This is a genomic window from Pseudoxanthomonas sp. 68-E7 (assembly GCF_057773145.1).
Genome location: NZ_JBYMTI010000009.1, coordinates 111,254 through 154,209 on the forward strand (window position 1 = coordinate 111,254; position 42,956 = coordinate 154,209).

Here is a 42,956-nt window from a genome sequence, read left to right on the forward strand (position 1 = left end):
GAAGGCGGCAGGCCGCTGGTATGCGCGGTACTCATGGGTTCCTCTTTTTCGGGTGTGCAACAAGGAAATGGGCGCCGCGTTTCCGCGCCGCCCATTCGGGGTTGGTTTGTGCGCCTAACGTAGCCGGTTGCCGGCCCGGGTTCAAGCCATCGGCGTTCAGCCGGCGCGGGCGCGGGATACGCCACGGGCCCGGGTTGCGGCGGGGTTCACATCCACCTCTGGATCGAACAGGGACGAGGGCAATTCCCGGAACACCTTGGCCAGTTCCTGCAGGAAGCCGGCCATCGCCGAACTGCGGCGCCAGACCATCGCTATCCGGCGACTGGGGTGCGAATCGGTGAAGCCCAGCAGATGGATGCTGTCCGAACGCGCCACCGGCGGCTTGACCGCCAGGGTGGGCAACAAGGTGATACCGACGTTCGCCGCCACCATCTGGCGCAGCGTTTCCAGGCTGGTGGCGCGGAACTCGGACTTCTCGTTGGCGCCGGAGATGCGGCAGACGTCCAACGCCTGCTCGCGCAGGCAATGGCCGTCTTCCAGCAACAGCAATTGCTGATCGGACAGTTCGCCCAGCGACAGCGAGTCGCGGGCCGCCAGCGGGTGCGCCTCGGGCACCGCCAGCAGGAACGGTTCCTCGAACAGGAATTCGGTATGCAGCTGATCGTCCTGCAGCGGCAGCGCGAGGATGCCGGCATCGAGCTTGCCTTCGCGCAGGCGCGACAGCAGCACGTCGCTCTTCTCCTCGACCAGCAGCAGTTCCAGCTGCGGGAAGCGCGCGCGGATCCGCGGCACCACGTGTGGCAAGAGGTAAGGGCCGAGGGTCGGGAAGATGCCCAGCCGCACGGTGCCTGCCTCCGGGTCCTGGCTGCGCCGCGCGGCCTCCTTCATCTGCTCGACTTCCGCCACGATCCTGCGCGCGCGGTCGGCGGCGTCGCGTCCGGCCGGGGTCAGCATGACCTTGCGCGGCGCGCGCTCGACCAGTGGCACGCCCAGTTCTTCCTCGAGTTTCTTGATCTGGGTGGACAGGGTGGGTTGGCTGACGAAGCAGGCCGCCGCCGCGTGGCCGAAATGCTTGTGATCGGCCAGGGCCACCAGGTATTTGAGGTCGCGCAGGTTCATCCGGGAGGGTCCGTTGGGAAACCGGTGGACAGCCTTGCCGAGGCGGACGCGACAGGCTCATCCGCCCCAGAGAGTACGCCCATTCCGGGGGCGCAGAAGCGTCCCCGGACGGCGGAGGGCGGTATCAGGCGCTGACCGCTTCTTCCGGCATCTCGGCCGGGGCCGAGGTGCGGATGAGGTGGTCGAACGCACTCAGCGCCGCCTTGGAGCCTTCACCCATGGCGATGACGATCTGCTTGTACGGCACGGTGGTGGCATCGCCGGCGGCGAACACGCCCGGCACCGAGGTGCGGCCGTGCGCGTCCACTTCGATCTCGCCACGCGGCGAGAGCGCCACGGTGCCCTTCAGCCATTCGGTGTTGGGCAGCAGGCCGATCTGGACGAACACGCCTTCCAGTTCGATGCGATGGCTGTCGCCGCCCGCGCGATCCTTGTAGACCAGGCCGGTGACCTTGCTGCCATCACCCTGCACTTCGGTGGTCTGCGCGCTGGTGATGATGCGCACGTTCGGCAGGCTGCGCAGCTTGCGCTGCAGGACTTCGTCGGCGCGCAGCTTGTCGTCGAACTCGATCAGGGTCACGTGGCTGACGATGCCGGCCAGATCAATGGCCGCCTCGACACCGGAGTTGCCGCCGCCGATCACCGCCACCCGCTTGCCCTTGAACAGCGGACCGTCGCAGTGCGGGCAGTACGCCACGCCCTTGTTGCGGTACTGTTCCTCGCCCGGCACGTTCATCTGCCGCCAGCGCGCGCCGGTGGACAGAATCACGGTTTTCGCCTTCAGCGATGCGCCATTGGCCAGTTGCACCTGGATCAGATCCTGGCCCGGCACCAGCTTCTCGGCGCGCTGCAGGTTCATCACGTCGACGCTGTAGTCCTTGACGTGCTGTTCCAGCGCGGCCGCCAGCTTGGGGCCTTCGGTGTACGGCACCGAGATGAAATTCTCGATCGCCATCGTGTCCAGCACCTGGCCGCCGAAACGCTCGGCCGCCACGCCGGTGCGGATGCCCTTGCGCGCGGCATAGATCGCCGCCGCCGCGCCGGCCGGACCGCCGCCGATCACCAGCACGTCGTAGGGGGCCTTGGCCTTGATCTTCTCGGCCTCGCGGGACGCCGCGCCGGTGTCGAGCTTGGCGACGATTTCCTCCACGCCCATGCGGCCCGCGCCGAACACCTGGCCGTTGAGGAAGATGGTCGGGACCGACATCACTTCGCGCGACTCGACTTCCTGCTGGAACAGCGCGCCGTCGATGGCGACGTGGCGGATGTTGGGGTTCAGCACACTCATCAGGTTCAGCGCCTGCACCACGTCCGGGCAGTTCTGGCACGACAGCGAGAAGTAGGTTTCGAACACGTACTCGCCGTCCAGGCCGCGGATCTGTTCGATCACGTCCTGTCCCAGCTTCGACGGATGTCCGCCGACCTGCAGCAGCGCCAGCACCAGCGAGGTGAACTCGTGGCCCAGCGGCAGTCCGGCGAAGCGCAGGTGGATGTCCTGGCCTGGCGTGCCCAGCGCGAACGAGGGCTTGCGCTCATCGTCGTCGCGGGATTCGGTCACGCTGATCCGGTCCGACAGCGAGACCAGATCCGCCAGCAGCGCCTGCAGCTCCTTCGACGACTCGCTGTCGTCCAGCGACGCGGTGATCACGATCGGCCGGGTGACTTTTTCCAGGTAGGCCTTGAGCTGGGTCTTGAGGTTCGCGTCCAACATGCGGGGACTCCTTGGTGAAAGCGGAAGGAAGAACACGGGTGCGGTCGGGGAGACCGCAAGGGCGTTTGCAGTAGCGGCCTGGGCCGGAGGGAGGGAGCCAGGGGAGAGAGGACTGGCGCGGCGCAGGCCGCTGGTGCAAACGTCCGTCTGCGGGGGAAAGCGCCCGGGCGTGCCGCCCGGGCGCCGTTACAGCGTGTACTGCTTGGAAATCAGATCTTGCCGACCAGATCCAGCGACGGAGCGATGGTCTTGGCGCCTTCCTTCCACTTGGCCGGGCAGACCTGGCCGGGATTGTTGGCGACGAACTGCGCGGCCTTCAGCTTGCGCAGGGTTTCGGACACGTCGCGCGCGATGGCGTTGTCGTGGATTTCCAGGGTCTTGATCACGCCTTCCGGGTTGATGATGAAGGTGCCGCGCAGGGCCAGGCCTTCTTCCTCGATGTGCACGCCGAACGCGCGGGTCAGCTGGTGGGTCGGATCGCCGACCAGCGGGAACTGGGCCTTGCCCACCGCCGGGGAGGTTTCGTGCCACACCTTGTGCGAGAAGTGGGTATCCGTGGTGACGATGTACACCTCGGCGCCAGCCTTCTGGAACTCGGCATAGTTGTCGGCGGCGTCTTCCACTTCGGTCGGGCAATTGAAGGTGAAGGCGGCCGGCATGAAGATGAGCACGGACCACTTGCCCTTCAGGCTGGCGTCGGTGACTTCGACGAACTCGCCGGCGTGGAACGCGGTGGCCTTGAACGGCTGGACTTGGGTGTTGATCAGGGACATCAGATTTCCTCTTGGGTTGCGGAGGGACAGGGTGAAGCGACGGAGTGAAGGTTAATAGGCGTAGCCTAATCAATCCAATGGATTGATAAGATTACATCAATAGATTCTGTCTATTGATTGCCGCAGTCAGCTTCGGTTTCGATATGGGGACTCGATGATTGCGGTCCAAGTCACGGGGGATCGGTACTTTCGGCAGGGGGGCACCCACGCCGGCCGGCCGTAAGTTCAGCGGTTTTCCACTGTGGGGATTGGACATGACCGTATTGCGTCGCAGCGCCCTGGCGTGCGCACTCTTGCTGGCGGCCTCGTTGCCCGGATTCGCGGCCGAGTCCGCGCCGGCCGTTCCCAAGGGGCCGTTGCCGCGCACCGTGGTGCCTTCGCTGGTCAACCTGGAACTGAGGCTGGACCCGCGCCAGGAACGCTTCAGCGGTACCACCCGCATCGATGCCGAGGTCAAGGAAGCCACCCGCGTCCTGTGGATGCATGGCCGCGACCTCGACATCCGGCAGGCCATCGCGATCCTCCCCGACGGACGCCGGCTCAAGCTGGCGGCCGAATCGGCCGACGTGTCGGGCGTGCTCAGGTTGACCGCCGCCGAGTCGATCCCCGCCGGCAAGGCGGTGCTGGAAATCGTCTTCGAGGCGCCGTACGGACAACTGCAGGGCGCCTACCGGGTCAAGCCGGACGGCCGTGATTACGTGATCACCCAGATGGAGCCGCTGGGCGCGCGCAACACCTTCCCCGGTTTCGACGAACCCAGCTTCAAGCAGCCCTGGGACATCACCCTGATCGTGCCGGAGCAGGACGTGGCCGTCGCCAACAGCCGCGAGCTGAAGACCGAGTCGCTGGGCAATGGCTGGAAGAAGGTCACCTTCGCGCGCACCGAGGCGCTGCCCAGCTACCTGATCGCGTTCGCGGTCGGCCCGTGGGACGTGCCGAAGGGGCCGGACATCCCGGCCACCGCCATCCGCGACACGCCGATCACCCTGCGGGGCGTCGCCGCGCACGGGCAGGGCGAGCGCATGCGCTACACCCTGGACAACACGCCGGTGATCGTCACCCAACTGGAAGAGTACTTCGGCACGCCGTATCCGTTCGACAAGCTCGACAACGTCGCCGCCCCGGATTTCTGGGCCGGCGCGATGGAGAACGCCGGACTCATCGTCTATCGCGACACCCTGATGTTCCCGGACGAGAAGTCCACCCCGCGCGAGCGCCAGGCGTACTGGGGCGTCAGCGCGCACGAGCTGGCACACCAGTGGTTCGGTGACCTGGTGACGATGAAGTGGTGGGACGACCTCTGGCTCAACGAGGCGTTCGCCACCTGGATGGGCACCAAGATCACCGGCCAGCTGCAACCGGATTTCCATGCCGATCGCGGCCTGCTGGAAGGCGCGCTGGAAGCGATGGGCGAGGACAGCCTGGTCAGCACGCGCCGGGTGCATGAACCGATCAACGACTTCACCGAGATCCAGTCCGCGTTCGACGGCATCACCTACCAGAAGGGGGGCGCGGTGCTGTCGATGTTCGAGACCTACATCGGCGAGATCCCGTTCCGCGACGGCATCCGCAGCTACCTGAAGGCGCATGCGCGCGGCAACGCCACCAGCGGCGACCTGATCGCCGCGGTGGCGGCGCAGAGCAAGGACCCGGCCGGCGTCGACCGCGCCTTCAAGAGTTTCATCGACCAGCCCGGCGTGCCCTACGTGAACGTGGAAGTGGATTGCGCCGGCAAGACCCCGTCGCTCAAGCTGCAGCAGCGCCGCTACCTGCCGCTGGGTTCGGCCGCCAGCGCCAGCCAGACCTGGGGCATGCCGTTCTGCGTGCGCTACCAGGATGGCGACCAGGTCCGTTCCGAATGCAGCCTGGTCGAACAGGCGACCACGACCGTTCCGCTGACCCAGGCCAGGAGCTGCCCGGCGTGGGTGATGCCGAACGCACACGGCAACGGCTACTACCGGTTCGCGCTGGATACGCAGGCCGCCGCCAAGCTGGCCGGGGCCTTCGCGCAACTGGACGAACGCGAGCAGCGCGTCTACGCCGATTCGCTGGAAGCGGCGTTCAAGGCCGGCAGCATCGACGCGGCCGGCTATCTGGCCGGCGTGCCGCAGCTGGCCGCGGCCGAGGTGCGCCAGACCGCGACCGCGCCGATGGGGCAGTTGGCCTGGATGAAGGAATATCTGGCCAAGGACGAGGCGCAGAAGGCCGCGGTCGCCGCCTACGCGCGCAAGATTTACGGCCCGCGCCTGCAGGCGCTCGGCCTGGAGCCGAAGCCGGGCGAAAGCGATGACACCCGGATCCTGCGCCGCACCCTGATCGGCTTCCTGTATCGCACCGGTGACAGCACGGAGCTGCGCGACGAACTGGTGCGTCGTGGCCGCGCCGTGATCGGCCAGAAAGCCGACGGCGGCGCCGGCACCGGCAAGCTGGATCCGGAAGCGGTGCCGCGCGATCTGCGCGCGGTCTCGCTGGCCGCCGTGGCCCGCGCCGGCGACGCGGCGACCTTCGATCTGCTGGAGAAGCACCTGCGGGCAACGCAGGACGCTGCGATCCGCACCGAACTGCTGGAAGCGCTGGGCAACATGAGCGCGCCGCCGCTCGCCGAGCGCGCCCGCGGCTTCATCCTGGAAAAGGGACTGCTGCGCCGGAACGAACTGGCGCCGCTGTTGATGCCGCAGATGGAGGCGGAAGCCGCGCGTCCCGCGTTGCGCCAGTGGGTCGATACCCACTTCAAGACCCTGGAAGCGTCGCTGGCCCCGGCCGGCGCGCGGCTGGTTTCGGTGTACGGCGCGGGCATGTGCAGCAAGCAGGAGGCCTCGGATCTGCTGTCCCGGTTCGAAGCACGCATGAAAACCGTCGAGGGCGGGCCGCGCGCGCTGAAGCAGGAGGCGGAGAACATCGGCCTGTGCGCCGAACTGCGCGACGCGCAGCAGGCCAAGGGATTCGGCGGCGCTTTGCAGTAAGCTGCGCGCCCGCGCCGTGCGGGTCGCAGGTGTCGTGATGGGCAGTTCCGGACAACCCGATGTCAGCCAATGCCTGTCGCAGGCGGTCGGCCGTCTTCCCGCCGAGGACGGCCGCCATGTCGCCGAGCTCCTGCTGTCGCACGTGCTCGGACGGGATCGCGCCTGGCTGTTCGCGCACGCGCGGGATCCGTTGGACGCGGAAGACATCGCGCGTTTCGAGGCACTGCTGGAACGTCGGCTCGCCGGTGAGCCGGTCGCCTACCTGACCGGCCGCCGCGGTTTCTGGACGCTGGACCTCGCGGTCGGCCCCGACACCCTGATTCCACGCCCGGAAACCGAGCGGCTGGTGGAACTGGCGCTCGCGCGCCTGCCGGTGGAACGCGCGCTGGAGGTGGCCGACCTCGGCACCGGCAGCGGCGCGATCGCGCTGGCGCTGGCCAGCGAGCGGCCGCAGGCGCGGGTGGTTGCCACCGATGCCAGCGCCGGCGCGTTGGCAATGGCCGGACGCAACGCGCGGGAGCACGACATCGGCAATGTCGATTTCCTTGCGGGCGACTGGTGGCAGCCGCTGGCGGGACGGCGCTTCGACCTGATCGCCAGCAATCCCCCGTACATCGCCGATGCCGATCCCCACCTGAGCCAGGGCGATTTGCGCCACGAGCCGATGTCCGCGCTGGCCTCCGGCGTCGACGGACTCGACGCCATCCGCATCATTGTCGGCGGCGCGCCCGGGCATCTGCGCGTGGGCGGCTGGTTGCTGCTCGAACACGGTTGGGACCAGGGCGAGGCGATTCGCGATCTGCTGGTGCGGACGGGTTTCGTGGACGTCGCCACCGAACAGGATCTGGAGGCGCGCGACCGCATCACCCTGGGCCGCTGGCCGGGCTGAGCCGACGCACGCGGAAGCGGCCCTTGGCCGCGCCGGCTAGAATGGGCGCCTGTTTTCCGTGGGAATCGCCATGCGCACGCTCTATCCGGACATCGAACCGTACGACACCGGCACCTTGAAGGTCGACGATCGCCACACGCTGTACTACGAGCAGTGCGGCAATCCGGACGGCAAGCCGGTGGTCCTGCTGCACGGCGGCCCGGGCGGCGGTTGCAGCCCGAAGATGCGGCGTTTCCACGACCCGGCCAGGTACCGGATCATCCTGTTCGACCAGCGCGGCTCCGGCCGTTCGACGCCGCATGCGGATCTGGTCGGCAACACCACCTGGGATCTGGTCGCCGATATCGAGAAGCTGCGCGCGCGGCTGGGTGTCGAACGCTGGCAGGTGTTCGGCGGTAGTTGGGGCTCGACCCTGGCGCTGGCCTACGCCGAAGCCCATCCGCGACACGTCACCGCGCTGGTGCTGCGCGGCATCTTCATGCTGCGGCGCTGGGAACTGGAATGGTTCTACCAGGAAGGCGCCTCGCGCCTGTTCCCGGATGCCTGGGAGCACTATCTGGCGGCGATTCCGCCGGTCGAGCGGCATGACCTGATTTCCGCCTACCACCGCCGGCTGACCTCCGACGATCACGCGGTGCGGCTGGCGGCCGCGCGTGCGTGGAGCGTGTGGGAAGGCGCGACCAGCTTCCTGCGGGTGGACCAGGATTTCGTCAGCGGCCACGAGGATGCCGAGTTCGCGCTGGCCTTCGCCCGCATCGAGAATCACTACTTCGTCAATGGCGGTTTCTTCGAGGTCGAGGATCAACTGCTGCGTGACGCGCCGCGGATCGCCGACATTCCCGGCGTCATCGTGCACGGCCGCTACGACGTGGTATGCCCGGTGGCCAACGCGTGGGAACTGCACAAGGCCTGGCCGAAGGGGCGCCTGGAGATCACGCCGACCTCGGGCCATTCCGCGTTCGAGGAAGAGAACATCGACGCGCTGGTGCGGGCCACCGACGCGTTCGCCTGATTTGCCCCGTCCGGGGATTTTTACCGGTGGGCCTGCGCCCGCCCCTTGGAGAAGAAGATGTCGGAAGAAGAACAGATCGTGGTCAAGGACAGCAATGGCGCGGTGCTCGCCAATGGCGACGCGGTGACGCTGATCAAGGACCTGAAAGTGAAGGGCACCTCGGTGACGCTCAAGCGCGGCACCCTGGTCAAGAACATCCGCCTGACCGACGACGAGGAACTGATCGAGTGCAACGTGGACAAGGTCAAGGGACTGGTGCTGCGCACCGAATTCCTCAAGAAGGCCTGATCGGGCGGATTCCTCCGCCAGCAGCGGATGCCGTCGACGCCATCCGTGCGCGGTGCCTGCACGGAAACGAAAAAAGCCCGCGCCGGATGGCGCGGGCTTTTTCTTTCCGGGGCCGGGCTGGATGCTGCCTACATCCGGCCGCGGGCGTCGGCGGTCTGCAGCGGGGATTCTCCGTCACGCGCCAGCCAGCGTTCGCGCAGCACGTCATAAGCCCAGTTGAAACCCAGCGTGTAGGGCAGGAAGAACAGCAGCAGGCCGATGTCGAGCATGAACGCCTGCACCAGGCCGATCGAGAGCCACCAGGCGGCCAGCGGGACGGTCGCGATGATGAGCCCCAGTTCGAACAGCAGCGCGTGCACGACCCGGACCTTCGCGCCGCGGTGGAAGCCGAAATGCCGCTGGACCCGATCGAAGGCCGCATTGAAGGCCATGTTCCACAGCATCGCCAGGGTCGAGACCGCCAGGGTCAACGCACCGGTGTGCAGCAACGACTTGCCCAGCAGCCAGGCCAGCGCCGGCGCCGACAGCGCGATGGCCAGGCCCTCGAAGGCGAGCGCGTGGAGGACGCGTTCCCCGAGGCTTTTGCGGACGGTGACGGGGTGGTTCGGGCTCATTGGAAATCTCCTGCAAGACGGCATGCGGCCATTCTCATCGGCTGATAGGATGGGAGGAAGTTGGTATCCATCGGTAAAACCGATATATGAATCCATCTCCCGAATCCCTGCAGGCGTTCGCCCAGGCCGTGGCGCTGGGGTCCTTCAGCGCGGCGGCGCGCCGCCTGGGCAAGCGCCAGTCCACGGTCAGCGAGGCCATCGCCCGGCTGGAGATTGATCTCGGCGTCACCCTGTTCGACCGCTCGGGCCGGCAACCCCGGCTGACCGAGGCCGGCCAGGTGCTGGCCAGCCGGGTGGAGCAGGTATTGGCCGCCTCCGACCGCCTGCAGCGGGTCGCGGCGGAACTGGCGGGCGGACGCGAGGCGCGGGTGACCCTGGCGCTGTCCGATGCCTACCAGTCGGCCGGCTACGAGGCCCTGCTGGCGGAAATGGATCGCCGCTATCCGGACCTGGAATTCGAATGCCTGCTCGCCGAGCGCGAGGACCTGATCGAACTGGTCGATGAAGGCCGCGCCCACCTGGCGCTGCTGGCCGCGCGCGAACACTACGCGCCGGAGCTGGGCTGGGCAACGGTGGCCGAGCGCGCGGAATTCGACCTGTTCGTCGCCCTGGATCACCCGCTGGCCCGCCTGCCGCAAGTGCGGGTCGAGGATCTGGCCGGCTGGCGGTCCCTGGCGCTGAACACGGTTGGCCGGCCAGGTGTCGTGGACGACGCGCTGCCGGCCGGCGATGGCCGCTGGACCGCGCCGAACTACCTGTTGTTGCTGGAGATGGCGGTGCACGGCTTCGGCTGGGCCGAGCTGCCGCGCTGGCTGGTCAACGGCTACGCGGGCGGCAGGCTGAGGGAACTGAAGGTGCCCGGTTGGCCGCGCACCCAGTCGGTGGACATCATCTGGTCGCGGCGGCGGCCGCTGGGCCCGGCGGCGAGCTGGATGCTGGAGCGGTTGCTGGCCGAATCGCGGTGACCGGGCGCGGCTAGGCGCGCGGCGTGCCGTCGAGGTCGTGTTCGATCATCCACAGGCCGGCCCAGAGCTTGGCGTCCAGCTCGTAGCCATCGCGCAGCCTGGCGGTCAGCCAGGCGGCGGCCTCGCGCAGCGGGATCTCGTGCACGGTGATGTCCTCGTCGCCATCGCCACCGCCCGGACCGACCTTGCGCAGGCCGGTCGCGCGCACGAAGGCGACCTTCTCGCTGCTGCTGCCGGAAGAGGTGGGCCCGATCAGGAGGACCTCGGCGTGATCCGCGGTCCAGCCGGTTTCCTCTTCCAGTTCGCGGATCGCCGACACCTCGATGGATTCATCGGCATGGATGTCGCCGACCAGGCCGGCCGGCATCTCGATGGTGTTGGCCTGCAGCGGCACCCGGAACTGCTCGACGAACAGCACCCGATCATCGGGCGTCACCGCGATGATGATCGCCGCCAGCCCGCCGCTGTGCGTGCGCTCGGAGTACTCCCAGGTGCCGCGTTCGACCATCCGCAGGTAGCGGCCTTCGTAGACGGTGCGGGGCGTGGCGGTCTTGCGGTGTCGGGAAGCGTCATCCATGCCGTGATGCTAACGGCTGGCGATGACGTTTTGTAGGCGGCGGGCGCCGCCGCGCGCCGATCACGCGACCGAAAGGCCGGCGGCTTCCAGCAGTCGCCGCCGCGTCATCGGTCCGAACCGCAGTGCCTCGGACAGCGCATGCAGCACGTCGCCATCGGCGACCGCCCGTCCGAATCCGGTTTCCTGCGTGCCCAGCGGCGCATCCAGCGCTATGGTCGTGAGCTGCCGCCACAGCAGCGCATGCTCGCGTTGTTCGCGCAGTCGAACGGCGATGCCGGCGGCGCCGCGCAGGCGCAGGAACGGCACTTCGTCGATACGGGCGAGCAGGGCGTCGAGGCTGCCGAAATGCGCCAGCAGCACCGCCGCGCTCTTGGCGCCGATGCCGGTGATGCCGGGAATGTTGTCGACCGCGTCCCCGGCCAGGGCCAGGTAGTCGGCGATCTGCCGGGCTTCCACGCCGTGGCGCGCCTTCACCCCGGTCATGCCCCAGCGATGGCCGCGGGCGAAATCCCATTGCTCGTCGTGATCCCAGAGCAACTGCGACAGGTCCTTGTCGGCGGAGATGATCACGCCGCGGAAGCCGGCGGGACGCGCGCCATGCAACGCGCTGCCGATCAGATCGTCGGCTTCATACTCATGGTGCGCCAGCACGTTCAGGCCCAATGCGGCGCACAGCGCCTTGCAGTGGCCGAACTGCCTGCGCAGTTCCTCCGGCGCCGGCTCGCGGTTGGCCTTGTAGGCCGGGTAGATCCGGTTGCGGAAACAGCTGTCCAGTGCCTCGTCGAAAGCGATGGCGATGTGCCGGGGGCGTTCCCGTTCCAGCAGATCCAGCAGGAAGCGGGCGAAGCCGTGGACCGCATTGGTCGGCCAGCCGTCGGCGTCATGGAATTCGTCCGGCATCGAGTGCCAGGCCCGGAACACGTACAGGCTGGCGTCGACCAGATAAAGCGGGCGCGCCTGTGCCGGCGCCGCGTCAGCGCCCATCGGGGCGCCATTCGCTGAGCAGGGCGTCCGGCTCGGGCCGCTCGCGCTCGGGGGCTTCCATCCGCGGCGTGCCGATATGGATGAACCCGACGATTCGCTCGTGGGGCTCCAGACCCAGCAGCTTCGCCACTTCCTCGTCGTAGGCCATCCAGCCGGTCAGCCATTGCGCGCCGAAACCCAGGGCCTGGGCGGCCTGCAGCAGGGCGAAGCAGGCGCTGCCCGCACTCAGTAACTGCTCCTGTTCCGGCACCTTGTGGCCGGGGGTCAGTCGGGCGATCACGGTGACGATGTCGGGGGCGTGGGAAAACCGGGCGCGATCCTTTTCCACGGCGGCGGCCGGGGCGTCCGGATCGCGGGCCAGGGTGCGCGCGGCCAGCGCCTCGCCCAGCGCCAGGCGGGCGGGGCCGGTGATGTGCAGGAACCGGAACGGCACCAGCTTGCCGTGGTCAGGGACGCGGGCGGCCGATTGCAGCATGCGCCGCAGGGTGGCCGGGTCCGGGCCGGGTTCGCCGAGCTGGCGCGAAGGCACCGAGCGGCGATCGTCGAGGAACTGGAGGGGGGAGGCGGTGGACATGCGGGCAAGTTTAACTTGTCATTCCCGCTGCACCGCGCCAAAGTGCCGATCTGGTCACGCCAGGTTCGCACTGGATTTCCTACGATGTGTGAGTCGCCTGACCTTAATAGGTCTTTTGCAACTTTCGCCTGCCAAGGCGGGGATCCTTGCGCATGACGAACAGCCCCCACGCCACCGTTCGCAGTGGACCGGACCCGCGCCTGCTCGGACAGGCGCGCGATGCCGTGCTGCCGCCGCTGGCCGATGCGTTCACCCAGGCGCTGGGACGTTTCGACGATGCCCTGTTCGATCGCGCCGAGCGCGCCGGTCCGTCGCAGATGGCGTTCCTGGACGCGATGCGCGAGCTCCGCCGCCGCCGGGATGAAATCATCGGCCGGTTCCGTGACGCCCTGCTGGAGGCCTGGCGCTCGCTGGAAGCCGGACAACCGCTGTCGGCCGAGGAAGTGCTGGTGCGCGGCGACGCCTCCGGGCTGAGCCTGGTCACCGAACAGGAACTGGAATCGCGCCTGGCAGCGCGCAACTTTGCGGCCGTACTGGCACGCGACTGCAAACCGGTGCTGGTGCGGCTGGAACGCCGGCTGTCCGTGCTGGCGGGCATCCCGCTCGATGGCGAACACACCCCGATCGGCGCCGAACACATCGGCGCGGCAGTGCACGTCGCCTTCGGTACGAGCGATCTGGTGCTGGAAGTGCGGCTGGTGGTGGTCAAGTTGTGCGAGCGCGAACTGGTCCCGCTGGTCGCCCGCATCTACGAGGCACTCGACCAGCGCCTGGTCCGGGCCGGCGTGGCGCCGGAACTGGCCGCCGGCCCCAAGCCGGCACCCGCGCCCGCACCGGCGCCGCGGCAGGAGAACTTCGACAGCGAACCGCTACTCCAGGACGAGGAAATGCATGCGCCTGCCTGGGCGGCGCGTTTCGTCAACCGGATGGCCGGTTTCCGCGAGACACACGCTGGTGGCAGGGGAACCCAGGAAGAGGGCGGCTACGGGCAGGCGCCCGGCACCCAGACGGTGCTGCTGGAGGCGCTGCACCACCTGCTGCAGGAATCCCGCGGCCAGCGTGGCCAGGAACATGCGCGCGGCGCCCTCGGCACCCGGGATCTGTCGCAGCGGGAAATGCTGTCGGTGCTGTCGTTGCTTCAGTCCACGCCCAGCGCGACCCTGCGCGCGGCGATTGGCGACACCGGCGAGTCGCTGGCGCAGCGGTTGAAGAACGAAGTGCTCAGCAGCGCCACGCAACTGGGCGTGGATCCGTCCACCGCGCGGCTGGCGCCGGTCGACGAGGACGCGATCGATCTGGTCGGCATGCTGTTCGACGTGATGCTGGACGAACGCGATCTGGAAGGACGTCCGCGCGAACTGATCGGCCGGCTGGTGGTGCCGTTCGTCAAGGTGGCGCTGCTGGATCGGCGCATGTTCGTGCAGAAGACCCATCCGGCCCGCCGGCTGCTCAACGCGCTGGCCGAGGCCTGCGAGGGCAACAATGGCGAGAGCGCGGCCGAGCGCACCCTGCTGACCAAGGTCGAGGAAGTGGTGGACCGGCTGGTGGCCGAGTTCAACGAGAACCTGGCGATCTTCCTGACCCTGGAAGAAGAGTTCCGCGCATTCCTGGATCAGCACCGCCGCCGCATCGAGATCGCCGAGCGCCGCGCGGCCGAGATCCAGCGCGGGCAGGAGCGCCTGGAAACCGCGCGCACACGCATGAACGCCGAGCTGTCCGCCCGCGTCGACGGCCGCGACCTGCCCGGCGCGATCGAGGAATTCCTGCGCCAGCCGTGGGCGCACCACGTCACCATGACGCTGCTGCGCGAGGGCGAGGACAGCAACGCGCTGCGCGACGCGCTGGTGCTGGCCGACGGCGTGCTCGAGGAGCTGGCCGAAGCCCAGCGCCAGATCATCGGCAAGCCCTGGCTGCAGGCCTGGCGCCCCGGGCTGGTGCAGGTGTTCGCCAGCGTCGGCATGAACAGCGATGCCGCGCATGGCGCGGTCGACGCGCTGCACGACACCCTGCAGGCGATCGCGGCTTCGCGCCCGGACCTGCAGAAGTCGTTGCCGGAGTTGCCGCAGGTCATCCTGCCGAAGCCGGCGGAAGACGAGAACACTCCAATCCAGATCGTGGGCGGCACCGATACCCTCGAGTTCGATCACACCGATGCGGATCATTTCCGCCTGCTGGCGATCGGCACCTGGCTGGACTTCATCGACAAGGACAACAAGGTGCAGCCAGGCAAGCTGTCCTGGGTCAGCCCGATTTCCTCGCGCCTGCTGTTCGTCAACCGCCGGGGCGTGCGCTTCTGCGTGGCCTCGCCGGAGGAACTGGCGGCGATGGTGCGGCTGGGCCGGCTGCGCCGGCACATCGAGGAAGACGCGTTCGACAGCGCGATGCAGGGCGTGATCGATCGCCTCGAGCCCGCGGCGCGGCCCGGCGCCACGTCCTGATCCGCGGCGCCCGGCGCCGCCCCGCATTTGCTAGCATCGGGGCCGACAACACAACGGCACCGGAGTGGGCATGGCGGTCGAGGTTCTGGTCCTGAAGGAAACCGCGGCGGGCGAGCGGCGCGTCGCCGCGACCCCGGAAACGGTGAAGAAGATGGTCGCGGCCGGGGCTTCGGTCCGCTTCGAGGCCGACGCCGGGCGCGCGGCCGGTTTCCTCGATGGCGCCTATGCCGATGCCGGCGCGCGATCGGCCGATTCCGGCACCCGCGCCAGCGCCGACGTGGTGCTGTGCGTGCAGCCGCCGGCCGCCGATGCGCTGGCGGGCCTGAAATCCGGCGCGGTGCTGGTCGGCATGCTGCATCCGCAGGCCGACCCGGCGCGCGCGGAGGCCATCCAGGCGCATGGATTGCTGGCGTTCCCGCTGGAGCGCCTGCCGCGCACCACCCGCGCGCAGGCGATGGACGTGTTGAGTTCGCAGGCCGGCATGGCCGGCTACAAGGCCGTGCTGATCGCCGCGCAGCTGGCACCCCGGTTCTTCCCGATGCTGACCACGGCCGCCGGCACCATCCGTCCTTCCAAGGTGCTGATCGTCGGCGCCGGCGTGGCCGGCCTGCAGGCGGTGGCCACCGCCAAGCGGCTGGGCGCGCAGGTCGAGGGTTTCGACGTGCGCCCGGAAACCCGCGAGCAGATCGAATCGCTGGGCGGGCGCTTCCTGGATCTCGGCGTGAGCGCGGCAGGCGAGGGCGGTTACGCCCGCCAGCTGACCGACGAGGAGCGAGCCGAACAGCAGCGCCGGCTGGCCGAACACCTCAGGGGCGTGGACGTGATCGTCTGCACCGCGGCCGTTCCCGGCAGGCCTGCGCCGAAGATCATCACCACCGCGATGGTGGAAGGCATGAAGCCGGGCAGCGTGATTGTCGATCTGGCCGCCGAGACGGGCGGCAACTGCGAGGCGACTCGTCCTGGCGAAACCGTCGACCACCAGGGCGTGACGGTGGCCGGCCCGCTCAATCTCGCCAGCATGGGCGCGGTGCACGCCAGTGAAATGTACGCGCGCAACGTGCTGAACTTCGTATCGCTGTTCCTCAAGGAAGGCGCGGTCGATTTCGACTGGCAGGACGAACTGCTGGCGAAGACCCGCTGGCCGGAACCGGCGGCCTGACGCCGCCGGGCGCACCCGGCGAGGCGGCATCAGGGCCGGGGCGCGTCATCCTTCGGACGGTGCTGTTCCAGCCAGGTGCGGCGCTGTTCCGGGGTCATCTTCTTCCAGTCGTCGCGCAGCTTCTCGCGCTGTTCGGGCGGCATCTCGCGCATGCGCAGGAACAGCGCGCGCGCGCGGTCGCGCTGTTCGGGATTCATGTGCTCGAAGCGATGCATGCCGCGGCGCGCCTGGGAGCGCTGTTCCGGGGTCATCTGCTGCCAGCGCCGGCCATGTTCCAGCATCCGCGGCCGGCTCGCGGGATCGCTGTTCCAGCGGTCGCGCAGCGGGGCGATCAGGATCTCGCGCTGCTGCGGCGTGAGCTTGTCCCATTCCGGCAGCGGCGCGGGCGCCGGGGCAGCCTGCTGCGCCAGCGCCTGGCCGGCCCAGAGCAGTCCCAGGCAAAGCAGGGACAACAGGGAAACACGCGGATAACGGGTCTTCATCGGTTCACTCCATCGCCAGCGGCGGCGCATCGGACGAGGCCAGCCACAGGTACAAGTCGGGATTCTCGTCGAGCAGGGTATTGGCGGGAAGCGTGGCTTCCGGCGCGCCTGCGGCGATGGCGGGTTCGTCGCCGGCCGGCGCCTGCGACGACGGCAGCCATTGCAGGCCGATCATCACCGCCAGCACCCCGCTGAACGCGGTCGCGGCCAGCCAGGGCCACGCGCGCCGCGTCGGTGCCGGGGCCTGCCGGCGCGCCATGCGCAGCCGGGACAGGACCTGTGGCGACACCTGCGCGAGCGCCGCGGCGTGGGCCTGGCGCGCGCGCGCGTCGAAATCATGTTCATGGGCCGGGTTCATCGGAATTCCTCCAGTTGCTTCTGCAGCGCCTCGCGCGCACGTGACAGATGGGTTTTCACCGAGCCTTCCGAACATCCCATCGCGCGGGCGGTGTCGGCGACGTCCAGCTCTTCCAGCACGCGCAAGGTGAACGCCTCGCGCTGGCGCGCGGGCAGTCCGCGCAAGGCCTGCACCAGCCGCGCGTAGGCCTCGCGCTGCTCGTGCGATTTCGAAGGGCCGTGGGCGGCGTCGGCCCAGTCCAGCGACGCTTCCGCCTCGCCTTCGGCTTCCGGGCGCAGCCAGCGCAGGCGGAACCGCTGCCGGCGCTGCACATCGACGATCTTCCGCCGCAGGATGCTCCAGAACAACGGCGTCCATTCGACGGCGGGGCGCTCGCGGTAGGCGAGCATCTTCATCATCGCGTCCTGCACCGCGTCGAGTGCGTCGTCGCGGCTGCGCAGGCCCGCTTCGGCGAAGCGGAACGCGCGGGTGCCGATGCCGGCCAGGAACTGATCCAGCGACACCATCGGCGACACCGCCGGCGGTGGCGTCGCGACATCGATTCCGGTTCCGGGGCCTGGGTTCACCAGCACAGCTTAGCTCCGGCGGTCCCAGCGACGCGCGATCCGGTCGCCACCTCGGTCCAGTCGTGCCTCGATGTGGTCCCCCTGGCGATCCAGGCGGCGGTCGATGCGTTCGCCACGGGCGTCCAGGCGGGCGGCGGCGCGGGGATGGCCGTGCGCGGCGGCGCGGTCGGCGCGCCGGTCGAACTGTCGTTCGATGCGGTCCCCGCGGGCATCCAGCCGGTGTTCGATGCGGTCGCCGCGCGCGTCCAGGCGATGATCGATCCGATCACCGTGATCGGCGGCGAAGGCGGAGGTGGCGATGGCGGACAACAGTACGGCCAGGCACAGCGGGATGCGGCGGTTCATGTCGGTTGCCTCGGGTCGTGAAGGGGGCGGCACGGGCGTTGCGGGATGGGGAACGCACGGGGGACGCGCGCGTTGACAGGCGCCAACCAGGGTACCGCCGGGTTCAGGTGCGGTTATGATGCGGAAACGCCGGCGGCGGGACCGCCGGTGCGACGACAATCTGGGAGTGCGTGGATGAACGACGGTTTCGTGGCCTTGTACATCTTCATGCTGGCGGCGATCGCCGGGCATGTGATCATTTCCCGGGTGCCGGTCATCCTGCATACCCCGCTGATGTCGGGTTCCAACTTCATCCACGGCATCGTGCTGATCGGCGCGATGGTCGTGCTGGGCCATGCGGACACCCCCCTGGAAAAGGCCATCGGTTTCGTCGCCGTGCTGCTGGGTGCCGGCAATGCCGCCGGCGGCTACGTGGTCACCGAGCGCATGCTGGAGATGTTCAAGTCCAGCAAGAAGCCTGCCGGCAAGGAGGGCGGGCAATGAGCTGGACCGTGCCCGAACTGCTGTCCTTCCTGGTCAAGGCCAGTTACCTGGTCGCCGCGACCCTGTTCCTGCTCGGCCTGCAACGCATGGCCTCGCCACTGACCGCGCGCAGCGGCATCCGCTGGGCCGGACTGGGCATGCTGATCGCCACGATCGCGACCTTCTTCCTGCCCGACCTGCACAACATCCCGTTGATCATCGCCGCGATCGCGATCGGCACCGCCGCGGCCTGGGTGTCCGGCAAGCAGGTGCCGATCACCGACATGCCGCAGATGGTCGCGCTGTACAACGGCATGGGCGGTGGCTCGGCGGCGGCGATCGGCGCGGTGGAGTTGCTGCGCTTTTCCTTCCTGGTCCATCGCGACACCAGCCACTGGAGCGAATCGGCGATCGCCGCGCTGGCCGCGCGCCAGCCGGACGCGACCACCCTGGCGCTGGCGGTGATCGGTTCGGCGATCGGCGCGGTGTCGCTGTCCGGTTCGGTCATTGCCTGGGCCAAGCTCGACGGGCGGCTGGACAAGCGGGTGGTGTTCCCTGGCCAGCAAATCTTCAACCTGCTGGTATTCATCGCCATGGTGGCGCTGGGCGGCTGGGCGGCGTACACGCTGTCGGCGCCCTACATCATCGCGTTCTTCGTGGTCGCGCTGGCGCTGGGGGTGTTGATGACCCTGCCGATCGGCGGCGCGGACATGCCGGTGGTGATCTCGCTGTACAACGCCTTCACCGGACTGGCGGTGGCGTTCGAAGGCTACGTGCTGGGCAACGAGGCGTTGATCATCGCCGGCATGATGGTCGGCGCGGCCGGCATCCTGCTGACCCGGCTGATGGCCAAGGCGATGAACCGGCCGATCCGCAACGTGCTGTTCTCCAATTTCGGTGGCGGCGGCCAGGCGCAGGAAATCGCCGGCAGCCAGAAGCCGATCGAAGCCGGCGACGTCGCCGCGATGATGGCCTTCGCCGAACGCGTGGTGATCGTGCCCGGCTATGGCATGGCGGTGGCCCAGGCCCAGCACAAGATCTGGGAACTGGCGCAGAAGCTGATCGATCGCGGGGTGAAGGTGAAGTTCGCCATCCACCCGGTCGCCGGGCGCATGCCCGGGCACATGAACGTGCTGCTGGCCGAGGCGGGCGTGCCTTATGACCTGATCGCGGACATGGAGGACATCAACCCGGAGTTCGCCAACACCGATGTCTCGCTGGTGATCGGCGCCAACGACGTGGTCAACCCGGTGGCCAAGACGGATCCGGCCAGCCCGATCTACGGCATGCCGATCCTCGACGTGGTCAACAGCAGGAACACCATCGTGATCAAGCGCGGCAAGGGCACCGGTTTCGCCGGCATCGAGAACGCGCTGTTCTACGCCGACAACACGCGCATGCTCTATGGCGACGGCGCGGAAATGGCGAGCGCGCTGGTCAGCGAACTGAAGGCGCTGGACGGCGGCGGCCACTGAGCCGCCTCCGCTCCTGCCGCACCATCAACGCGTGGCGCGCGGGGTGGGCGCGCCGGTTGCTATTTCGCCAGCCAGGCCGCCAACAGCGGGGATGCGAGCAGGCAGGCCCGATCCAGGGTGTCGTTGGCGAGCTGGGCCAGGGTCCAGGCATGGGAGGGACCCAGCCGCAGCGCCGATTCCCAGGGCAGCAGCCCAAGCGCGAAGCCCAATTGGCTGGCCATGATGAACCAGTTGGCGAGAAGGGCCATGGCCAGCGTGGCCACGGCCGCCACCGTGGCCCTTCGCGCCCCCGGCCGGACGCCGGCGAAGCGCAGCAGCAGGGCGGCATCCACCGCGGCGAGCAGCGCCATCCAACCCGACTGGCGGCCCAGGTAGAGCGCCAGCAGTACCCAGATCAGGCTGAAACACAGTCCGCCGAGCAGCAGGATGAACGGTGCCAGCCAACGGGCGGACGATGCGGAAGGGGCGGCAGGGGGCATGAAGGCTCCGGCAAGGACCGCCAAGGATACGGCCTGCCGGCTTCGCCGGGGCTGCCGGGATACAATATCGGCCTTGCGCGCCCCCCACGCGCCCCCATGTGAACCGCATGTATTCCCGCAGCAGTGAACCCGTCCAATTCGAGCGCGATTGCCCCGCGGTGCTGGTGCCGCAGGGCGAGAGCGTGACCCTGCCCGCCGGCACCTACGGCTACATCACCCAGGCGCTGGGTGGCAGCTACACGGTGTTCGTGGAAGGCAATCTGTTCCGCATCGCCGGCCAGGACGCCGACGCGATCGGCAAGGAACCGACCGAACCGCTGAGCCTGCCGGACAACGCCAGCGATGACGAGGTCGAGCAGATGGTGTGGCAGCAGTTGCGCACCTGCTTCGATCCGGAGATCCCGTTCAACATCGTCGATCTGGGGCTGGTCTACGAGGCCAGGCTCAATCATCGCGACGACGGCCAGCGCGAGGTCGAAGTGAAGATGACCCTGACCGCGCCCGGCTGCGGCATGGGCGAGATCCTGGTCGACGACGTGCGCAGCAAGCTGGAAATGATCCCCACCGTGGTCGAGGCGGACGTGGAACTGGTGTTCGATCCGCCGTGGGGCCGGCACATGATGTCGGAAGCCGCCAAGCTGGAAACCGGCATGCTCTGAGGGCCGCGCGCCCTTCTCTTTTTTCGCAGTGGAATACAGGAAGCAAGTGATGAACGTCGCCAACGCCGCCCCCCTGGTCTACCGGGTCGACCGCTCCGACCATGCCCGCAGCGCCGCCGAGCGCGAGAAGATCCTCGCCGCGCCGGGTTTCGGCCTGCACTTCACCGACCACATGGTCGCCATCGAATGGGACAAGGCGCAGGGCTGGCATGACGCGCAGGTGCGCCCCTACGGACCGCTGGCGCTGGATCCGGCCGCCTCGGTGCTGCACTACGGCCAGGAAATCTTCGAGGGCATCAAGGCTTATCGCCACGCCGACGGTTCGATCTGGACCTTCCGTCCCGACGCCAATGGCGCGCGCCTGCAGCGTTCGGCCCGTCGCCTGGCGATGCCGGAACTGCCGGTGGCCGAATTCACCGAGTCGCTGCGCCAGCTGATCGCGGTGGACGCGGACTGGGTGCCGTCGGCACCTGAGACCAGCCTGTACTTCCGCCCCTTCATGATCGGCACCGAGGCCTTCCTCGGCGTGCGCGCGGCGCACAAAGCCGCTTACTACGTCATCGCCAGCCCGGCCGGCGCGTACTTCGCCAAGGGCGTGGCGCCGGTGTCGATCTGGCTGTCCACCGACTACGCACGCGCGGCCAAGGGCGGCACCGGCGCGGCCAAGTGCGGTGGCAACTACGCCGCCTCGCTGCTGCCGCAGCAGGAAGCGCAGGCGCAGGGCTGCTCGCAGGTGCTGTTCCTGGATCCGGTCGAGGGCAGGTATCTGGAAGAACTGGGCGGCATGAACGTGTTCCTGGTCTACAAGGACGGCACCATCGTCACCCCGGAACTGTCCGGCAGCATCCTGGAAGGCGTGACCCGTTCCAGCATCCTGCAACTGGCCCGCGATCGCGGCCACAAGGTCGAGGAGCGCAAGGTCTCCATCGACGAGTGGAAGCAGGGCGTGGCCTCGGGTGACATCGCCGAGGTGTTCGCCTGCGGCACCGCCGCGGTGATCACGCCGATCGGCGAATTGAAGGGCCGCGATTTCGCGGTGGGCGACGCGAGCGCGCCGGCCGGCGAGGTGACCATGGCCATCCGCAAGGAACTGACCGACATCCAGTACGGCAAGATTCCCGATCGCCACGGCTGGTTGGTCAAGCTCAGCGGCTGAGGCGCGATGCCTTCAGGCGACGACGAAAGGCCGGGCATCGCCCGGCCTTTTCGTTTCGCGGAATCGCGCTGCGCCTTCAGGCCGCGAACTTTTTCGCGCCCGCCACGCAGGCGACCACGCCCAGGGTCACCGCGAGCATCGTCCAGCTCACCGTTTCGCCGAGCAGCAGTGCGGCCAGGGCGAGCCCGAAGAACGGTTGCAGCAGTTGCAGCTGGCCTACCGCGGCAATGCCGCCCTGCACCAGCCCGCGATACCAGAACACGAAGCCGATCAGCATGCTGAAGAGCGAGACGTAGGCCAGTCCGATCCATGCAGGCGTCCCCACCGGCGCGAACGAATCCGGGCGCGACGCGAGCGTGATCGGCAGCACGACCGGCAGCGAGAGCGCCAGCGCCCAGCAGATCACCTGCCAGCCGCCGAGCCGGCGGGACAGCCGCGCGCCTTCGGCATAGCCCAGGCCACAGACCAGGATTGCGGTCACCATCAGCAGATCGCCGGCCCACGAGGCCTCCGCGTCGTGCCCGAGCGCGTAGCCCGCCACGCACAGGCTGCCCAGCACCGAGAACAGCCAGAACACCGGCCGCGGCCGTTCACCGCCGCGGATCACGCCGAAGATAGCGGTGCTCAACGGCAACAGCCCGACGAACACGATGGTGTGTGCCGAAGAAACGTGCTGCAGGGCGAGCGCACTCAGCAGCGGATAGCCGACCACCACGCCCAGCACCACCACCGCCAGCGACGGCAGATCGGCCCGGCCCGGACGCGGCTGGCGGAACACGCGCAGCAGCAGCAGCGCCAGCAGGCCGGCGATCGCGGCGCGGGCGGCGGTCAGGAACACCGGGTCCAGATCCAGCACCGCCACCCGGGTGGCGGGCAGCGAGCCGGCGAAGATCACCACGCCGATGAAACCGTTGATCCAGCCGCTGCTCGTCCTGTCCATTGCCTGCCTCTCGGGGAATGCCGCCAGTGGACCACGGCACGGCCACCCGCCCCCAGATACAGTCCAGTACAATTTGAAATAACTGTTATAGACATCGGGGCCATACGGTGGGAGCCGGCAGCATGACGAACCCGCAGCAGGGCACCCGCATCGGGCAGGTGATGGCGGCCATCCGCGCCGGGATAGCGGCGCGTTTGCATGGCCCCGGCACGCGCCTGCCATCGGTACGCGCGCAGGCCCGCGCCATGCGGGTTTCGGTCTCCACGGTGGTCGAGGCGTACGAGCGGCTGGCGGCCGAAGGCGTGATCACGTCGCGCCCGGGTTCCGGTTTCTACGTCGCCGGACCCAGCGCGCCGCTGGCGCTGGCGGAGATGGGGCCGCGGCTCGATCGCGAGGTCGATCCGCTGTGGATCTCGCGGCAGTCGCTGGAAACCGACGCGGCCATGCTCAAGCCCGGCTGCGGCTGGTTGCCGGCGTCGTGGATGTACGAAGCCGGCATCCGCCGCGCGCTGCGCACGCTGGCGCGCGCGGATGCAGTCGCGCTGGCCGACTACGCCACGCCGGGCGGCCTCCCCCCGCTGCGCCAACTGCTCGCGCGGCGCCTGGCCGGGCATGGCGTCGAGGCTTCGCCGGATCAGATCCTGCTGGCCGACTCCGGTACCCACGCGATCGATCTGATCGCCCGGTTCCTGCTCGAGCCCGGCGACACCGTGCTGGTGGACGATCCCTGCTACTTCAACTTCCACGCGCTGCTGAAGGCCCACCGGGTGAAAGTCGCCAGCGTGCCGTATACGCCCACCGGGCCGGATCTGGAGGCGTTCGCGAACGCGTTGCAGGCACATGCGCCGCGGCTCTACATCACCAATTCGGGGCTGCACAATCCGACCGGCGCGGTGTTGTCGCCGGTGACGGCGCATCGTTTGCTCAAACTCGCCGAGCCCTCGAACCTGGTCATCGTCGAGGACGACATCTTCGCGGATTTCGAGAGCGCGCCGGCACCCCGGCTGGCGGCGTTCGACGGCCTGTCGCGGGTGATCCAGATCGGCAGTTTCTCAAAAACCCTGTCGGCCTCGCTGCGCTGCGGGTTTATCGCCGCGCGGCCGGACTGGATCGACGCGTTGACCGACCTCAAGCTGGCGACCGGTTTTGGTGGCAGCCGGCTGGCCGCCGATCTGTTGCTCGTCGCGCTCACCGACAGCGGCTATCGCCGGCACATGGAAGCGGTGCGGATCCGCCTGGCGGAGGCGAGGGAGAAGACCCTGGCACGGCTGGCCGCGCTGGGCATCACGCCGTGGCTCGTGCCGCAGGCGGGCATGTTCCTGTGGTGCCGCCTGCCCGACGGGATCGAGGCGGCGGAACTGGCGCGCGCCTGCCTGGCGGACGGCATGGTGCTGGCACCGGGCAATGCCTTCAGCCTGTCGCCGCAGGCCGGGCAATTCATGCGCTTCAACGTGGCCCAATCGCTGGATCCTCGCATCCATGCCGGCCTGAAGCGCGCGCTGGCGGGGTGACCACCCGCCGGCGCGCGGACCGCGATCAGGCCGCTTCGAAGCGATTGGCGGCCACGTTCTTGCGGACCTTGGCGGGATCCCAGATACGGCCGTTCATGGCGATGTAGACGCCCGGCGGCAGCGACTGCACCGCGCCGACCGCGCAACCGATGTTGAACTCCGCATCCGAGCCGCGGAAGCGGGCCGGATTGAGCGCGCCGGTCATCACGATGGTCTTGTCCGGAATCGACGTGAGCACGTGGCCGGTCTGGACCATCGAGTCGGTGCCATGGGTGATCAGCACATGGCGGGCTGGCTGCGCGGCGACGGTGGCGCGGATCAACTCGCGGTCCTCGTCGGTGATGTGCAGCGAGTCCTTGCGGATGATCGGGATCACGGTGAAGCGGAAAGCCACGCCGAGCTCCTTCAGGATCTGGCCGATCTGCGGATCGCCGATCTGGTAGTCGGACTTGTCGTCGAAGTAGATCTTGTCGATCGTGCCACCGGTGGTGACGATCAGCAGTTCTTCCATCTCAGGGCTCCTGCGCGGACGCGGCCTCGGCCGCGCGCGCTTCTTCGGGGGTGACCAGGTGGTAGTCGTCGCCGTACACCTCGCACAGCGCCAACCAGGCTGCGCCCGGCGGCGCAACGACCTGCCAATTATCGCCGTTCCGGCGGCTGAACGTGCAGCGGGCCGGAGCGTCGTCGTCGCTGCCCGCATCCGCGCCGATGGTGGCCATCAATGCCATGTTGTCGTAGTCGCGCAGGCGGGGTGGGCCGTCCATCGGCCAGGCGTGGTGTTCCCAGGCGCAGCAACTGGCGCGTCCGGATTCGACCAGATGGCCGTCGACGACCCGCAGGTCCGCGTAGCCGCCGCTGAAGAAATGGAAGAATTTTCCGCTCGCCGGATCCTGGCGGTAGAGATCGCCCAGGCAGTTGGGGCCGGCCCCGCACATGCCGCGGGTCTCCACTTCGAAGAAGCCGTCCCGGTCGATGTCGACCAGGTCGACGCCGCGTAGCGGTTCTTCCATCGCGTCGGCGCCCAGCGCCAGTGCCGGCTGGAAGCGTGAATCGCCCGGCGCGGCAACCGCCACCTCGAACCGGGGCGAAGGCGCAGTGTCACTGGCGTCGGCCGCGTCGCATCGAACGGAAAGGCGCAAGCGCGAGCCATCCGCCTGGGTGACCACCTGTTCGCGGGCCTGGCACCTGTCGCCTTCTTCGGCGAACGCGGACGCCGACGCGCACAGCGACAACAGCAGCGGCGCCAGCCAGCGCAGCAGGCGCCGGTGATCGCCCGAGCCAATCATGGCGCGGCCCTGCGGGCGAAGCGGGCGCGCAGCGCCGGCCAGCTCGTGGCCAGCACGATGCCGACCGACAGGGCGATCCCGCCCCAGGCATAGCCGGCTTCGGCCGGACGCGACCATGCCACCATCACCGCGTGCGCGAACCAGAACAGCGCGAACACTCCGGCCCAGAACGGCGCCTTCGGCCGGCGCAGGAAGTGCCCGATGGCCAGCAGGAACGGCGGCAGGCAGAACACCAGCAGCACCGCCAGGTAATGACGATCCCCGCGGAACCACAGCGCGTACAGCGCCGCCAGCGCCAGCAGCATCAGCGCGGACGGAAGGCGCGGGCGCGTCATCGCGCGGGCTCCAGCCGACGGGTGATGTCGGCCACGCGCCGGCCGAGCGCGCGCGCCAGCGCGGCTTCGTCATCGCTCAGCACGGGATCGTCGCTGCCCCCGGCCACGTGGCTGGCGCCATAGGGCGATCCACCGGTGCGGGTGGTGCTCAGCAGCGTCTCGGTGAACGGAATGCCGACCAGCAGGCAGCCGTGGTGCAGCAGCGGCAACTGCATCGACAACAGGGTCGATTCCTGGCCGCCATGCTGGGTGGCGGTGGAGGTGAATACCGCCGCGGGCTTGTCGACCAGGGTACCGCTGGCCCATTCCGCGCCCAGGCCGTCGATGAAATGCTTGAGCGGCGCGGCCATGTTGCCGAAGCGGGTGGGGCTGCCCAGGACCAATCCGGCGCATTCGGCCAGGTCGCGCGCTTCCACGTAGGGCGCGCCGTCTTCCGGCACCGGCGGGGCGGCCTGCTGGGTCACCGGCGCGACCGGCGGCACCGTGCGCAGGCGCGCCGCCATGCCTTCGACCTCGCCGATGCCGCGCGCGATCTGCCGGGCCAGGCGGGCCACCGAGCCGCCGCGACTGTAGTAGAGCACCAGGATCTCGGCCATGCATCGGTCCGTTCGCGTCAGGGCCGTCTAGTATCCCCCGAGCGACGCGGCGATGTCGCGCCGCGGACGCATCGGTTACCCTTCCCGCGTCATGGAGCCACTGGATTCCGTCAATCGCTGGACCGACCGCCTGCGCGATCGCGCGCGCGCCGGGACCTTCTTCCGTTTCCTGGCCAAGCGTTTCCTCGACGATCGGCTGTTCCAGGCGGCGGCCTCGCTGGCCTACACCACCCTGTTCGCGCTGGTACCGTTGGCGATGGTGGTGTTCGGGGTGCTGTCGGCGTTCCCGGTGTTCGACCGCTGGAGCGACCAGCTCAGCGATTACATCTTCTCCAACTTCGTGCCCAACGCGGCGCGTTCGGCCGAGATCTACATCAAGCAGTTCTCGGCCAGCGCCGGCCAGCTGACCGCGGTGGGCGTGATCGTGCTGGTGATTTCCCTGCTGATCACCCTCAACAGCGTCGAGGCGACCTTCAACCGGATCTGGCGGGTGGCCTCGTCGCGGCCCAAGTTCGGCCGCTTCCTGGTGTACTGGACGGTGCTGACCCTCGGTGCATTGGTGGCGGCCGCATCGCTGGCAATGTCGGCGCGTTTCTTCGCCCTGCCGCTGTTCGCCACCAATGAAGGACAGGTGCTGCGCACCTTCGTGCTGACCCTGGCGCCGCTGCTGATCGAGTTCGCCGCAATCACCATGATCTACCGGGTGGTGCCGCACCGGACCATCAAGCTGCGCTATGCGATGGCCGGCGCGCTGCTGGCCACCTTCCTGCTGGAACTGGTCAAGTGGGGGCTGGGCCTCTACCTGGGCAGCTTCAACACCTACCAGAAGATCTACAGCACCTTCGCCGCGGTACCCATCCTGCTGATGTGGATCTACCTGTGCTGGGTGGCGATCCTGATGGGCGCGTCGCTGGCGTCGGCAATGGCGGCGTTCCGCTACCAGCCGGTCGCGATGCGCCTGCCGCTGGGCTACGAAATCTATGGCCTGCTGCGCATGCTCGGACGCTTCAACGAAGCGCGCGCGCAGGGACAGGGGCTGCACAGCGACCAGATCCTGGTGCTGGAGCCGATGCTGACCGACTCGCTGATCCAGCAGATGCTCGGCCAACTGGCCGACATCAACCTGCTGCGGCGGGCCGAGGAGGGCGAGTGGCTGCTGTCGCGGGATCTCGACGACATGAGCCTGGCCGAGCTCTACGAAGCCTGCCAGCTGCGCATCCCGATCGCCGAGGCGCACCTGCCGTGCCGCGACGATTCGCTGGGCGTCGCCGCGCGCCGCGCGCTGGACGATCTGCGGGTGCCGCTGCGCGAACTGCTCAAGCGCCGGGTCAGCGACATCTACCAGGATTCCAACGAGGACAATCGATGAGAGTGGTTCCCCTCCTGTTGCTGGCGACGACACTGATCCTGTCCGCCTGCAAACCCTCCACGCCGGGCGAGGCCCCGGCCAAGCAGGCCGCCACCGCTCCCGCCTCCGGGCCGGCGCCCGCGACGGATGCCGGCAACGGCATGGCGATCCGCGAGACCACCGCGGAAATCCCGACGCTGGCGGTCGACACCGTCGATGGCGGCCGTTTCGATCTATCCGCGCAGCGCGGCAAATGGGTGGTGGTGAATTTCTGGGCCACCTGGTGCGCGCCCTGCCTGAAGGAAATGCCGGAACTGTCGGCGCTGGATGCGATGCGCGAGGACGTGCAGGTCATCGGCCTGGCCTACGAGGACATCACGCCAGCCGACATGCAGGCATTCCTGAAGGAACACCCGGTGGTCTATCCCATCGCGGTCATCGACGTGATGGCGCCGCCGGCGGATTTCGCCACCCCGCGCGGGCTGCCCACGACCTATCTGATCTCGCCCGAAGGCAAGGTAGCCAAGGCGTTCGCCGGGCCCGTCACCGCCGGCGATCTGGAAGCGCTGATCGCGCGGTCGCCCGGCAAGCCTGGTTGATGGACACCGCGCGTTTCCTGATCGAAGGCCGGGTGCAGGGCGTGTTCTTCCGCGCCTCCACCCGCGAGCAGGCGCGCCGGCTGGGACTGGCGGGCATCGCGCGGAACCTGGCTGACGGGCGGGTGGAAGTGATCGCCGCCGGTGAAGCGGACGCGATCGAGACGCTGGCCGGCTGGTTGCATCACGGACCGCCGCAGGCGCGGGTCGACCGGGTGGAACGGCTGGCGTGGACGGGACCGGTGCCGCCGGGTTTCGAGGTCGGTTGAAACGGAACAAGAAAAAGGCGGCCGATGGCCGCCTTTTCCATCTGGCGTCCGCAGGCTTATTTCCTGCCGTTGCCTTTTTCCTTGCCCTGACCCTGGCCGCCCTGGCCATGTCCCTTGCCCTTGCCACCGCCCTGGGCCGGGCCGTGGTCGCCACTGCGGCCCTTGTCCGGGCCGCGATGGGCGTTGCCCTGCGACGAGCGTGCGGCACCCTTGCTGCCGCCGTTGCCGTTGCCGTTGCCGTTGCCCGCCTGCGCCGGCTTGCCCTTGCCCGGGCCATGCTTGGACCAGTCGACATGGACGTTGCGATCCACCGCCACCGGATAGCCCCAGCGGTCATAGGTGCGGGAGAAGCCGTTCTTCAGCGCGTGGAATTCCGACGAGCCGGGCTTGATGCCCATGCGCTTGGCGATCGCGCCCCAGCCCTGGCCGGGATTGCGATCGTATTCGCGGACCACGTCGATGCACGGGAGTCTCAGGATGTGCGCGATGGCGCAGGCGTAATAGATGTCGCCCGCCGACCAGCGACGACCGAACAGATCCGTCACCAACGATCGCGGCGCGCCGTAATAGCCGGTCATCTCGTCGATGAAGGGCTCGCGGTAGCGCGAACCGTAGTCGTTGATCTCGATCAGGCGCGTGTCCACCCAGGCATCGCCGGTGCGGAAGTTGTAACCGACCACCTGTGCATGGGCGGCCGAAGCGGTGGCGAGCAGCAGGCCGGCGCACAGCGCCAGCAGCGGCTTGGAATGGCGGATGTGGACGTTCATGGGGCACTCCTTTTCCAGGTGCGGCGAGTCTTGGAAGAATGGACTGAATCGGCGGTGAAAACCGTCATGTAACGCACATTCCGCATGGGCGTCATTCAGTCCCGTCGCGGGGACCCATGATCCGGAGCGGCAATCAGATCGGAAAAGGCGGAATCGGTTTCAGCGCGCCGTACTTTTCCTTCAGCGGCTTGCCCTTCAACGGCGGAAGGCCGAACGTCTCCAGCGGCACCTGGGTATCGGGCAGGCGATCCAGCAGATCCCGGATCAAGGTCAGGCGGCCACGCCGCTGATCGTTGAAATCGACCAGCGTCCACGGCGCGTCCGTGGTGTGGGTAGCCTTGAACATGGCTTCGCGCGCGGTGGTGTAGTCGGCGTATTTCTCGCGCGCCTTCAGATCGATGGGCGAGAGCTTCCAGCTCTTCAGCGGCTCCTCCGCGCGTTCGGCGAAACGCTCCTCCTGGCGCGCCTGATCCACCGCCAGCCAGTACTTGAACAGCAGGATGCCGTCGTCGACCAGCAGCTTCTCGAAGATCGGCACCTGGGCCAGGAAGCGGCGGTACTCGCTGCCGGTGCAGAATCCCATCACCTTCTCCACGCCGGCACGGTTGTACCAGCTGCGATCGAACAGCACGATTTCGCCCGCCGCGGGCAGGTGGGCGATGTAACGCTGCAGGTACCACTGGGTGCTTTCGCGCTCGCTCGGCCGGGGCAGCGCGGCGACGTGGCACTGGCGTGGATTCAGGTGCTCGCGGATGGCATTGATCGCGCCGCCCTTGCCAGCGGTGTCGCGGCCCTCCATCAGCACCACGATGCGCGCGCCCGCGTGCGATGCCCAACGCGCCATCGCCGCCAGTTCCAGTTGCAACGGCTTGAGCAACTGCTCGTATTCCTTGCGCTTGAGTTCCTTCATGGGGTCTTCTTCCGGCGGTTCTGGCGGGTGGTGCCGGCCATGCCGCGCGCCACTTCCAGCAGCGCGCCCTGCTGACGGGAATTCAGTTCGCGATAGGCGGCCAGGAGATCGTGCTCGCCCCGCGTGCGCGCGGGATCAAGTTGGGTGGCAAGTTCCGCCAGCAGCGCGCCGGCCGGCACGCCGAAGGCGCGGGCAAGGGCGGCCATCTGTTCCTGGCCGGGCAATTTGTCGCCACTCAGCCAGGAACGGACCGTGGCCGCGCCCACCCGCGGGATGGCGGTGGCGATGTCGGCGGCGCTGAGTCCGCTGGCCTTGGCGAGCATGCGCAGGGTGGCGTCGATGGACATGGCCGTTCCTGGATCATTCCTTGAGGCGGGGGCGCAGCGTGGCGAGGTTGCAGGGCCGGGTGCGTGCGTCGAGTTGCGCGGAGATGATGCGTTCCCAAGCCGTGCGGCAGGCCGAGGTCGAACCCGGCAGGCAGAACAGGAAGGTGCCGTTGGCCAGTCCGGCGAACGCCCGCGATTGCAGCGAGGAGGTACCGATTTCCTCGAAGCTGATGGCGCGGAACAGTTCGCCGAAGCCGGGCATCTCCTTGTCCAGCAGCGGCAGCAGCGCCTCGGGCGTGGAGTCGCGGCCGGTGAAGCCAGTGCCGCCGGTGACCAGGATGCCGTCCACCGCGGGGTCGGCGATCCAGCGCGAGACCAGCGCCCGCAGCTGGTAGCGATCGTCCGGCAGCAGGCTGCGCTCGGCGAGCCGGTGGCCGGCGTCGGTGGCCGCGTTGGCCAGGTAGTCGCCGCTGCTGTCCTCGGCCAGGGTGCGGCTGTCGGAGACGGTCAGCAGGGCGAGGCGCAGGGGCAGGAAGTCGTTGGCGTGGCTCATGCCGGCAGCGTAAGGGCTGGCCGGCCACGCTTTCAATGCCGCCCGTTCACCGGCGGGGCGGCAGCGGTAGCTGCGGCGTGTTCAGGGGGCCAGCGAAAGCCGGAACCGCAGGGTGCCGTCGTAGGGTTCCCAGCCCAGGTGCCGGTACAGCGCCTGCGCGGAACGGTTGTCGTGATCGGTTTCCAGTTCCAGGCGCGCGGCGCCCGAGTTCCGCCCGAATGCGGCGGCGGCGTCCAGCAACGAGCGGGCCACGCCCTGGCGACGCGCTTCGCGGACGACATAGAGATCGTTGAGCACCCAGATGCGCACCGCGCGCACCGAGGAGAACGACGGGAACAACTGGGTGAAGCCCAGCAGGTGCCCATCGTCCTCGGCGATGAAGATCACCGACTCGTCGTTTGCCAGCCGGCCGTGGATGAAGGCGGAGGCCAACGCGGCGTCCGGTGCCTGTTCGTAGAACTGGCGGTAGAGATCGAACAGCGGCGCGATCGCTTCCGCATCGGCCAGGGTCGCGCGTCGTACCGTGATGCTCATGCCGCCTCCGTCAGTCGGGCCAGTTCGTCAGCCTGGTATTCGCGGGTCAGGCGATCCACCAGGGGATCCAGATCGCCTTCCATGATGTTGGGCAGGTCGTACAGGGTCAGGCCCTCGACGCGATGGTCGGTGATCCGGCCCTGCGGGAAATTGTAGGTGCGGATGCGCTGGCTGCGATCGCCGCTGCCCACCTGCAGGCGCCGCGATGCGGCCTGCGCCGCCTGCTGCCTGCTGCGCTCGGCGTCGAGCAACTGCGCCTTCAGTCGCTTCATCGCCTTGTCGCGGTTGGCGTGCTGGCTGCGCTCGGTCTGGCATTCGACCACCACCCCGGTCGGCACGTGGGTGATGCGGATCGCGGACTCGGTCTTGTTGACGTGCTGGCCGCCGGCGCCGGAGGAACGGAAGGTGTCGACCTTCAGATCCGCCGGATTGATCGCGATGTCCTCGACCTCGTCCACGTCAGGGATGATCGCCACGGTCGCCGCCGAAGTGTGGATGCGACCCTGCGATTCGGTTTCCGGGACGCGCTGGACGCGGTGGGTGCCGGACTCGAACTTCAGCCGGGCGAAGGCGCCGCGACCGCTGACCTTGGCCACGATTTCCTTGTAGCCGCCATGCTCGCCGGGATTGTCGGATTCGATCTCGACCCGCCAGCCCCGCCGCTCGGCGTAGCGCGCGTACATGCGGAACAGATCGCCGGCGAAGATCGCGGCCTCGTCGCCACCGGTGCCGGCGCGGACTTCCAGGAACAGGTTGCCGTCGTCGCGATCGTCGCGCGGCACCAGCAGCAGCGACAGTTCGTCTTCCAGTTCGGCCAGGCGGGCCCGGGCGGTGGAGATTTCCTCCTCCGCCAGTTCGGCCAGATCCGGATCCCCGCGCATCGCCTCGGCCGAGGCCAGGTCGCGCCTGGCGCGCGCCTCTTCGGCCAGTGCGGTGGCGACGGGCTCCAGTTGCGCGAACTCGCGGGAATAGTTGCGGAAGCGCTCGTTGTCGCCGGCCACGCCGGGATCGGCCAGCAGGCGTTCCAGTTCCTCGCGGCGTTCGGCCAGCGCTTCGAGTTTACGGCGCAGCGTCGGCGTCATCGGGCTTCTTGGAATGGGAGTAGGGCGCCTTTTCGGGGAACAGGCGGTCGGCCGCGCGTGCCAGTTCGGCATCGCCGGTCAGCGCGGCCTCGCGCAGCGCGGCGGTCGGCGGATGCAGCAAGCGGTTGGTCAAGGAATGGGCGAGGAATTCGAGCACGGCTTCCGGTTCGCGACCGTTGGCCAACTGCTGGCGGGCCTTGGCCAGCACGTCGTCGCGGGCCTGCTCGCCGTGCGCGCGCAGGCGCTTGAGCGGTTCCTGGCGGCTGCCGGCCTGCAGCGTCTCCACGTAGCGGGCGACCTGCAGTTCGATGATCGCCTCGGCGGCGTCGGCGGCCTCGCGGCGACTGCGGCGGTTGTCCTCGACCGCGCGCTCCAGGTCGTCGACCGTGTACAGGTAGGCGTCGTTGAGGTCGGCCACGTCGGCGGCGATGTCGCGCGGGACTGCCAGGTCGAACAGCAGCATCGGCTTGTGCCGGCGGCGCGCGAGCGCCTGCTCGACATGCGCGCGCAACAGGATCGGTTCGCGCGCGGCGGTCGCCGAGAACACCACGTCTGCCTCGCCCAGGTGGCGCTCCAACTCGCCCAGCGGCAAGGCATAGCCGCCGTGCCGGCTGGCCAGTTCCTGCGCGTGGGCCAGGGTGCGGTTGGCGATCAGCAACCGGCGCACGCGGCCTTCGCTGAGGTGCTTGGCGGCCAGCTCGATGGTTTCGCCGGCGCCGATCAGCAGCACGGTCGAATCGCTCAGGCGGGTGAAGGAATCCTGCGCCAGGCGCACGGCGGTGGAGGCGACCGAGACCGGGTTGGCGCCGACGCGGGTATCGGTGCGGGCGCGCTTGGCGACCGCGAAGGTCTGCTGGAACAGGCGATCCAGGCGGCTGCCCAGCGCGCCGTGTTCGCGCGCGTTGGCCCAGGCGTCCTTCACCTGGCCGAGGATCTGCGGCTCGCCCAGCACCATCGAGTCCAGGCCGGTGGCGACCCGGAACAGATGGCGGACCGCGTCGGCATCGCGATGCCGGTACAGGTAGGCCTCCAGGCCGTCGGCGTGGGTCGCCAGCCAATTGGCCAGCACCTGTCCGTCATCCGCGACCGCGTACAGCTCGGTACGGTTGCAGGTCGACAACAGGGCCGCTTCCTCGACCTGCGGCAGGGTGCGCAGCGCGCTCAGCGCAGTCGGCAGCGCGCCGGCATCGAAGGCCACGCGTTCGCGCAGTTCGACCGGCGCGGTCTGGTGATTCAGTCCGAGGACCCACAACGTCATCGTTCAGGTGCTTGCGCTAAGCTGCTGGCTGGTAAGTGGCCGCTATTTTACGGCCCACGTGAGTCTCATGCCCGCAATATTGCGTCTCAGCCTGGTCATCCCGTTGCTGTTGGCCCTGTCCGGGCCCGCCCTGGCCTCGCGCAAGGCGCCACAACCGGCCCGGGACGACGCCCTGACCACGGTGATGGCGGGCGAATTCGCACTCCAGGCCGGACAGCTTTCCGAGGCCTCGCGCTGGTACCTGGAGGCGGCGCGCGATACCGAGGACGCCGGCCTGGCCGAGCGGGCCACCCGCATCGCCCTGCTTTCCAACGATGACGCCGGCGCCGCCGAGGCGCTGAAGCTGTGGCGCGCGCGCGCGCCCAAGTCGCAGGCCATGCGCGGCGCCGAAGCCACCCTGGCGTTGCGCCGCGGGGATGCCCGCGCCGCCCGCCGGGAACTGGACACGCTGATGAAGTCGCCCGACGACATGGGCTGGCGCTACGCGCTCACCGCGCTGGGCAGCGGCGGCAAGGATCCCGAACTGCCGGCCCGCCTGCTGGGCGAACTGGTCGACGGCAACGCCATTCCGGCCGAACTGCAGGCGTGGCTGGCATTCGCCGGCCTGGCCCAGCAACTGGAGCAGCCGGATCTGTCCCGCCGCATCGTCGGCCGCGTGGTCGAGCGGTTCCCGCAGGAGCCGCGGGTCGTGTTGCTGCACGCCGCGCAGCTGCGGCGATCCGGCGACGAGGCCGCCGCCCGCAAGGTCCTGGCGGGCATGGGGGCCGACATCCTGGAACGCCCCGATCTGCGCCTGGCCGTTGCCGCCGAGTACGAAGCCCTGGGTGATTCCGCTGCTGCCGCGAACACCTTGGCAAAGGGACCGCAGGACGATCAGAGCTACGCGCTGCGGGCTTCGCTGCTGGCCAAGGCCGACAACACCACCGCGTTGACCGCGCTGTACGACGAACTGCGCCGCGAGGCCGGCGAACCCGACGGCGGACGCCGTCTGCTGCTGGGCCAGATGGCCGAATTCCTCAAGCGTCCGCAGGAAGCGCTGGACTGGTATCGCAGCGTGCCCGGCGGCAACGCCCGCGCCGAGGCGCGCCTGCGTGCCGCCAATACGCTCTACGAACTCGAACGCAAGGACCAGGCGTTCCAGGAACTGCGCACCCTGCAGGGCGACGCATCGGCCGACGACGACGCGCGTCGCAATGCCTACCTGCTGGAGGCCGAGCTGCGCCAGAAGAATGGCGAGGATGCCGGCGAGCTGGACGTGTTCGCGCGTGGCCTGGCCGCCTATCCCGACGATATCGAGATCCTCTACGCGCGCGGGTTGGCCTGGGAGCGTCGCGATCGCATCGACCGCGCCGAGGCCGATTTCCGCAAGATCCTGGTGATCGATCCTGAGAACACCGCAACCCTCAACGCGCTGGGCTACACCCTGGCCGACCGGACCCAGCGCTACCAGGAAGCTCTGGAGCTGATCGACCGCGCGCGGGTGGCCGAACCCGAGAACGCCGCCATCATCGACAGCTACGGCTGGGTGCTGTACCGGCTGGGGCGGCTGCCGGAGGCGCTGGTCCAGCTGCGGCGCGCGTTCACCCTGCAGAAGGATCCCGAGATCGCCGCGCATGTCGGCGAAGTGCTGTGGGTGATGGGACAAAAAGACGAGGCGCGCAAATATTTCGACGAGGCGCGCAAGCTGGATCCTGAAAACCGCTCGCTGCAGCGGGCGCTGGAGAAGACCGGAGCATGAAGTGGATGGTGCGTGGACCGCTGCTGGCGGCCGGGGTGTTGTTGCTGGCGGCGTGCGCCAGCGGAGGCGGCCGCAGGCAGGCCCCCCCGGCCCTGGTTGATCCCGAGGATGTCGCCGCCGCCCAGGCGCGCCAGTCCACCCGCGAGGCATGGTTGCGCGGCCGCAAGGAATGGGGATTCGAGGCGCGGGTGGCGGTCAGCCAGGCCGGCAAGGGCGGCAGCGGCCGGCTTGACTGGCGCCAGCAGGGCGCGGAGTACACCGCCTCGCTCAGCGCGCCAGTGACCCGGCAGAGCTGGCGCCTGAGCGTGGATGACGGCGGCGCCCGTCTGGAAGGGCTGGAAGGCGGCACCCGCCAGGGCGACGACGCCGATCGCCTGTTGCGCGAGGCCACCGGCTGGGACATCCCGGTGCAGACACTGTCGGATTGGGCGCGCGGCCTCGGCGACCGGGGCACGCCGGAGTTCGGGCCCGAAGGCCAGCTCCAGACATTGCACCAGGCCGGCTGGAACATCCGCTACACCGAATGGATGCCGGCCGCCGGCGAACAACCGGCCATGCCCCGGCGCATCGAGGCCGAGCGCGGCCAGGCGCGGGTCCGCCTGGTCGTGGACCGCTGGGATCTCGGGGCCGACCCGTGACGCTCGTGCCGCCGGGTGATGGCTGGTCGGCCTGGCCCGCACCGGCCAAGCTGAACCTGTTCCTGCAGATCACCGGTCGTCGGCCGGATGGCTACCACCAGCTGCAGTCGGTGTTCCGGCTGCTCGACTGGGGGGACACCGTGCATCTGCGGGTGCGCCAGGACGGGCGGATCCGCCGGCTGGGGGATTCCGTGCCCGGCGTGGAGGAAGCCGACGACCTGCTGGTCCGGGCCGCCATCCTGCTCAAAGACGAAACCAAAAGCGCCCAAGGCGCGGACATCTCCGTCGAAAAACGCATTCCGGCCGGTGGTGGGTTCGGCGGCGGCTCATCCGATGCGGCGACCGTGCTGGTGGTCCTCAATCGCCTGTGGGGCACCGGATTGACGGTGGACCGGCTGGCCGCGCTGGGCCTGCGCCTGGGCGCGGACGTGCCGGTCTTCATACGTGGACAGAACGCCTGGGCCGAAGGCGTGGGCGAGTTGCTGACCCCCGTGGCCCTGCCGCCGGCCTGGTACGTGCTGGCCGATCCCGGGGTCCACGTGCCCACCGCGGCACTTTTCCAGGCCCCTGATTTGACGCGAAACGCGCCACCCGCGAAAATATCGGACTTCGTTTCGGGACACCTGCTCGGCAATGCGTTCGAGCCGGTACTGCGCCGCCGGGAACCTGCCATCGAGGCCGCGTTCCGGGCCTTGGCGCGTATCGGCACGCCGCGGCTGACCGGTTCCGGCAGCGGTTGCTTCGTCGAGTTCGCGCAGCGGACCCAGGCGGAAGCGGCGCTGGCGGAATTGTCCGGCCTGCGGGCTTGGCTGGTGCCGGGCGCGGCGCACTCGCCGTTGCAGGATGTGCTTGAAGCGGAAACCTAACGCCTAGGGGCGTCGCCAAGTGGTTAAGGCACCGGGTTTTGATCCCGGCATTCGTAGGTTCGAATCCTTCCGCCCCTGCCAATCCGCGGTTTCCAAGCAGCGCCCGTCCCGGGCTGCGCCCCGCGACTTCCGCCGCCGCCAGAAGCCATCGCCGAGAGAAGAAAAATGCAAGACGACCGCAACCTGCTTGTCTTCTCCGGCAACGCCAACAAGCCGCTGGCCGACAGCATCTGCCGCGAGTTGGGCGTGCGTCCGGGCAAGGCGCTGGTGTCGCGCTTCTCCGATGGCGAAGTGCAGGTGGAAATCGAGGAGAACGTCCGCCGCCAGGAAGTGTTCGTGGTCCAGCCCACCTGCGCCCCGGCCGCGGAGAACCTGATGGAGCTGCTGGTGCTGATCGACGCGCTCAAGCGCGCCTCGGCCGCCAGCGTCACCGCGGTGGTGCCCTACTTCGGCTACTCGCGCCAGGATCGCCGCCTGCGTTCCTCGCGCGTGCCGATCACCGCCAAGGTCGCGGCCAAGATGTTCAGCGCGGTCGGTACCGATCGCGTGTTGACGGTGGACCTGCACGCCGACCAGATCCAGGGTTTCTTCGATATCCCGGTCGACAACGTGTACGCCTCGCCGCTGCTGCTGGCCGACATCTGGCGCGCCTACGGCACCGACAACCTGATCGTGGTCTCGCCCGACGTGGGGGGCGTGGTGCGCGCGCGCGCCGTCGCCAAGCGCCTGGACGATGCCGACCTGGCGATCATCGACAAGCGCCGTCCGCGCGCCAACGTCGCCACCGTGATGAACATCATCGGCGACGTCGACGGCAAGGACTGCGTGCTGGTGGACGACATCGTCGACACCGCCGGCACCCTGTGCGCCGCCGCCGCCGCGCTGAAGGCGCGCGGCGCCAAGAAGGTGGCCGCGTATTGCACCCACGCCGTGCTCTCGGGCCCGGCGGTGGACAACCTGAACAAGTCGGTGCTGGACGAACTGGTCGTCACCGATACCATCCCGCTTTCGCCGGAAGCGAAGGCGTGTGCCCGCATCCGCCAGCTCAGCGTGGCGGAACTGCTGGCCGAAACCGTTCGCCGCATCGCCTTCGGCGAATCGGTGAGCTCGCTGTATGTGGATTGAGGGCGGGGATTCGTGATTGGGGATTCGTGATTCGCTTCTGCGAATCTCCAATCCCGAATGCCGAATCCCGGCGTTCCAACGACTCTCCTGGTCGCGGGAGAGTCTTCAAAATCGCCGCGAGGCGATTCATCAACTAGGTAGTTAGCAAACATGGCAAAGACACACGAAATCCAGGTGCAGCGCCGCGAAGACGAGGGTAAGGGTGCGAGCCGCCGCCTGCGTCACGCCGGCAACGTGCCCGCCATCGTCTACGGCGGCGGCGAACTGAAGCCGGTCAGCATCCAGCTGAACCACAACGAAGTCTGGCTGGCCAGCCAGCACGACTGGTTCTACTCCTCGATCCTGGACCTGAGCCTCAATGGCGACATCCAGAAGGTGCTGCTGCGTGACATGCAGCGCCATCCGTACAAGCAGCAGATCATGCACCTGGACTTCCAGCGCGTGAACGAGAACGAGACCCTGCGCACCGCGGTGCCGCTGCACTTCGTCAACCAGGACACCTCGCCCGCCGGCAAGTCGGCCGACGTGGTGGTGACCCATGAACTGAACGAAGTCGTGGTCGAGTGCCTGCCGAAGGACCTGCCGGAGTTCATCGAGATCGACCTGTCGAACCTGGCCGTGGGCGCCGTCGTGCACCTGTCGGAAATCAAGCTGCCGGCCGGCGTGGAAATCCCGGAACTGAAGCTGGGCAAGGAACACGACGTCGCCGTCGTGATCGCCAAGCACGGCAGGGAAGAAGCCGAGGCCCCGGCCGAAGGCGCCGAGAAGGAAGAGAAGTAATATCGCGCCACGGTGCGTCCGCGTCAGCGGGCGCACCGGCGTGAGGCACTGCGATGGCAGGTCTTCGTCTCATCGTCGGACTGGGCAATCCCGGTGCCGAACACGCCAGAACCCGGCACAACGCCGGGTTCCGTTTTGTCGATACCCTGGCCGAAGGGCAGGGCGAGCGGTTCGGCCTGGAAAGCAAGCTGTTCGGTGAAACCGCCAAGGTCGTGATCGGCGGCCAGCCGGTCTGGCTGCTCAAGCCCGCCACCTACATGAACCTGAGCGGCAAGTCGGTGACCGCGGCCCTGCGCTACTGGAAAATCGCCCCGGAAGAGGCGCTGCTGGCGCACGACGAACTGGATCTGGCGCCCGGCGTGGCCCGGCTGAAGTTCGACGGCGGCCACGGCGGCCAGAACGGCCTGCGCGACACCATCCAGTTGCTGGGCCACGGCAAGTTCCATCGCCTGCGCATCGGCATCGGCCATCCCGGCCACAAGGACAAGGTGACCGGCTGGGTGCTGGGCAAGCCCGGCAAGGACGACGAAATCCTGATCGGCCGCGCCATCGACGACGCGATCGACGTGCTGCCGCTGGCGGTCCGCGGCGATTTCAACGAAGCCATGAAGCGCCTGCATACCAGCAGGGATTAGGCATTGGGGATTCGGGATTCGGACAGCAGCGCGCTTCCGAATCCCGAATCCCGAATTCCCAATCCCGGATATTTATGGGCATCAAATGCGGCATCGTCGGCCTGCCCAACGTGGGCAAGTCGACCCTGTTCAACGCGCTGACCAAGGCGGGCATCGCCGCGGCCAACTTCCCGTTCTGCACCATCGAGCCGAACGTCGGCGTCGTGCCGGTGCCGGATCTCCGGCTGAACCAGCTGGCCGAGATCGTCAAGCCGCAGAAGGTGCTGCCGACCGCGGTGGAGTTCGTCGACATCGCCGGCCTGGTGGCGGGCGCGGCCAGCGGCGAGGGCCTGGGCAACAAGTTCCTGGCCCACATCCGCGAGGTCGACGCCATCACCCATGTGGTGCGCTGCTTCGAGCACGGCGACATCGTCCACGTCTCCGGCAAGGTCGATCCCATCGCCGACATCGAGACCATCGACACCGAACTGGCGCTGGCGGACCTGGATAGCGTCGAAAAGGCGCTCAATCGCGCCGAACGCTCGGCCAAGGCCGGCGAAAAGGATGCGATCGCGCGCAAGCCCGTCTTGCAGAAGCTGCATGCCGGCCTGAGCGACGGCAAACCCGGCCGCGCGCTGGGTCTGGACGAGGAGGAGCGGGCCCTGGTCCGCGACCTGTTCCTGCTGACCCTCAAGCCGGTCATGTACGTGGCCAACGTGCTGGAGGACGGCTTCGAGAACAATCCCCACCTGGACGCCGTGCGCGTCCGTGCCGCCGACGAGGGCGCCGAGGTGGTGCCGGTCTCGGCGGCCATCGAGGAGGAACTGGCCCAACTGGACGACGCCGACCGCGACACCTTCCTGGCCGATCTGGGCCTGGACGAACCCGGCCTAAACCGGGTGATCCGCGCGGCCTACAAGCTGCTGGGCCTGCAGACCTACTTCACCGCCGGGGTCAAGGAAGTCCGGGCCTGGACGGTCAAGGCGGGTGCGACCGCGCCCCAGGCCGCGGCGGTCATCCACACCGATTTCGAAAAGGGCTTCATCCGCGCCGAGACCATCGCCTTCGACGATTTCATCAAGTACAAGGGCGAGGCGGGCGCGCGGGACGCCGGCCGGCTGCGGCTGGAAGGCAAGGAATACCGGGTGCAGGAAGGCGACGTGCTGCACTTCCGCTTCAACGTCTGATAAAAAAGTTGGCGTTCCGCGTTGACAGGCAGCCTGCTTCAGGCCAAAATCGCTGGCTGTTTCACCCCGGTTTGATTTGGCCCCTCCGGCCGGCTCTTCCGGGTGGCTTCGGAGGGATACCCAAGCGGCCAACGGGGGCAGACTGTAAATCTGCTGGCTTACGCCTTCGGTGGTTCGAATCCACCTCCCTCCACCAAAATTTGAGTTGTTTTGTGTTGTAGTGGTCTCCCGGCGCGGGAGTAGTTCAACGGTAGAACCTCAGCCTTCCAAGCTGATGGTGCGGGTTCGATTCCCGTCTCCCGCTCCACTTGAACGCCCGGCGCGGGACCAGCGGTAACCGAAGCGACAAACCAGTTTCACGCTCACGTAGCTCAGTCGGTAGAGCACCTCCTTGGTAAGGAGGAGGTCGATGGTTCGATTCCATTCGTGAGCACCACCTTTCCAACTCCATTTCACCGTTCCACTCGAGAAGAAGCAGCCATGGCAAAGGGTAAATTCGAACGCACCAAGCCGCACGTGAACGTGGGCACGATTGGTCACGTTGACCACGGCAAGACGACGCTGACGGCGGCGCTGACGAAGGTGGGTGCCGAGCGCTTTGGCGGCGAGTTCAAGGCGTACGACGCGATTGACGCGGCGCCGGAAGAGAAGGCGCGCGGCATCACGATTTCGACGGCGCACGTGGAATACGAAAGCCCGACCCGTCACTACGCGCACGTGGACTGCCCGGGACACGCGGACTACGTGAAGAACATGATTACCGGTGCGGCGCAGATGGATGGCGCGATTCTGGTGTGCTCGGCCGCAGACGGCCCGATGCCGCAGACGCGCGAGCACATCCTGCTGTCGCGCCAGGTGGGCGTGCCGTACATCGTGGTGTTCCTGAACAAGGCGGACATGGTGGACGACGCGGAGCTGCTGGAGCTGGTGGAGATGGAAGTCCGCGAGCTGCTGACCAAGTACGAGTTCCCGGGCGACGACACCCCCATCATCCACGGTTCGGCGCGTCTGGCGCTGGAAGGTGACCAGTCGGAGATTGGCGTGCCGGCCATCCTGAAGTTGGTGGACGCGCTGGACACGTTCATTCCGGAGCCGCAGCGTGACGTGGACAAGCCGTTCCTGATGCCGGTGGAAGACGTGTTCTCCATTTCGGGTCGTGGCACGGTGGTGACCGGTCGCATCGAGCGCGGCATCATCAAGGTGGGCGACGAAATCGAAATCGTCGGTATCCGTCCGACCCAGAAGACCACGGTCACGGGCGTGGAAATGTTCCGCAAGCTGCTGGACCAGGGCCAGGCGGGCGACAACGCGGGCCTGCTGTTGCGCGGCACCAAGCGTGACGACGTGGAGCGTGGCCAGGTGCTGGCCAAGCCGGGTTCCATCACCCCGCACACCGAGTTCGAGGCGGAGGTGTACGTGCTGTCGAAGGACGAGGGTGGCCGTCACACGCCGTTCTTCAAGGGCTACCGTCCGCAGTTCTACTTCCGTACCACGGACATCACCGGTGCGGTGACGCTGCCGGAGGGCACGGAGATGGTGATGCCGGGCGACAACATCAAGATGACCGTGCAGCTCATCAACCCGGTGGCGATGGACGAAGGCCTGCGTTTCGCGATTCGCGAAGGCGGCCGTACCGTCGGCGCCGGCGT

At 68.3% G+C, this 42,956-nt stretch carries 47 protein-coding genes, 4 tRNA genes and 1 pseudogene (1 of these 52 cut by a window edge); 27 read left to right on the plus strand and 25 right to left on the minus strand.

What is annotated here, in order from left to right:
- The 4 genes from rnk to ahpC form a co-directional block, all read right to left on the minus strand.
- Positions 1-35, minus strand: the start of a protein-coding gene (rnk, locus tag AC3DE2_RS19385; protein ID WP_295377777.1) for a nucleoside diphosphate kinase regulator. It extends 397 nt beyond the left edge of the window; 35 of the gene's 432 nt are visible here — the first part of the coding sequence; its start codon is at positions 33-35; the stop codon falls past the left edge of the window.
- A 121-nt stretch (positions 36-156) separates the two neighbouring features.
- Positions 157-1,119, minus strand: coding sequence for a DNA-binding transcriptional regulator OxyR (gene oxyR / locus AC3DE2_RS19390; protein WP_295377778.1), 963 nt, complete (start codon positions 1,117-1,119; stop codon positions 157-159).
- Positions 1,120-1,243: 124 nt separating this feature from the next.
- Positions 1,244-2,830 carry an alkyl hydroperoxide reductase subunit F gene (gene ahpF / locus AC3DE2_RS19395; RefSeq protein WP_488427454.1) on the minus strand — a complete coding sequence of 529 codons (1,587 nt, stop codon included), beginning with the start codon at positions 2,828-2,830 and terminating at the stop codon, positions 1,244-1,246.
- A 209-nt stretch (positions 2,831-3,039) separates the two neighbouring features.
- On the minus strand, positions 3,040-3,603 hold the full coding sequence (ahpC, locus tag AC3DE2_RS19400; protein ID WP_295377783.1) for an alkyl hydroperoxide reductase subunit C: 564 nt from the start codon (positions 3,601-3,603) through the stop codon (positions 3,040-3,042).
- A gap of 254 nt (positions 3,604-3,857) precedes the next feature.
- On the opposite strand from ahpC, the gene AC3DE2_RS19405 reads away from it, so the two are divergent.
- From AC3DE2_RS19405 to AC3DE2_RS19420, 4 genes and pseudogenes are all read left to right on the plus strand, one after another.
- Entirely contained in the window at positions 3,858-6,566 is a 2,709-nt protein-coding gene (locus AC3DE2_RS19405; protein WP_488427455.1) for a M1 family metallopeptidase, read from the plus strand.
- Between the two features lie 37 nt (positions 6,567-6,603).
- Positions 6,604-7,455, plus strand: a complete 852-nt coding sequence (prmC, locus tag AC3DE2_RS19410; protein WP_488427456.1) for a peptide chain release factor N(5)-glutamine methyltransferase — start codon at positions 6,604-6,606, stop codon at positions 7,453-7,455.
- 70 nt (positions 7,456-7,525) lie between these two features.
- A complete protein-coding gene (pip, locus tag AC3DE2_RS19415) occupies positions 7,526-8,467 on the plus strand; it encodes a prolyl aminopeptidase (protein WP_488427457.1) in 942 nt (313 codons plus the stop codon).
- A 63-nt stretch (positions 8,468-8,530) separates the two neighbouring features.
- Positions 8,531-8,755, plus strand: a pseudogene (locus AC3DE2_RS19420) (alkylphosphonate utilization protein); the annotation flags it as partial.
- Positions 8,756-8,883: 128 nt separating this feature from the next.
- Here AC3DE2_RS19420 and AC3DE2_RS19425 read toward each other — a convergent pair.
- Positions 8,884-9,369, minus strand: coding sequence for a multidrug/biocide efflux PACE transporter (locus AC3DE2_RS19425; RefSeq protein WP_488427458.1), 486 nt, complete (start codon positions 9,367-9,369; stop codon positions 8,884-8,886).
- A gap of 86 nt (positions 9,370-9,455) precedes the next feature.
- Here AC3DE2_RS19425 and AC3DE2_RS19430 point away from each other — a divergent pair, with 86 nt between their 5' ends.
- Complete coding sequence (locus AC3DE2_RS19430) at positions 9,456-10,334, plus strand: LysR family transcriptional regulator (protein ID WP_488427459.1); 879 nt, start codon at positions 9,456-9,458, stop codon at positions 10,332-10,334.
- Between the two features lie 10 nt (positions 10,335-10,344).
- On the opposite strand, the gene AC3DE2_RS19435 is transcribed toward AC3DE2_RS19430, so the two are convergent.
- From AC3DE2_RS19435 to AC3DE2_RS19445, 3 genes are read right to left on the minus strand one after another with little or no spacing between them, the layout of a single operon-like run.
- Positions 10,345-10,911, minus strand: coding sequence for an NUDIX hydrolase (locus AC3DE2_RS19435; protein ID WP_295377795.1), 567 nt, complete (start codon positions 10,909-10,911; stop codon positions 10,345-10,347).
- Positions 10,912-10,971: 60 nt separating this feature from the next.
- Entirely contained in the window at positions 10,972-11,895 is a 924-nt protein-coding gene (locus AC3DE2_RS19440) for a 5'-3' exonuclease H3TH domain-containing protein (RefSeq protein ID WP_295377797.1), read from the minus strand.
- A complete protein-coding gene (locus AC3DE2_RS19445; protein WP_488427460.1) occupies positions 11,885-12,469 on the minus strand; it encodes a nitroreductase family protein in 585 nt (194 codons plus the stop codon). The genes AC3DE2_RS19440 and AC3DE2_RS19445 overlap by 11 nt, the downstream gene beginning before the upstream one ends.
- A gap of 152 nt (positions 12,470-12,621) precedes the next feature.
- Between AC3DE2_RS19445 and AC3DE2_RS19450 the strand changes: the two genes are divergently transcribed.
- Both AC3DE2_RS19450 and AC3DE2_RS19455 read left to right on the plus strand, forming a co-directional pair.
- Positions 12,622-14,907 carry a DUF1631 domain-containing protein gene (locus AC3DE2_RS19450; protein ID WP_488427461.1) on the plus strand — a complete coding sequence of 762 codons (2,286 nt, stop codon included), beginning with the start codon at positions 12,622-12,624 and terminating at the stop codon, positions 14,905-14,907.
- A 70-nt stretch (positions 14,908-14,977) separates the two neighbouring features.
- Positions 14,978-16,066 carry an NAD(P) transhydrogenase subunit alpha gene (locus AC3DE2_RS19455; protein ID WP_488427462.1) on the plus strand — a complete coding sequence of 363 codons (1,089 nt, stop codon included), beginning with the start codon at positions 14,978-14,980 and terminating at the stop codon, positions 16,064-16,066.
- Positions 16,067-16,095: 29 nt separating this feature from the next.
- Here the strand turns inward: AC3DE2_RS19455 and AC3DE2_RS19460 are convergent, their stop codons facing one another.
- From AC3DE2_RS19460 to AC3DE2_RS19475, 4 genes are all read right to left on the minus strand, one after another.
- Positions 16,096-16,548: a DUF3106 domain-containing protein gene (locus tag AC3DE2_RS19460; RefSeq protein WP_295377806.1), complete on the minus strand. Its 453-nt coding sequence runs from the start codon at positions 16,546-16,548 to the stop codon at positions 16,096-16,098.
- Between the two features lie 4 nt (positions 16,549-16,552).
- The gene (locus AC3DE2_RS19465) at positions 16,553-16,906 is read right to left on the minus strand and encodes a hypothetical protein (RefSeq protein ID WP_295377808.1); all 354 of its coding nucleotides are present in this window, start codon (positions 16,904-16,906) and stop codon (positions 16,553-16,555) included.
- Positions 16,903-17,412 (minus strand): RNA polymerase sigma factor, encoded by a 510-nt coding sequence (locus AC3DE2_RS19470; protein WP_488427487.1) that lies wholly within the window; start codon positions 17,410-17,412, stop codon positions 16,903-16,905. The genes AC3DE2_RS19465 and AC3DE2_RS19470 overlap by 4 nt, the downstream gene beginning before the upstream one ends.
- A 69-nt stretch (positions 17,413-17,481) precedes the next feature.
- On the minus strand, positions 17,482-17,817 hold the full coding sequence (locus AC3DE2_RS19475) for a hypothetical protein (RefSeq protein WP_488427463.1): 336 nt from the start codon (positions 17,815-17,817) through the stop codon (positions 17,482-17,484).
- 174 nt (positions 17,818-17,991) lie between these two features.
- Here AC3DE2_RS19475 and AC3DE2_RS19480 point away from each other — a divergent pair, with 174 nt between their 5' ends.
- Entirely contained in the window at positions 17,992-18,300 is a 309-nt protein-coding gene (locus AC3DE2_RS19480; protein ID WP_295377813.1) for an NAD(P) transhydrogenase subunit alpha part 2, read from the plus strand.
- Positions 18,297-19,754, plus strand: a complete 1,458-nt coding sequence (locus AC3DE2_RS19485) for an NAD(P)(+) transhydrogenase (Re/Si-specific) subunit beta (RefSeq protein WP_488427464.1) — start codon at positions 18,297-18,299, stop codon at positions 19,752-19,754. Before AC3DE2_RS19480 ends, AC3DE2_RS19485 begins: the two co-directional genes overlap by 4 nt.
- Positions 19,755-19,813: 59 nt before the next feature.
- On the opposite strand, the gene AC3DE2_RS19490 is transcribed toward AC3DE2_RS19485, so the two are convergent.
- A complete protein-coding gene (locus tag AC3DE2_RS19490; RefSeq protein ID WP_295377816.1) occupies positions 19,814-20,233 on the minus strand; it encodes a hypothetical protein in 420 nt (139 codons plus the stop codon).
- 107 nt (positions 20,234-20,340) lie between these two features.
- Between AC3DE2_RS19490 and sufT the strand changes: the two genes are divergently transcribed.
- Both sufT and AC3DE2_RS19500 read left to right on the plus strand, forming a co-directional pair.
- Positions 20,341-20,892: a putative Fe-S cluster assembly protein SufT gene (gene sufT, locus AC3DE2_RS19495; RefSeq protein WP_447103136.1), complete on the plus strand. Its 552-nt coding sequence runs from the start codon at positions 20,341-20,343 to the stop codon at positions 20,890-20,892.
- A gap of 49 nt (positions 20,893-20,941) precedes the next feature.
- Positions 20,942-22,048, plus strand: coding sequence for a branched-chain amino acid aminotransferase (locus AC3DE2_RS19500; RefSeq protein WP_295377821.1), 1,107 nt, complete (start codon positions 20,942-20,944; stop codon positions 22,046-22,048).
- 76 nt (positions 22,049-22,124) lie between these two features.
- On the opposite strand, the gene AC3DE2_RS19505 is transcribed toward AC3DE2_RS19500, so the two are convergent.
- A complete protein-coding gene (locus AC3DE2_RS19505) occupies positions 22,125-22,988 on the minus strand; it encodes a DMT family transporter (protein ID WP_488427465.1) in 864 nt (287 codons plus the stop codon).
- 122 nt (positions 22,989-23,110) lie between these two features.
- Between AC3DE2_RS19505 and AC3DE2_RS19510 the strand changes: the two genes are divergently transcribed.
- Positions 23,111-24,499 carry an aminotransferase-like domain-containing protein gene (locus AC3DE2_RS19510; protein WP_488427466.1) on the plus strand — a complete coding sequence of 463 codons (1,389 nt, stop codon included), beginning with the start codon at positions 23,111-23,113 and terminating at the stop codon, positions 24,497-24,499.
- A gap of 25 nt (positions 24,500-24,524) precedes the next feature.
- Here the strand turns inward: AC3DE2_RS19510 and AC3DE2_RS19515 are convergent, their stop codons facing one another.
- The 4 genes from AC3DE2_RS19515 to wrbA are packed head-to-tail and all read right to left on the minus strand — an operon-like array spanning position 24,525 to position 26,716.
- The gene (locus AC3DE2_RS19515; protein ID WP_141455848.1) at positions 24,525-25,010 is read right to left on the minus strand and encodes an asparaginase domain-containing protein; all 486 of its coding nucleotides are present in this window, start codon (positions 25,008-25,010) and stop codon (positions 24,525-24,527) included.
- A gap of 1 nt (position 25,011) precedes the next feature.
- Entirely contained in the window at positions 25,012-25,785 is a 774-nt protein-coding gene (locus AC3DE2_RS19520; protein ID WP_488427467.1) for a hypothetical protein, read from the minus strand.
- Positions 25,782-26,120 carry a DUF2069 domain-containing protein gene (locus AC3DE2_RS19525; RefSeq protein WP_295377830.1) on the minus strand — a complete coding sequence of 113 codons (339 nt, stop codon included), beginning with the start codon at positions 26,118-26,120 and terminating at the stop codon, positions 25,782-25,784. Before AC3DE2_RS19525 ends, AC3DE2_RS19520 begins: the two co-directional genes overlap by 4 nt.
- Positions 26,117-26,716, minus strand: coding sequence for an NAD(P)H:quinone oxidoreductase (gene wrbA / locus AC3DE2_RS19530; RefSeq protein ID WP_295377833.1), 600 nt, complete (start codon positions 26,714-26,716; stop codon positions 26,117-26,119). The genes AC3DE2_RS19525 and wrbA overlap by 4 nt, the downstream gene beginning before the upstream one ends.
- Before the next feature lie 91 nt (positions 26,717-26,807).
- Here wrbA and AC3DE2_RS19535 point away from each other — a divergent pair, with 91 nt between their 5' ends.
- The 3 genes from AC3DE2_RS19535 to AC3DE2_RS19545 are packed head-to-tail and all read left to right on the plus strand — an operon-like array spanning position 26,808 to position 28,929.
- Entirely contained in the window at positions 26,808-28,085 is a 1,278-nt protein-coding gene (locus AC3DE2_RS19535; protein WP_488427489.1) for a YihY family inner membrane protein, read from the plus strand.
- On the plus strand, positions 28,082-28,663 hold the full coding sequence (locus AC3DE2_RS19540; protein ID WP_488427468.1) for a TlpA family protein disulfide reductase: 582 nt from the start codon (positions 28,082-28,084) through the stop codon (positions 28,661-28,663). The genes AC3DE2_RS19535 and AC3DE2_RS19540 overlap by 4 nt, the downstream gene beginning before the upstream one ends.
- On the plus strand, positions 28,663-28,929 hold the full coding sequence (locus AC3DE2_RS19545) for an acylphosphatase (protein ID WP_488427469.1): 267 nt from the start codon (positions 28,663-28,665) through the stop codon (positions 28,927-28,929). The genes AC3DE2_RS19540 and AC3DE2_RS19545 overlap by 1 nt, the downstream gene beginning before the upstream one ends.
- Positions 28,930-28,985: 56 nt before the next feature.
- Here the strand turns inward: AC3DE2_RS19545 and AC3DE2_RS19550 are convergent, their stop codons facing one another.
- The 7 genes from AC3DE2_RS19550 to hemA all read right to left on the minus strand — a co-directional run bounded on the left by AC3DE2_RS19550 (position 28,986) and on the right by hemA (position 34,359).
- Positions 28,986-29,696 (minus strand): hypothetical protein, encoded by a 711-nt coding sequence (locus AC3DE2_RS19550; RefSeq protein ID WP_488427470.1) that lies wholly within the window; start codon positions 29,694-29,696, stop codon positions 28,986-28,988.
- Positions 29,697-29,829: 133 nt separating this feature from the next.
- A complete protein-coding gene (ppk2, locus tag AC3DE2_RS19555) occupies positions 29,830-30,606 on the minus strand; it encodes a polyphosphate kinase 2 (protein ID WP_488427471.1) in 777 nt (258 codons plus the stop codon).
- Positions 30,603-30,953: a helix-turn-helix domain-containing protein gene (locus AC3DE2_RS19560; RefSeq protein WP_488427472.1), complete on the minus strand. Its 351-nt coding sequence runs from the start codon at positions 30,951-30,953 to the stop codon at positions 30,603-30,605. Before AC3DE2_RS19560 ends, ppk2 begins: the two co-directional genes overlap by 4 nt.
- Before the next feature lie 13 nt (positions 30,954-30,966).
- A complete protein-coding gene (gene moaB, locus AC3DE2_RS19565; protein ID WP_488427473.1) occupies positions 30,967-31,485 on the minus strand; it encodes a molybdenum cofactor biosynthesis protein B in 519 nt (172 codons plus the stop codon).
- Positions 31,486-31,566: 81 nt separating this feature from the next.
- The gene (locus AC3DE2_RS19570) at positions 31,567-32,019 is read right to left on the minus strand and encodes a GNAT family N-acetyltransferase (RefSeq protein ID WP_488427474.1); all 453 of its coding nucleotides are present in this window, start codon (positions 32,017-32,019) and stop codon (positions 31,567-31,569) included.
- Positions 32,016-33,101: a peptide chain release factor 1 gene (gene prfA / locus AC3DE2_RS19575; RefSeq protein WP_488427475.1), complete on the minus strand. Its 1,086-nt coding sequence runs from the start codon at positions 33,099-33,101 to the stop codon at positions 32,016-32,018. The genes AC3DE2_RS19570 and prfA overlap by 4 nt, the downstream gene beginning before the upstream one ends.
- Complete coding sequence (gene hemA, locus AC3DE2_RS19580) at positions 33,079-34,359, minus strand: glutamyl-tRNA reductase (RefSeq protein WP_488427476.1); 1,281 nt, start codon at positions 34,357-34,359, stop codon at positions 33,079-33,081. Before hemA ends, prfA begins: the two co-directional genes overlap by 23 nt.
- A 67-nt stretch (positions 34,360-34,426) precedes the next feature.
- Here hemA and AC3DE2_RS19585 point away from each other — a divergent pair, with 67 nt between their 5' ends.
- The 12 genes from AC3DE2_RS19585 to tuf form a co-directional block, all read left to right on the plus strand.
- On the plus strand, positions 34,427-36,097 hold the full coding sequence (locus tag AC3DE2_RS19585; protein ID WP_488427477.1) for a tetratricopeptide repeat protein: 1,671 nt from the start codon (positions 34,427-34,429) through the stop codon (positions 36,095-36,097).
- Complete coding sequence (gene lolB / locus AC3DE2_RS19590; protein ID WP_488427478.1) at positions 36,094-36,735, plus strand: lipoprotein insertase outer membrane protein LolB; 642 nt, start codon at positions 36,094-36,096, stop codon at positions 36,733-36,735. Before AC3DE2_RS19585 ends, lolB begins: the two co-directional genes overlap by 4 nt.
- A gap of 5 nt (positions 36,736-36,740) precedes the next feature.
- The gene (ispE, locus tag AC3DE2_RS19595; RefSeq protein ID WP_488427490.1) at positions 36,741-37,601 is read left to right on the plus strand and encodes a 4-(cytidine 5'-diphospho)-2-C-methyl-D-erythritol kinase; all 861 of its coding nucleotides are present in this window, start codon (positions 36,741-36,743) and stop codon (positions 37,599-37,601) included.
- Between the two features lie 5 nt (positions 37,602-37,606).
- Positions 37,607-37,682 (plus strand) — tRNA-Gln (locus tag AC3DE2_RS19600).
- 84 nt (positions 37,683-37,766) lie between these two features.
- Entirely contained in the window at positions 37,767-38,726 is a 960-nt protein-coding gene (locus tag AC3DE2_RS19605; protein ID WP_488427479.1) for a ribose-phosphate diphosphokinase, read from the plus strand.
- Between the two features lie 150 nt (positions 38,727-38,876).
- Entirely contained in the window at positions 38,877-39,506 is a 630-nt protein-coding gene (locus AC3DE2_RS19610) for a 50S ribosomal protein L25/general stress protein Ctc (RefSeq protein WP_488427480.1), read from the plus strand.
- Positions 39,507-39,559: 53 nt separating this feature from the next.
- Positions 39,560-40,141: an aminoacyl-tRNA hydrolase gene (pth, locus tag AC3DE2_RS19615; RefSeq protein ID WP_454571065.1), complete on the plus strand. Its 582-nt coding sequence runs from the start codon at positions 39,560-39,562 to the stop codon at positions 40,139-40,141.
- Positions 40,142-40,215: 74 nt separating this feature from the next.
- A complete protein-coding gene (gene ychF / locus AC3DE2_RS19620) occupies positions 40,216-41,307 on the plus strand; it encodes a redox-regulated ATPase YchF (protein WP_488427482.1) in 1,092 nt (363 codons plus the stop codon).
- A 110-nt stretch (positions 41,308-41,417) separates the two neighbouring features.
- A tRNA-Tyr gene (locus AC3DE2_RS19625) sits at positions 41,418-41,503 on the plus strand.
- Positions 41,504-41,540: 37 nt separating this feature from the next.
- Positions 41,541-41,614, plus strand: a tRNA-Gly gene (locus tag AC3DE2_RS19630).
- A 53-nt stretch (positions 41,615-41,667) separates the two neighbouring features.
- Positions 41,668-41,743: transfer RNA gene (locus AC3DE2_RS19635), tRNA-Thr, on the plus strand.
- A gap of 44 nt (positions 41,744-41,787) precedes the next feature.
- The coding region (gene tuf / locus AC3DE2_RS19640) for an elongation factor Tu (protein ID WP_488427483.1) at positions 41,788-42,956 on the plus strand (1,169 nt) is incomplete at its 3' end.

Excerpts from the sequence above, each read along its gene's own strand:
- AC3DE2_RS19480 (WP_295377813.1), top strand. The coding sequence starts at position 17,992 with ATGAACGACGGTTTCGTGGCCTTGTACATCTTCATGCTGGCGGCGATC.
- AC3DE2_RS19605 (WP_488427479.1), top strand. The coding sequence starts at position 37,767 with ATGCAAGACGACCGCAACCTGCTTGTCTTCTCCGGCAACGCCAACAAG.
- wrbA (WP_295377833.1), bottom strand. The coding sequence starts at position 26,716 with ATGGCCGAGATCCTGGTGCTCTACTACAGTCGCGGCGGCTCGGTGGCC.
- AC3DE2_RS19535 (WP_488427489.1), top strand. The coding sequence starts at position 26,808 with ATGGAGCCACTGGATTCCGTCAATCGCTGGACCGACCGCCTGCGCGAT.
- AC3DE2_RS19460 (WP_295377806.1), bottom strand. The coding sequence starts at position 16,548 with ATGAAGACCCGTTATCCGCGTGTTTCCCTGTTGTCCCTGCTTTGCCTG.
- AC3DE2_RS19425 (WP_488427458.1), bottom strand. The coding sequence starts at position 9,369 with ATGAGCCCGAACCACCCCGTCACCGTCCGCAAAAGCCTCGGGGAACGC.
- oxyR (WP_295377778.1), bottom strand. The coding sequence starts at position 1,119 with ATGAACCTGCGCGACCTCAAATACCTGGTGGCCCTGGCCGATCACAAG.
- AC3DE2_RS19510 (WP_488427466.1), top strand. The coding sequence starts at position 23,111 with ATGACGAACCCGCAGCAGGGCACCCGCATCGGGCAGGTGATGGCGGCC.
- ahpF (WP_488427454.1), bottom strand. The coding sequence starts at position 2,830 with ATGTTGGACGCGAACCTCAAGACCCAGCTCAAGGCCTACCTGGAAAAA.
- AC3DE2_RS19435 (WP_295377795.1), bottom strand. The coding sequence starts at position 10,911 with ATGGATGACGCTTCCCGACACCGCAAGACCGCCACGCCCCGCACCGTC.
- sufT (WP_447103136.1), top strand. The coding sequence starts at position 20,341 with ATGTATTCCCGCAGCAGTGAACCCGTCCAATTCGAGCGCGATTGCCCC.
- AC3DE2_RS19520 (WP_488427467.1), bottom strand. The coding sequence starts at position 25,785 with ATGATTGGCTCGGGCGATCACCGGCGCCTGCTGCGCTGGCTGGCGCCG.
- AC3DE2_RS19445 (WP_488427460.1), bottom strand. The coding sequence starts at position 12,469 with ATGTCCACCGCCTCCCCCCTCCAGTTCCTCGACGATCGCCGCTCGGTG.
- AC3DE2_RS19540 (WP_488427468.1), top strand. The coding sequence starts at position 28,082 with ATGAGAGTGGTTCCCCTCCTGTTGCTGGCGACGACACTGATCCTGTCC.
- AC3DE2_RS19490 (WP_295377816.1), bottom strand. The coding sequence starts at position 20,233 with ATGCCCCCTGCCGCCCCTTCCGCATCGTCCGCCCGTTGGCTGGCACCG.
- AC3DE2_RS19505 (WP_488427465.1), bottom strand. The coding sequence starts at position 22,988 with ATGGACAGGACGAGCAGCGGCTGGATCAACGGTTTCATCGGCGTGGTG.
- AC3DE2_RS19470 (WP_488427487.1), bottom strand. The coding sequence starts at position 17,412 with ATGGTGTCGCTGGATCAGTTCCTGGCCGGCATCGGCACCCGCGCGTTC.
- AC3DE2_RS19475 (WP_488427463.1), bottom strand. The coding sequence starts at position 17,817 with ATGAACCGCCGCATCCCGCTGTGCCTGGCCGTACTGTTGTCCGCCATC.
- pth (WP_454571065.1), top strand. The coding sequence starts at position 39,560 with ATGGCAGGTCTTCGTCTCATCGTCGGACTGGGCAATCCCGGTGCCGAA.
- AC3DE2_RS19430 (WP_488427459.1), top strand. The coding sequence starts at position 9,456 with ATGAATCCATCTCCCGAATCCCTGCAGGCGTTCGCCCAGGCCGTGGCG.
- AC3DE2_RS19485 (WP_488427464.1), top strand. The coding sequence starts at position 18,297 with ATGAGCTGGACCGTGCCCGAACTGCTGTCCTTCCTGGTCAAGGCCAGT.
- AC3DE2_RS19405 (WP_488427455.1), top strand. The coding sequence starts at position 3,858 with ATGACCGTATTGCGTCGCAGCGCCCTGGCGTGCGCACTCTTGCTGGCG.
- AC3DE2_RS19455 (WP_488427462.1), top strand. The coding sequence starts at position 14,978 with ATGGCGGTCGAGGTTCTGGTCCTGAAGGAAACCGCGGCGGGCGAGCGG.
- AC3DE2_RS19465 (WP_295377808.1), bottom strand. The coding sequence starts at position 16,906 with ATGAACCCGGCCCATGAACATGATTTCGACGCGCGCGCGCGCCAGGCC.
- ahpC (WP_295377783.1), bottom strand. The coding sequence starts at position 3,603 with ATGTCCCTGATCAACACCCAAGTCCAGCCGTTCAAGGCCACCGCGTTC.
- prfA (WP_488427475.1), bottom strand. The coding sequence starts at position 33,101 with ATGACGCCGACGCTGCGCCGTAAACTCGAAGCGCTGGCCGAACGCCGC.
- AC3DE2_RS19610 (WP_488427480.1), top strand. The coding sequence starts at position 38,877 with ATGGCAAAGACACACGAAATCCAGGTGCAGCGCCGCGAAGACGAGGGT.
- AC3DE2_RS19450 (WP_488427461.1), top strand. The coding sequence starts at position 12,622 with ATGACGAACAGCCCCCACGCCACCGTTCGCAGTGGACCGGACCCGCGC.
- hemA (WP_488427476.1), bottom strand. The coding sequence starts at position 34,359 with ATGACGTTGTGGGTCCTCGGACTGAATCACCAGACCGCGCCGGTCGAA.
- AC3DE2_RS19585 (WP_488427477.1), top strand. The coding sequence starts at position 34,427 with ATGCCCGCAATATTGCGTCTCAGCCTGGTCATCCCGTTGCTGTTGGCC.
- moaB (WP_488427473.1), bottom strand. The coding sequence starts at position 31,485 with ATGAGCCACGCCAACGACTTCCTGCCCCTGCGCCTCGCCCTGCTGACC.
- prmC (WP_488427456.1), top strand. The coding sequence starts at position 6,604 with ATGGGCAGTTCCGGACAACCCGATGTCAGCCAATGCCTGTCGCAGGCG.
- AC3DE2_RS19550 (WP_488427470.1), bottom strand. The coding sequence starts at position 29,696 with ATGAACGTCCACATCCGCCATTCCAAGCCGCTGCTGGCGCTGTGCGCC.
- AC3DE2_RS19560 (WP_488427472.1), bottom strand. The coding sequence starts at position 30,953 with ATGTCCATCGACGCCACCCTGCGCATGCTCGCCAAGGCCAGCGGACTC.
- AC3DE2_RS19570 (WP_488427474.1), bottom strand. The coding sequence starts at position 32,019 with ATGAGCATCACGGTACGACGCGCGACCCTGGCCGATGCGGAAGCGATC.
- AC3DE2_RS19525 (WP_295377830.1), bottom strand. The coding sequence starts at position 26,120 with ATGACGCGCCCGCGCCTTCCGTCCGCGCTGATGCTGCTGGCGCTGGCG.
- AC3DE2_RS19500 (WP_295377821.1), top strand. The coding sequence starts at position 20,942 with ATGAACGTCGCCAACGCCGCCCCCCTGGTCTACCGGGTCGACCGCTCC.
- AC3DE2_RS19515 (WP_141455848.1), bottom strand. The coding sequence starts at position 25,010 with ATGGAAGAACTGCTGATCGTCACCACCGGTGGCACGATCGACAAGATC.
- AC3DE2_RS19440 (WP_295377797.1), bottom strand. The coding sequence starts at position 11,895 with ATGGGCGCTGACGCGGCGCCGGCACAGGCGCGCCCGCTTTATCTGGTC.
- pip (WP_488427457.1), top strand. The coding sequence starts at position 7,526 with ATGCGCACGCTCTATCCGGACATCGAACCGTACGACACCGGCACCTTG.
- AC3DE2_RS19545 (WP_488427469.1), top strand. The coding sequence starts at position 28,663 with ATGGACACCGCGCGTTTCCTGATCGAAGGCCGGGTGCAGGGCGTGTTC.
- lolB (WP_488427478.1), top strand. The coding sequence starts at position 36,094 with ATGAAGTGGATGGTGCGTGGACCGCTGCTGGCGGCCGGGGTGTTGTTG.
- ychF (WP_488427482.1), top strand. The coding sequence starts at position 40,216 with ATGGGCATCAAATGCGGCATCGTCGGCCTGCCCAACGTGGGCAAGTCG.
- ppk2 (WP_488427471.1), bottom strand. The coding sequence starts at position 30,606 with ATGAAGGAACTCAAGCGCAAGGAATACGAGCAGTTGCTCAAGCCGTTG.